Source organism: Endozoicomonas sp. SCSIO W0465 (assembly GCF_023716865.1).
Taxonomy (GTDB): Bacteria; Pseudomonadota; Gammaproteobacteria; order Pseudomonadales; family Endozoicomonadaceae; genus Endozoicomonas.
Genome location: NZ_CP092417.1, coordinates 2,231,115 through 2,288,785, shown reverse-complemented (window position 1 = coordinate 2,288,785; position 57,671 = coordinate 2,231,115). Strand labels below are relative to the sequence as shown.

General features: G+C 48.0%; 49 protein-coding genes and 1 pseudogene (2 of these 50 cut by a window edge). 32 read left to right on the top strand and 18 right to left on the bottom strand.

The window, feature by feature from the left end; genetic code table 11:
• On the bottom strand, positions 1-39 hold the start of the coding sequence (locus tag MJO57_RS09920; protein ID WP_252017330.1) for an IS66 family transposase. The gene continues 1,476 nt to the left of window position 1, outside the view; only the first 39 of its 1,515 coding nucleotides appear in the window; the start codon lies at positions 37-39; its stop codon lies off the left edge, out of view.
• Between MJO57_RS09920 and MJO57_RS09915 the strand changes: the two genes are divergently transcribed.
• On the top strand, positions 38-268 hold the full coding sequence (locus MJO57_RS09915) for a hypothetical protein (RefSeq protein WP_252024985.1): 231 nt from the start codon (positions 38-40) through the stop codon (positions 266-268). The genes MJO57_RS09920 and MJO57_RS09915 overlap by 2 nt on opposite strands.
• A 93-nt stretch (positions 269-361) precedes the next feature.
• Here MJO57_RS09915 and MJO57_RS09910 read toward each other — a convergent pair whose 3' ends face one another.
• Positions 362-1,699, bottom strand: a complete 1,338-nt coding sequence (locus tag MJO57_RS09910) for a transposase (protein ID WP_252017304.1) — start codon at positions 1,697-1,699, stop codon at positions 362-364.
• A gap of 189 nt (positions 1,700-1,888) precedes the next feature.
• On the opposite strand from MJO57_RS09910, the gene MJO57_RS09905 reads away from it, so the two are divergent.
• Entirely contained in the window at positions 1,889-4,318 is a 2,430-nt protein-coding gene (locus MJO57_RS09905) for a DUF4116 domain-containing protein (protein ID WP_252024983.1), read from the top strand.
• Positions 4,319-4,502: 184 nt separating this feature from the next.
• Here MJO57_RS09905 and MJO57_RS09900 read toward each other — a convergent pair whose 3' ends face one another.
• Positions 4,503-6,134: a S1C family serine protease gene (locus MJO57_RS09900; RefSeq protein ID WP_252024981.1), complete on the bottom strand. Its 1,632-nt coding sequence runs from the start codon at positions 6,132-6,134 to the stop codon at positions 4,503-4,505.
• Positions 6,135-6,271: 137 nt separating this feature from the next.
• Between MJO57_RS09900 and MJO57_RS09895 the strand changes: the two genes are divergently transcribed.
• On the top strand, positions 6,272-7,216 hold the full coding sequence (locus MJO57_RS09895; protein WP_252024979.1) for an HAD-IIA family hydrolase: 945 nt from the start codon (positions 6,272-6,274) through the stop codon (positions 7,214-7,216).
• A 578-nt stretch (positions 7,217-7,794) separates the two neighbouring features.
• On the top strand, positions 7,795-9,825 hold the full coding sequence (locus tag MJO57_RS09890; protein WP_252024977.1) for a lipopolysaccharide assembly protein LapB: 2,031 nt from the start codon (positions 7,795-7,797) through the stop codon (positions 9,823-9,825).
• Positions 9,826-9,849: 24 nt separating this feature from the next.
• Here the strand turns inward: MJO57_RS09890 and MJO57_RS09885 are convergent, their stop codons facing one another.
• Together MJO57_RS09885 and MJO57_RS09880 are read right to left on the bottom strand one after the other, a co-directional pair.
• The gene (locus tag MJO57_RS09885; protein ID WP_252024975.1) at positions 9,850-11,940 is read right to left on the bottom strand and encodes a hypothetical protein; all 2,091 of its coding nucleotides are present in this window, start codon (positions 11,938-11,940) and stop codon (positions 9,850-9,852) included.
• Between the two features lie 140 nt (positions 11,941-12,080).
• A complete protein-coding gene (locus MJO57_RS09880; RefSeq protein WP_252024973.1) occupies positions 12,081-13,340 on the bottom strand; it encodes a glutamine synthetase family protein in 1,260 nt (419 codons plus the stop codon).
• A 265-nt stretch (positions 13,341-13,605) separates the two neighbouring features.
• Between MJO57_RS09880 and MJO57_RS09875 the strand changes: the two genes are divergently transcribed.
• Complete coding sequence (locus MJO57_RS09875; RefSeq protein WP_252017330.1) at positions 13,606-15,120, top strand: IS66 family transposase; 1,515 nt, start codon at positions 13,606-13,608, stop codon at positions 15,118-15,120.
• A 9-nt stretch (positions 15,121-15,129) separates the two neighbouring features.
• Positions 15,130-15,432, top strand: a complete 303-nt coding sequence (locus MJO57_RS09870) for an SCP2 sterol-binding domain-containing protein (RefSeq protein WP_252026999.1) — start codon at positions 15,130-15,132, stop codon at positions 15,430-15,432.
• 28 nt (positions 15,433-15,460) lie between these two features.
• Here MJO57_RS09870 and MJO57_RS32710 read toward each other — a convergent pair whose 3' ends face one another.
• Positions 15,461-15,592 carry a hypothetical protein gene (locus MJO57_RS32710; protein WP_256493265.1) on the bottom strand — a complete coding sequence of 44 codons (132 nt, stop codon included), beginning with the start codon at positions 15,590-15,592 and terminating at the stop codon, positions 15,461-15,463.
• A 79-nt stretch (positions 15,593-15,671) separates the two neighbouring features.
• Between MJO57_RS32710 and MJO57_RS09865 the strand changes: the two genes are divergently transcribed.
• From MJO57_RS09865 to MJO57_RS09850, 4 genes are all read left to right on the top strand, one after another.
• Positions 15,672-16,901: a hydantoinase/carbamoylase family amidase gene (locus MJO57_RS09865; RefSeq protein ID WP_252024971.1), complete on the top strand. Its 1,230-nt coding sequence runs from the start codon at positions 15,672-15,674 to the stop codon at positions 16,899-16,901.
• A gap of 229 nt (positions 16,902-17,130) precedes the next feature.
• Positions 17,131-17,889, top strand: a complete 759-nt coding sequence (locus MJO57_RS09860; RefSeq protein ID WP_252024969.1) for a thiopurine S-methyltransferase — start codon at positions 17,131-17,133, stop codon at positions 17,887-17,889.
• 132 nt (positions 17,890-18,021) lie between these two features.
• The gene (locus tag MJO57_RS09855; protein ID WP_252024967.1) at positions 18,022-18,576 is read left to right on the top strand and encodes a sugar O-acetyltransferase; all 555 of its coding nucleotides are present in this window, start codon (positions 18,022-18,024) and stop codon (positions 18,574-18,576) included.
• A gap of 77 nt (positions 18,577-18,653) precedes the next feature.
• Positions 18,654-20,339: a mechanosensitive ion channel family protein gene (locus MJO57_RS09850; protein WP_252024965.1), complete on the top strand. Its 1,686-nt coding sequence runs from the start codon at positions 18,654-18,656 to the stop codon at positions 20,337-20,339.
• Positions 20,340-20,580: 241 nt separating this feature from the next.
• Here the strand turns inward: MJO57_RS09850 and MJO57_RS09845 are convergent, their stop codons facing one another.
• Positions 20,581-20,874 (bottom strand): hypothetical protein, encoded by a 294-nt coding sequence (locus MJO57_RS09845; RefSeq protein ID WP_252024963.1) that lies wholly within the window; start codon positions 20,872-20,874, stop codon positions 20,581-20,583.
• Here MJO57_RS09845 and MJO57_RS33215 point away from each other — a divergent pair.
• The 4 genes from MJO57_RS33215 (at position 20,764) to MJO57_RS09830 (ending at position 22,089) form a co-directional block, all read left to right on the top strand.
• A complete protein-coding gene (locus tag MJO57_RS33215) occupies positions 20,764-21,045 on the top strand; it encodes a transposase (protein WP_371924874.1) in 282 nt (93 codons plus the stop codon). The two genes, MJO57_RS09845 and MJO57_RS33215, sit on opposite strands and share 111 nt — an antisense overlap.
• Complete coding sequence (locus MJO57_RS33210; RefSeq protein ID WP_371924811.1) at positions 21,042-21,254, top strand: hypothetical protein; 213 nt, start codon at positions 21,042-21,044, stop codon at positions 21,252-21,254. Before MJO57_RS33215 ends, MJO57_RS33210 begins: the two co-directional genes overlap by 4 nt.
• Positions 21,255-21,316: 62 nt before the next feature.
• Positions 21,317-21,808 (top strand): transposase, encoded by a 492-nt coding sequence (locus tag MJO57_RS09835; protein WP_252024951.1) that lies wholly within the window; start codon positions 21,317-21,319, stop codon positions 21,806-21,808.
• On the top strand, positions 21,805-22,089 hold the full coding sequence (locus MJO57_RS09830; protein WP_252024949.1) for a transposase: 285 nt from the start codon (positions 21,805-21,807) through the stop codon (positions 22,087-22,089). The genes MJO57_RS09835 and MJO57_RS09830 overlap by 4 nt, the downstream gene beginning before the upstream one ends.
• A 309-nt stretch (positions 22,090-22,398) precedes the next feature.
• Here MJO57_RS09830 and MJO57_RS09825 read toward each other — a convergent pair whose 3' ends face one another.
• Positions 22,399-23,109 (bottom strand): transposase, encoded by a 711-nt coding sequence (locus MJO57_RS09825; RefSeq protein ID WP_252019241.1) that lies wholly within the window; start codon positions 23,107-23,109, stop codon positions 22,399-22,401.
• Between the two features lie 225 nt (positions 23,110-23,334).
• Here MJO57_RS09825 and MJO57_RS09820 point away from each other — a divergent pair, with 225 nt between their 5' ends.
• Positions 23,335-23,823, top strand: a complete 489-nt coding sequence (locus tag MJO57_RS09820) for a transposase (protein ID WP_252018121.1) — start codon at positions 23,335-23,337, stop codon at positions 23,821-23,823.
• Positions 23,792-24,274, top strand: a complete 483-nt coding sequence (locus MJO57_RS09815; RefSeq protein WP_252026893.1) for an IS1595 family transposase — start codon at positions 23,792-23,794, stop codon at positions 24,272-24,274. Before MJO57_RS09820 ends, MJO57_RS09815 begins: the two co-directional genes overlap by 32 nt.
• Here MJO57_RS09815 and MJO57_RS09810 read toward each other — a convergent pair.
• Together MJO57_RS09810 and MJO57_RS09805 are read right to left on the bottom strand one after the other, a co-directional pair.
• The gene (locus MJO57_RS09810; RefSeq protein WP_252024947.1) at positions 24,267-24,800 is read right to left on the bottom strand and encodes a hypothetical protein; all 534 of its coding nucleotides are present in this window, start codon (positions 24,798-24,800) and stop codon (positions 24,267-24,269) included. The genes MJO57_RS09815 and MJO57_RS09810 overlap by 8 nt on opposite strands.
• Positions 24,801-25,084: 284 nt before the next feature.
• Positions 25,085-25,825, bottom strand: coding sequence for a UPF0149 family protein (locus MJO57_RS09805; RefSeq protein WP_252024946.1), 741 nt, complete (start codon positions 25,823-25,825; stop codon positions 25,085-25,087).
• A gap of 588 nt (positions 25,826-26,413) precedes the next feature.
• Between MJO57_RS09805 and MJO57_RS09800 the strand changes: the two genes are divergently transcribed.
• The 3 genes from MJO57_RS09800 to MJO57_RS09790 all read left to right on the top strand — a co-directional run bounded on the left by MJO57_RS09800 (position 26,414) and on the right by MJO57_RS09790 (position 30,719).
• Entirely contained in the window at positions 26,414-27,775 is a 1,362-nt protein-coding gene (locus MJO57_RS09800; protein ID WP_252017318.1) for an ISNCY family transposase, read from the top strand.
• A gap of 190 nt (positions 27,776-27,965) precedes the next feature.
• Entirely contained in the window at positions 27,966-28,949 is a 984-nt protein-coding gene (locus tag MJO57_RS09795; protein WP_252024944.1) for a hypothetical protein, read from the top strand.
• A 345-nt stretch (positions 28,950-29,294) separates the two neighbouring features.
• Positions 29,295-30,719, top strand: a complete 1,425-nt coding sequence (locus MJO57_RS09790) for a hypothetical protein (protein ID WP_252024942.1) — start codon at positions 29,295-29,297, stop codon at positions 30,717-30,719.
• Between the two features lie 31 nt (positions 30,720-30,750).
• On the opposite strand, the gene MJO57_RS09785 is transcribed toward MJO57_RS09790, so the two are convergent.
• Positions 30,751-34,470, bottom strand: a complete 3,720-nt coding sequence (locus MJO57_RS09785) for a DUF4116 domain-containing protein (RefSeq protein WP_252024940.1) — start codon at positions 34,468-34,470, stop codon at positions 30,751-30,753.
• Between the two features lie 676 nt (positions 34,471-35,146).
• Here MJO57_RS09785 and nrdD point away from each other — a divergent pair.
• Together nrdD and nrdG are read left to right on the top strand one after the other, a co-directional pair.
• Positions 35,147-37,348, top strand: a complete 2,202-nt coding sequence (gene nrdD, locus MJO57_RS09780) for an anaerobic ribonucleoside-triphosphate reductase (protein WP_252024938.1) — start codon at positions 35,147-35,149, stop codon at positions 37,346-37,348.
• Positions 37,349-37,380: 32 nt separating this feature from the next.
• Positions 37,381-37,875: an anaerobic ribonucleoside-triphosphate reductase-activating protein gene (nrdG, locus tag MJO57_RS09775; RefSeq protein WP_252024936.1), complete on the top strand. Its 495-nt coding sequence runs from the start codon at positions 37,381-37,383 to the stop codon at positions 37,873-37,875.
• A 531-nt stretch (positions 37,876-38,406) separates the two neighbouring features.
• On the opposite strand, the gene MJO57_RS09770 is transcribed toward nrdG, so the two are convergent.
• The 4 genes from MJO57_RS09770 to glyA all read right to left on the bottom strand — a co-directional run bounded on the left by MJO57_RS09770 (position 38,407) and on the right by glyA (position 41,803).
• Entirely contained in the window at positions 38,407-39,030 is a 624-nt protein-coding gene (locus tag MJO57_RS09770) for a LysE family translocator (RefSeq protein WP_252024934.1), read from the bottom strand.
• Between the two features lie 37 nt (positions 39,031-39,067).
• Positions 39,068-39,751, bottom strand: a complete 684-nt coding sequence (locus MJO57_RS09765) for a zinc metallopeptidase (RefSeq protein ID WP_252024932.1) — start codon at positions 39,749-39,751, stop codon at positions 39,068-39,070.
• Positions 39,752-40,213: a transcriptional regulator NrdR gene (gene nrdR / locus MJO57_RS09760; protein WP_252024930.1), complete on the bottom strand. Its 462-nt coding sequence runs from the start codon at positions 40,211-40,213 to the stop codon at positions 39,752-39,754. It abuts the gene before it with no gap.
• Between the two features lie 324 nt (positions 40,214-40,537).
• A complete protein-coding gene (glyA, locus tag MJO57_RS09755) occupies positions 40,538-41,803 on the bottom strand; it encodes a serine hydroxymethyltransferase (RefSeq protein ID WP_252024928.1) in 1,266 nt (421 codons plus the stop codon).
• A gap of 338 nt (positions 41,804-42,141) precedes the next feature.
• On the opposite strand from glyA, the pseudogene MJO57_RS09750 reads away from it, so the two are divergent.
• From MJO57_RS09750 to MJO57_RS09735, 4 genes and pseudogenes are all read left to right on the top strand, one after another.
• Positions 42,142-43,097 (top strand): annotated as a pseudogene (locus MJO57_RS09750) (IS1595 family transposase).
• 556 nt (positions 43,098-43,653) lie between these two features.
• On the top strand, positions 43,654-45,027 hold the full coding sequence (locus MJO57_RS09745; protein ID WP_252024926.1) for an SET domain-containing protein: 1,374 nt from the start codon (positions 43,654-43,656) through the stop codon (positions 45,025-45,027).
• Positions 45,028-45,127: 100 nt separating this feature from the next.
• A complete protein-coding gene (ettA, locus tag MJO57_RS09740) occupies positions 45,128-46,795 on the top strand; it encodes an energy-dependent translational throttle protein EttA (protein ID WP_252024924.1) in 1,668 nt (555 codons plus the stop codon).
• A 331-nt stretch (positions 46,796-47,126) separates the two neighbouring features.
• Positions 47,127-47,537, top strand: a complete 411-nt coding sequence (locus MJO57_RS09735) for a hypothetical protein (protein WP_252024922.1) — start codon at positions 47,127-47,129, stop codon at positions 47,535-47,537.
• A gap of 53 nt (positions 47,538-47,590) precedes the next feature.
• Here the strand turns inward: MJO57_RS09735 and MJO57_RS09730 are convergent, their stop codons facing one another.
• Positions 47,591-49,207, bottom strand: coding sequence for a VRR-NUC domain-containing protein (locus tag MJO57_RS09730; RefSeq protein ID WP_252024920.1), 1,617 nt, complete (start codon positions 49,205-49,207; stop codon positions 47,591-47,593).
• Positions 49,208-49,671: 464 nt separating this feature from the next.
• Here MJO57_RS09730 and pyrB point away from each other — a divergent pair, with 464 nt between their 5' ends.
• The 6 genes from pyrB (at position 49,672) to yaaA (ending at position 56,005) form a co-directional block, all read left to right on the top strand.
• The gene (gene pyrB, locus MJO57_RS09725) at positions 49,672-50,616 is read left to right on the top strand and encodes an aspartate carbamoyltransferase (RefSeq protein WP_252024918.1); all 945 of its coding nucleotides are present in this window, start codon (positions 49,672-49,674) and stop codon (positions 50,614-50,616) included.
• A gap of 10 nt (positions 50,617-50,626) precedes the next feature.
• Entirely contained in the window at positions 50,627-51,085 is a 459-nt protein-coding gene (pyrI, locus tag MJO57_RS09720; RefSeq protein ID WP_252024916.1) for an aspartate carbamoyltransferase regulatory subunit, read from the top strand.
• 185 nt (positions 51,086-51,270) lie between these two features.
• A complete protein-coding gene (locus MJO57_RS09715; protein WP_252024914.1) occupies positions 51,271-51,573 on the top strand; it encodes a hypothetical protein in 303 nt (100 codons plus the stop codon).
• Between the two features lie 382 nt (positions 51,574-51,955).
• Positions 51,956-53,368 carry an ATP-dependent RNA helicase RhlB gene (gene rhlB, locus MJO57_RS09710; RefSeq protein WP_252024912.1) on the top strand — a complete coding sequence of 471 codons (1,413 nt, stop codon included), beginning with the start codon at positions 51,956-51,958 and terminating at the stop codon, positions 53,366-53,368.
• A 271-nt stretch (positions 53,369-53,639) separates the two neighbouring features.
• Positions 53,640-55,043, top strand: a complete 1,404-nt coding sequence (locus MJO57_RS09705) for a PhoH family protein (protein WP_252024910.1) — start codon at positions 53,640-53,642, stop codon at positions 55,041-55,043.
• A 185-nt stretch (positions 55,044-55,228) separates the two neighbouring features.
• Complete coding sequence (yaaA, locus tag MJO57_RS09700) at positions 55,229-56,005, top strand: peroxide stress protein YaaA (protein ID WP_252024908.1); 777 nt, start codon at positions 55,229-55,231, stop codon at positions 56,003-56,005.
• Between the two features lie 97 nt (positions 56,006-56,102).
• Here yaaA and MJO57_RS09695 read toward each other — a convergent pair whose 3' ends face one another.
• Entirely contained in the window at positions 56,103-56,654 is a 552-nt protein-coding gene (locus MJO57_RS09695) for a hypothetical protein (protein ID WP_252024906.1), read from the bottom strand.
• A 285-nt stretch (positions 56,655-56,939) separates the two neighbouring features.
• Between MJO57_RS09695 and folE the strand changes: the two genes are divergently transcribed.
• Positions 56,940-57,491: a GTP cyclohydrolase I FolE gene (gene folE, locus MJO57_RS09690; RefSeq protein ID WP_252024904.1), complete on the top strand. Its 552-nt coding sequence runs from the start codon at positions 56,940-56,942 to the stop codon at positions 57,489-57,491.
• 64 nt (positions 57,492-57,555) lie between these two features.
• On the opposite strand, the gene tdh is transcribed toward folE, so the two are convergent.
• Positions 57,556-57,671 carry the 3' portion of an L-threonine 3-dehydrogenase gene (gene tdh, locus MJO57_RS09685; RefSeq protein WP_252026998.1) on the bottom strand. 910 nt of this gene lie beyond the right edge of the window, so 116 of the gene's 1,026 nt are visible here — the last part of the coding sequence; its start codon lies off the right edge, out of view; the stop codon is at positions 57,556-57,558.

Below are 57,671 nucleotides of genomic sequence, written 5' to 3'. Positions count from 1 at the left end.
AATCTCAGCCGACATAGTTGCGGGTAGTTCTGGAATCATGCTGGCGAATATTGTGGAAAAATGGTGCTTAAGAGGATGGTATAAAAATCAGAAAATTCCAGATTTATGTGGGGGTGCTGAACAGTTACAAGCATTTATAAAATACTTCGGGAAGTTACCTCCTGATGCTGCCCCTGATCAGCTTGATTCTGAAGCTTACCTGATCAAAATTAAAAAAAACCCCCTTGATATAAACGAGCTCGACTTTAGAGTCTGTATAAAACGATAATTCGGTCAGCTTTTTATAGTGAAGCAAGCCGAAATCAGTGAACTGTTTTTCCAAGTTCGTTATTACTTCCGTTTTTTGCCTAAAAGCCTTTAGTTATGCTGCTTCTGAATTATCCGGTATTAACTGGTCGATCAGATCGCGAAAATTGAACTCATATTTTTGCTTATATCTGTTCCAGCCCTTGCGAATAGAGAACCTCGGAATAATTCCTGAAAGAGCAATTTTCATCATGCCTGCAGTGGTTGTATCCGGGCTTCTCCAGGGTATCCGAGAAATATTCAGACATGCCTGATTTTTACAAACGGTTAATAACTGCAATAATGCATAGCCTGCCATTTTCAAATGCATCCATCGAAGCAGTGTTCGCAATTTCTGCTGCCATAAATGGCAACAGCCAAAAGCATGTTTGAGTTGGTGAAACATTGGCTCTACCGGCCATCTCCGGGAATAGGCACGAAGCACCTCCAGTCCCTCAAGTTCCGGATTGGTCGAGATGAATATTCTGCTTTCGGTCAGACCTTTGTCATTTTCAAAGCGACTCCAGACGACGCGTACTTCACGACCTTTAAGGAATCTGGCGCGACAGATCAGGGTACGATAACGTATTTTGCGAAATTTGCCGTACATCCATACTGTTGCTTTTTCTTCCGGCAGTTTCTTAACCTGTTCTGTCGTCATCTTGATGCCGTACTTTTTTGGGCGCCCTCGCTTCTTTACGGTGGGTGCTGGCGGCAAAGCATAGAGGGCCCGATTTGAAGGTATCTGACCAACAACTTCTATGTTCATTTCCAGAGCTGGCTTTATCAGTGTCCAGTTCATATACCAGCAATCGGTTAGCAGGCGTAGCACTCGATCCTTCACTTCATTGCGTACCACCCTGAGCATGGCCACGGCAATTTTCAGTTTGCTGGTGTTACCTGAAGCTGGTGTCGGAAATGAGATCACCGGTATGGCGGTAAATACTTCATCTGCAGCCCGCTCAAATATGATGGCCAGGGAAACCCAACACTGCCCCCAGATGTACGTCGGCCGATTGCGTTTCTTGCTGTGTTGATGATGTGTACGACAAGCAGGGGCTTTGTCGGAAAACCGTTCGATTACCCAGTCATCAAGCCCCAGGACCACAGGTTGATTCTCAGGAGCTTTGGAGCAGACCAGACGGATCAAGTGGCGTGCCAAGTTCTTCCATTGCCACTTGCCCTGAGATAGCCAGTGGTGGTAGCTGCTCCACACACAATGAAAATCAATTGTTAACAACGCCTGTGTAACAAAGCCGTCGGCTGAAAGCATGCAACCGAACAGCAGTTCGCAGAACGTTGGTACTGCAGTTGATGATAGCGCTCCAGCAAGAAAGGTTGTATATGAAGCGAGCTCCCTGAGGATTACTTGATGATCTGAAGTGAGCATGGCAACCATCTCGAATTTCGTCATTGGGGATGGTTGCTTTTAGCAGATTATGCGCCGGAACTATTGTGCTCTTAAAACTCTAAAGTCGAGATAAACGAGGTCCCCCAGGAGAAGTTAACCCTGGATGTGTGTGTACAGGCATGTAGAATATTCCCTTATGCGGATTCTCCGTATCTACCCGACAGGTTGAAAACCGATGAATTCTATCGGGCTTTGGCACTTGAAAAATATGAAGCACTTATTTCTGTGCCTGACGAGATTAAAAGACAATGGTTGTATGATGGTTTTTTTGACGTGCTCATTGAAAAAAATCAAAAATTCATAGACCTCGTTCCCCGGGAAGCCAGAACTGATGCACTTTTTGAACTTGCCTGCAAAAAGTCTCCCGACGCGCTGAGATTTTACCCAGAGAACAAACCTATTAGCGATCACTTACTAATCACTGCGATCAAACACTTTGGGGTTCTGGAGTTTTGCCCGGATCATAAAAAAACAGCAGAGCTTTGTGAGGTCGCTGTTCGGCGTAATGGGTCAGCATTAAAATATGTTCCTGATAAATTCAAAACCGCAGCATTATGCCAAATGGCTGTTGATAATGACCCCAAAGCCATCTACTTAATTCCAGAAGCAATGATAACATTTGAAATGTGTCTGGCAGCCTCCAAAGGCGGCAAACTCCCCGTGAAGCGTCTTGATTTTCTAACGGAAGCACAACAAATAGAAATATATCGTACTGCCTTCGCTTGTGGAGAAGCATCTACATTTATGCGTACTCCAGAGCATTTTATTACTGATGACTTCCTCAAGTCAGTCTGTACTAGCAAGGAATACAGACACACACCCCTTAACTGGACTGAACATCTTAACCTTCAACGATTCGTTGGAAAGGATAAAGCGTTGGAGCTTTATTCGTTAGCCCTAAGCCTGTCACCCGAGGCGCTGAAAGATGTGCCTGAATCCTTCAGAAAGGGAGCAATCCTTGATATTGCCTTATCAAAAGATGTGTCGGTATTGAAATATGTTCCCGAAGAAAACCTGAGTTTCGATCAGATTTGTCTCAAAGCATCAGTCTCAAAATTGATGATGAATCCATTTTTGTATTCAAATAAACAAGACTTACGAAACCAATTAATAATGGAAAACAAATTACCCTATGTACCAACGGATATGCAGTTGGCATTTTTAACCTGTTCCTCTGTTAAGCGGGAAGACAAACTCAGGTTTATTGACTCATTGGATTTCCCGACTTACACCTTCCCGAATCAGGTAATGACGGCACCACTGATTTGCCAAAAGTCTCCTTTAGACTTTTTGCATACCAATCTGTTTTTGATACCCCTGATTTCAACCGCTCACCAGGTCACCGGATTTACCCTGCCAAACGCCGCTGTTGGGGAGAGCATTAACCGGTATATCGCCAGGCACATGCCTTCTTCGTTCAGGCTACAGGACATACCCGAAGGGCTGAGCCCGGCCAACGCATCAGCAATCCGGACTGTCGGTGGACGGACAATTCAATGTCTGAAAACAGATGGCCAGGCCACTTATTTTAAATTCCAGAGGGCCGGGGAACCCCTTGAAACCCTGGCCAGGGAAGGGCTGCTTTACCAAGTCATCGCCAATACGCCAGGGTTGGCATTCAAGAGTGAACTTCCGCAGTACCAGGCCTTTATGCAGCTGCCCCTGAGCGATGAACTGATGTTTCTGATTGGCAATTTTGATGACCCGGTGGAGATCATCACAAGAGATGGCCAGAAGTACATCAATATCTTTTCATATACTGCACCTGACGCTTATCACCGCTATGCCCATTCACCAGAAGCAGAAGGTGACTGTCCCCGGGAACGCCCGGAGCAGGGCATCCTCATGGCCTGTCACGATGCCGGTTACATGATCAGCATGGGGCTGGTGCCAACCAGTATGCTGCAGTGCCTGCACGATACCGAGTCCGGACGAGGCTGGGTCGCCTTGCACGCGGCCATGAATCGAGCGTGTGACCGAGCACATGACAGTGTTTACTCTGGCACATTGGGTGCATGGAATACCCTTGCAACTGATAAGATCGATTTTGGGTACTGTGGCATGCGTGACCTGGGTGATTATGAAACCTTTGGCGATATTCAGAGCTGTTTACGGCAGAAAGATACTTCGGACCACTGCTATCCGCCGAAAGTCTCACAGCGTATTGCCCTGGCCAATAGCATCTGTGAGATCATTTTATCGGCAGTCCTGGTGCGATCACGTCTACGTCAGGGGGAATCCGGTTATCACTACAAAAACCCTCAGGCACTCAAGGAAACAGCCTCATTTGTTGAATCGGCCTGCAATCAATTCCTGTCGGGACTTATGCCTATGCCTGACACACGCAATCAACTTCAATCCCTCCTGGGCCGGGAAGAGCATGAGTACCAGGCATGGCTTAACCGGGTAGCGCAGGAGGTGCTCTACTGGACGGCATTGCAGCCTGGTGAGCCGGGCTTTGATCAGCTTGCCAAAGGTGAATATGACCCGACCGACTGCTACCTGAATCATATCGGCAATGATAAACATCTCTGTGAAACGCTCTATCCCGTTGATGCTTACACGTTGTTAGTTCAGAGAGATTTTTTTAATATTAATAACCAGTTAAATCTTGGGGGGTAACAACACCTCATTGCCACTGTTGTCGTTATTGAACGGACTAACCGTAATGAATACTGGCATATTGGAGCTGTTGAACCATTAAGTCAGGAGCTGAAGGTGGTTGATAAAGTACTGTTATCGAATACAGTGGTCAGTTATTTACTGACCGCTTATATCACTCTCATAAAAAAGCTACTTCTTAAAGTTAACCGCTAATCATTTCCTGATAATGCTGCAACCGCTGAACATTCATGACGTCCTCTATTTTTTGGGTATTCTCACCGGCAAGATGGTATTGGTTAATACGTAAGTTTTTAGAGCGATCATGCTGAATACCGTTAAGCCACATGACCTCCGCGTTAACCATATCTGCCAGATGGGTATTCAGGACAATTTTCTCCAACCCCTTGTAGCCGGTGTTGAATTCCAGAAAGTCCTGCTCTTCGGATTCGATCAAGTCGACCAGCTGCCTGAGGTTTTTGACTTTTTCAGAGCCAACACTGTCGACTTTTCTCAGAAAGATATTGTGATAACCCCGGTTGGCCTCATGGGGAAGCACTTTCAGGATGACCACCACTTCATCTTCATCAGCAAACCGGAAATTATTGAGCAGCAAAGGGGTAAGGCCTGCATAGGAAATCAGGTCATGACCTGCTCCCATCAGGAGCTCTCTGGTCACTTTAGTAAACACCAGGCCCTGATAAATAAAGTATGAAGGGGCAGACTGACCATCAACACCGAGCAACAAATCATTATTCACTGGCTGAGTGAGCGTAACCAACAGATCCAGTATCTGCTTATTACGAATAACCCGGACCCGAAGCTCCTCTCCAACCTGACGTGAGTGAACCACATAATCCATGGAAACCCGCTCACTGCCCCGGAACACGATGGTTTTATCATGGCCTACCCCATGCCCATCCAGTTCCAGGATAACATCATCCGGCTGCAACACCCCGTCAGCCGCAGAACCCGGTATGACATGGCGGACCAGAACTCCCTTGTTTTCTTTCACCCCATAGACGGTTTTAAAAAAACCATTTTCCAGCTCTTCCGTTTCGATACCCAGACTGGGAATCCCGCTATAGTGACCATCAGTAATATCCTGCAAAAAGTGTCTGATAATATTGACCGGCACAATATGGGCAATATTGCTGGCTTCGAAAGGACTGTATCCCTGCATTAACACACCAATGATCTCGCCATTAACCACTGCGGGACCGCCACTATTGCCCGGGTTACTGGCGGCATCGATCTGCCCTGCCAGAAATGAGAAGCCGGAATTGCTGTAAGGTTGATATTCCAGGCGGGACAGAACCCCCTTGGTTGCGCTGATGGTATCGCCACCAATGGGATAGCCAAGCAGCATCAAATCCGTTTGCAGAGGAGGAACCTTGCCCAGAGGGATAGGTGTGGTACCGCTGAAAAACAGCGCTTTCTCATGGTCATGGAAGGGTACCAGCAAGGCCAGGTCCAATTCGTGTGAAACCCACAACGGCTTGAGTTTATAACGGTCCGTCTGACCATTTTTCCTGCCTTCAATATACGTATGGGCACTGATCACGTGACTGTTGGTCAGAACGACCCTCTGGCCACTGTCTGGCAGCTGGATAATGGCACCGGAACCATACTTCTGTCTTGGGCCAAGTTTACTCCATGGATTCTGATGGTCATATTGGTTAAACGAGGTATAGATTTTGATGATCGAATCCCTGACTCCCTGGTCTTCCGAATATACCGGCAGGGAGTCAGTTCCCCCCGGACCTGCCGTGTACCCATATATCGAGACTGCCAGAAACAGAAAGCAGACGACTTTAGCAATACCATTCAGCCTCACCACCAAACACCTCAACGGCCAGAGAAAGAGTACTTCAAGCTAGCACAAATAAAATATCCTGCTTGACTGAGATCAGAGTTATCAGAGGCTTTATCAGTATTTAACCGCCGGACATCTGATATAATCAGAGGCATTAAATGACGTTTATTTTCAGCATCAGGCAGAGTTCCATGATTGTCCTTTCTCCCGACTCTATGAACGAGATGTATGCCCGTCATCTTGACTGGTATCCAGCTATTGCCAACCCGCCGTCTGCGCCAGAATTTATTGATGGACTGGCAGATATCATGGGGCAATTTGACCTGGTCCTGCTGGATTCCTATGGTGTTCTCTGCCGTGGTAGTACGCCCATTGACGGTGCCGCTGAGGCAATACAGCAGTTAAGGGCAAACCGCATCCCATTTTGTGTGGTTTCCAACGATACCCTGACCAACCGATCCGTTGCCGCAGAAAGGTATCAATCCCGGGGCTTTGATTTCACCGGTGATGAAGTACTGACCAGTCTTGATATAACCGAGCAGTACCTTGGTGGACTCACAAACCGGAATCATATCGCCGTTATTGCGCCTTTGGAGCACCCTTCCAACCATCTGCTGGAAGGCATGGTTCGGCTTAATGGCTGTAATGGAGAGATCCCGAAAGGTATTGATACCCTGCTCTTCCTGACCGGTGCAGGCTGGACCGCAAAAATGCAGGAAAATCTGGTCAGTACAGCCAATGGGCGTCAGTTTGAGCTGGTTGTCGGCAATCCGGATATCGGCGCGCCTCATGGTGAGCATGTCACTGCCACGCCGGGTTACTTTGTCGCAGACCTGGTAGAACAAACCAATCAAAAGGCAAAACCGACACTGTTTGGCAAACCTGACCGTATCATTTTTTCAATGGCAATGGAGCAACATCAGATGACCGAACCATCCAGAGTTCTGATGGTTGGGGACACTCTATATACCGATATTCTGGGGGGCAATGCCATGGGATTCAAAACATTGCTGCTGCAATGCGGGGTTTACCGGCATAAGGATATTATGGACGTCATTTCCAGCACGGGAATAAGTCCACATTATATAGCACCTTGCCTGTAAGCTCAGTATTGCCAATAATGAAGTGTTTAAACAACAATAAGTAAATAACTACTGATTCTGTGTATTGGTGTTCGATGTATATGCATAATCATAACGACTATTTGAACTGTCCTGACCTCTCACTGGCTCATCATCAGAATAACCAATACCACAGAAGTGAGACTCCCCCCTATAAGAGAACACGTTTTAACAGAACCATTAGACCCACACTACCGTCACAAAGACGATCATATACAACGCATCTGTATCCACCCGACAGGCTAAACACCTATGAATGCGGAAAGACTTTTCAGGATTTTCATATCTGCGCCCCACTCAACTCTCAACCAGGGGCGGCCTATCATCGACAGAGGAATATGCCGGGTATTAATGAAGGGTTTGAACTGTTAAGGCAAGGCGATAACCATCAGGCGCTCATATTGGCAGAAGAGATATTAGGAACAAATTACAACTTGAGTCCATGCGTCTATCAACGTGCAAACCAACTCAAAGCAAGAGCCCTGTTAAATTCAGGAAGAATTGATGATTGCCTGCAAACCATAGCACAGGTTGAACCTCCCCTTGACTATGGATTGCTGATGACCAAAGGCAGAGCATTTCAAGCCAAAAATCTCTTTTGGGAAGCACTGCCTATTTTGAGGGACCTTTATAACAATCACTCAAAAAAGGACAACGATAAAAAAGTTAATGGTCTTGCCCTTGGTCGGCTATATCAGAACATGGGGCTGCAGCAGGAGGCGCTGATAATCTTTAAGAAGCTGCACACCAACCGCTTTGTACATAAAGGCACCCTCTGCATCGACAAGGACATAGGGTTAACCCTGGGTCGACAATACCAGTACATGGGGCAGCATCAGGAAGCGCTGACGATCTTTAAGCAGCTGCGCACCGACCGCTCCGGGCATGAAGGCACGCCCTGCAACGACAAGGAAGTTGAACTGGCCCTTGGCCGGCAATACGAGAGAATGGGTCAGCATCAGGAAGCACTGACGATCTTTAAGCAGCTGCGCACCAACCGCTCCGGGCATGAAGACACCCCCTGCAACGACAAGGGCATAGAGTTAACGCTTGGTCGGCAATACCAGGTCATGGGACAGCATCAGGCGGCGCTGATGACCTTTAGGCAGCTGCACATCGCCCGCTCCGGGCACGAAGACACTCTTCGCAACCACAAGGACATAGAGTTAACTCTTGGTCGGCAATACCAGAGCATGGGACAGCATCAGGAAGCGCTGACGATCTTCAAGAGGCTGCGCACTGACCGCTCCGGTCATGAAGGCATACCCTGCAATGAAAAAGATGTTGAACTGGCTCTTGGCCGGCAATATCAGTACATGGGACAGTATCAGCAGTCGCTAACGATCTTTAGGCAGCTGCGCACTGACCGCTCTGGACATGAAGGTACGCCCTGTAACGACAAGGAAGTTGAACTGGCTCTTGGTCGGCTATTCCAGGACATGGGACAACAGCAAGAGGCGCTGACGATCTTTACCAGGCTGCGCACCGAACGCTCCGGGTATGAAGGCACGCCCTGCAACGACAAGGAGATAGAGTTCACCCTTGCTCGGCAATACCAGTGCATGGGACAGTATCAGCAGTCGCTGACGATCTTTAAGAAGCTGCGTACCAGCTGCTCCGGGCACGAAGGCACACCCTGCAATAACAAGGAAATTGAACTGGCCATTGGTCGTCTATACCAGCATATGGGACAGCATCAGGTGGCACTGACGATCTTTAATAAACTGCGCACCGACCATTCCGGGCATGAAGACACGCCCTGTAACGACAAGGAAATAGAGTTAACCCTTGGCCGACAATACCAGTGTATGGGACAGTACCAGGCGGCGTTGACAATCTTTAAGAAGCTGCGCACCGACCGCTCCGGCTATGAAGGCACCCCCTGCAACGATAAGGAAGTTGAATTATCCCTTGGCCGCCAATACCAGTACATGGAACAGCATCAGGCGGCCTTGACGATCTTTAAGAAGCTGCGCACCGACCGCTCCGGCCATGAAGGCACGCCCTGCAACGATAAGGAAATTGAATTAGCCCTTGGCCGGTTATACCAGACCATGGACCAGCATCAGGCGGCGCTGACGATCTTTGAGAAACTGCGCACCGACCGCTCCGGTCATGAAGGCACGCCTTGCAACGACAAGGACATTGAACTGGCCCTTGCCAATATTCATGTCGATTTAATGAACTGGCATCAGTTCGACCAAATGCAGCTTGAGAACAACGGTTTTTCAGGGCCGGAAGTGGACTTATGTACCAGCATTCGTTATTTCAGAGAATGCATTTCTTCTGGCCAGGATAAGGACATTTTAGGGCTTTTGACCAACGCCATTAACCGTGCATGTAATGCAATGGAAAAAAGTCAGTATTTTAATGCATCATCTTCCAGTCAGTTAGGCCACTGTCTTCGTATCGCAGCATTAATCCCTGCAGGGAAAGCACCGGGCATCTTTTCCAGGGATGAACTGAACAACCTGGTTTCTGCCTTTTTTACCAAAGCTAGCCAACTGGCCCCTGACAGACAGGAGCGGCTCAAAGGTGAAGATTGGAGGAAAACAGAGTATGATTTTCTAGCAAGGCTATCGTCAGGGTAACCCATCAAATCCTGGACAATGACTTCATTTATCATCATCCACGCCCGATTGCGCATCATGATCCATAGCCGATTGAATTTTATAATATCTGTCTAACGCTTGACGGAAAGTAACATATTCCTGTTCAAGAACAGAATACTGAATTTTGGTCTCAGCAAACTGACTTTGCAGGTCATTCATTTTATTCTGAATAGCCTCCAGAGGCTTATCTTTGCTTTTGGCTTTATCAAGCTTTTCCTGACACTCGTTAATCGATTTATCAATAGAGGCATATTGCTTACCCAGCTCATCACGTTGCTTCTCCAGATAGGCACATTGCATCTCTGGATCTTGATAGCTGGTAATATGCTCAATCTGATCATGCACCGATTTCATCGACGCTTTAAGGTCTTCAGCCTTGGCTAGCACTTCTTTCTGCCTGACTATATCAACACCATCCTTACCGCTTTTCTTGTATGCGTTCATCGCTGTTTTTAACTGTTTACGGGCATCATTTAGTTTTTCGCATCGCTGTTCATACTCCTCTTCCCTTGCTTGAAGCTTGATACCAATATCCCGTTCCCGGGCATTGAGGGTATCCAGTAAATTTTTCATATTGTTTCTGAAGGCAGAGTGCTTTATTGTTTCATTTGAATAACGTCGAACTGTTTGTGACAGGTATTTTGCCAAGTATTTAAGTTTCAAACCGTCACTGGCACCCCGCTTTAACAGTAGATTATCGAATTTCCCCAACTCCGCCAGATAATCCTTCGCATCAAGACGTTCCATTGCATTCAGATTTTCCAGATACTTCAGATCATATGGATGCTCCAGATCTTCCTGATAATCCAATTCTTTCAGGTGCTTCTGCATCCCCGGATGATTTTTCAGATGTATTTCTGCTTCAGCAGGTTCCATATCGATGGTTTCAAGTGCAGCCTCGAGCGCACAAACATACGCACTGTCTCGAATGTGTGGATCAACCATTGGCTCAATGGCGTTATGATCCAGAATGTTCAACTCTTCAAACATCGTGGCCTTTAATGTCTGGATATGCTGCTGTAAAGAATGAGCTTCTTGCATATCCTTCTTTGCCCACTGGACTTCTGGCACTGTTTCCATAAATATTTTTTTAGCATCCACATATTGGCTGGCAGGAGATAACGATAGTTCAGACTCAAGGTTACTGATCAGCGTAACAACGTCGTTGAAATCTTCTCCAATCTTTTTCATTACCGAATCCGTTACAGGATCCATTTCCGGTACTGTCACCTTTCGTCTTACCGGGTGAAGCGGTCTTTTTTGGTGAATAGCCCGGTCTACAATTTCTTGAGCAATCTTATTTGATGTCCGGTTTAGCGACTTCGCTACGTCTTTCAAAGGTTTCAGTTTCTGTTCCCGTTTCAGTTTCTTTTTTCCCTTCGAAATACCCATGAAAGCTTTGTCACTCGCCAGGTAATGTTGAATTTCACCCTTATCATCGTGGATATTTTCAGCATGCACCTTTTCAAGCCTTTCAAGCTCTTGTAGATAGCCACTCTCCCCTCTGCCTTTATATTCATCCAGTTTTTCTACTTTTATGGCCAGGCGCTGGCAACGCTCAAGCAACTTATCCTGCACTGGATGACCAGAGGTTTGCATATCAGGGTCTGAGTCATCAAGCGAACGTACGTCATACTCAATACCGCTATCGTACGCTCTCTCCCGGTGGCTGGCGTTCGGCGAAGAGGGCGGGCTATCAATGCTTTCAGCCTCACTGATACCCGAATCCTCAGCAACACTGGCTGCTTCTTCTATTATCTCTCTGCCTTGATTTTTCAACGCCTGGGTAGAGCCGACTTTTTCTACCTCTGCATTACGGATCCTTTTCCGTCTGCGCTGCCTGGCGGTACTATAGCGACCTGACCGCTCAACAGGGCTATCTTGTTCTTTGATATCTCTACTTGTGATAAGCGTGTCAGGTTTATCGCCATCAACTTTTTTAGATACCTGACTCTCTGTAGGAACGTTGACCCTGGAGACGGATATCCCCTTATATAAGCCATCATTCCTTTCTTCAGCAGGCCTTACTGTGCCATTGCCACTGTTCGGAGTATTAACACCAATCGGTCCCCGGCCTTCAATCCCTTGTGGCATGTTTATATCCTACCGTTTATTGATATAAGCCTGTTTTTTGATACGTCTCCCTGCATCATCGGCAGTATTCAATCAGAATTCAGACCTGCCGGCATGAGCAGGATGAAGCACTACAAAACCATTCAGGATTTACGATTGGCCTAATAACGCTGAAGTAACCAATTGACCTCATCCTCCAGTGACATTGCTGAAAAATGGTCATTCTCTGCCTGCTTAACACCTATATAGGATGTGGCTAACCCTTCCCCCATCGCTTCCAGCAGTACGTGATTTTCCCGAAAGCAGGATAGTGCGGCCGACAAGTCTTCCGGCAAAGCACTGATAGAGGTGGCTTTACGTTCCTGCTCTGACATACAGCCCGGATCAATGCTGCACTCCTCTTTCAAGTCCATCCTATTTCGCAATCCATCGATACCTGCGGCAATAATGCTGCCCAGCGCCAAATAAGGATTTGCACTTGCATCAATAGTTTTCAGTTCCATATTGGAAGGAGCAACACGCCCTGGCTGACTTGGAATCCTGACCGCTGCTTCGCGGTTATCCCAGCCCCATGCCGTAAAAGCCCCACTCCAGCAGTGTGGAGTAATGCGCCGGAATGAGTTGCATGTTGGTGTGGTCACTGCGGTCAGTGCTGGCAAATGATGAAGAATACCCGCTATAAACTGTCCTGCTTCAGGAGAAAGTTTGCGGGAATCGCCATCGGCAAAGATATTTCGACCCTCCTGCCATAAACTCAGATGGAGGTGCATGCCTGAGCCACACTGATCAGCAAAAATCTTAGGCAGAAATGAAGCGACATAGCCATGCTGCCGGGCCATGGCATGAACCGTTTTTCGGAAGAAAAGCTGGTCATCGGCCATCTTGAGGGCATCACCGTAATCCAGCGACATCTCCAACTGCCCCGGACCACTTTCCGCGTGGGTGGTTCGAACCTTAATGGCCTGTTTATCAAGGCTTTGAATAATACCATCCACCAAAGGCTGTAAAACTGAAAATCCGTAGTCAGATGCATAGGTAAAGTCCTCAGCAGGTACCCACTGGCCCTCTTTGTCCTCCATCAAGTAAAATTCATATTCGAAGCCCACTTTCACTGACAAATTAAACTCGTCCTTTAACTGACTTACCATCCGCTGCAAAAAGTTTCTCGGGCATAGCGGCCATGGTTCACCATTCCACTGCACAATATCGGCAATGACCGCCCCATGGCCAGATGAAGAATCGGATATTTTCAACGTATTCCAGTCCGGTTGCAGCCAGTTTTCACCGGTACCCGATAGCCCTGTATCAACACAAAGCGCATCACTGATCACTGACAATGCCTGACATGCCGCCGTAATACCAATACCCGTTTCCCGGAAAGTGTTCAGTGAATCACGATGAAAAGACTTGGCTCGAATCAAGTTAGCATTATCGCACCATAATAAACGCACTAATAAGCTTGACTGTTCGGCTAATCGTTCTGCAACCACTGACATATAAATACCCTTAATAGTAAAAGATTATTGTTAAGCGCTTTTGAGCATAGCTTATGGTGGTGAATACAGGGTTCCTTTACTGAATTAATGCTACTGTTCTGGTAACTGTTCAGCACCCCCACATAAATCTGGAATTTTCTGATTTTTATACCATCCTCTTAAGCACCATTTTTCCACAATATTCGCCAGCATGATTCCAGAACTACCCGCAACTATGTCGGCTGAGATTCTCTTGAAAGAGAATGCAGAGCTGCGGATGAGAGTTGCCTGTCTGGAAGAGCGATGTCGAGAATTGGAAGAAAAGGTTGGCAAGAACAGTCAAAACAGCAGCAAGCCGCCATCGTCTGATGGTTATCAAAAACCTTGTAAAAACAGTAATTCTCCAGATCATTCTGACGACCTTTCCGCAGATAAAGGTACCGATCCATCGGATGAAAAACCCAATCCTAAAAGTCTGAGACAGTCTTCTGGTAATAAAGCCGGTGGAAAGAAAGGGCATCAGGGCACTTGTCTTAAACAGGTCGATATCCCTGACTATATTGAGTACCTTCCGGTTAAAGAATGCAATAAATGTCAGGCGTCTCTTCTTGATAGTGAGCCGGTCAAATATATTGAACGACAGGTGTTTGAACCAGGGAGACCGGGTGAATTTGAAGTAACGGCCCATAGAGCTGAAGTAAAAATCTGCACTTGTGGTTGTCGGAATCAGGCTGAATTCCCGGAAGGTGTTACCGCTGCCGCACAATATGGCTCAGCCACACAGGCTATGGCCGTCTATCTTAACCAATACCATTTCCTGCCTTTTAAGCGCGTGTCAGAGTATTTTAATACTCTCTATAAAATGAGTGTAAGTGCAGGCACTGTCGCCAATTTTGTGGCCAGAACCTATGAAAATCTGGCTTCTACTGAAGAGGTTATTCGTGACGCCTTGCGGGAATCGTCTGTTGCCGGAGCCGATGAAACGGGTATGCGGGCCGAGGGCTCTTTGCACTGGCTACACGTTATGCGGGATGAACAATGGACGCTCTACTACTTGTCTGAAAAGCGAGGTCGTGAGGCCATGGACACGATGGGCATACTGCTAACATTTGCAGGCGTTCTGGTTCATGATCATTGGAAATCCTATTTTGCATATGCGGCAACTCACGTACTTTGCAATGCCCATCACCTGAGGGAGCTTTTGGGTGTTGTTGATAGGGACAGCAATCAACTGGCGTTGCGATTGATGAAGCTACTGAGGCTTTCCTGGCATTACTGCAAGGGCTTTAAGACCATAGGTATGCTACAGATGCCAAGTGTTGTCTGTGAACGAATCGAGAAGATTTATGACCGGTTGCTTCAGCGGGCTCTAATGAAAGAAGTCGTCTATATGGAGAAGCAACGAGAGGAGCTTAAGCGCAAGAAAGTCAAGAATACTAAAGCTTACAATCTCTTCAAACGACTCACTGAGTTCAAGGCTGAGACACTGCGCTTCATGTCAGATTTTACCATTCCCTTCGATAACAATGGCAGTGAGCGGGATGTTCGAATGGCCAAGTTAAAGCAGAAAATCTCAGGCTGCTTCAGGAGTGCAGACGGTGGTTCTATGTTTGCACGGATTCGCAGCTATTTGTCGTCTGCCAGAAAACAGGGAATGGACATATATCAATCACTTCATAGAGCTGTTCGGAATTACTGTAATATGCCTTTGCTCAGTGCTGAATAGTTACCTGTTCTGGAAACACTCGACAATATCAAGGGCCGTTTTGACGAGTCGGCTGCTGCTGGCCAAACCCTGACGTTCCAATTCGATATCACCGATGACAAGACTTACTACGCGGCTATCGTAGACGGTGTACTGGAGATTGCTGAGGGCACAAAAGATGACGCTCACGTTACTCTGATCATGGACAGCGAAACCTTTGTCGGCCTGATGAGTGGCGAACTGGACGGCATGCAAGCCTTCATGACCGGAAAACTGCGCACTGAAGGCAACATGATGCTGGCTGCCAAACTGGGTGAGTTCTTCAGGCAGTAATACGCTACCGGAAAACCTTTGGTTGCAGTCAACAGACTTTCACTGACCGGTTGTAACGCTTCTCTTGCAGCAGACGACATTCCACCTGCTGCACTGCCTTTATTCCCCGGCACCTCGCTCTCCATTGACCCAACTCAACACCTGTAAATTCTGCCAGCATAGAATGTCTCCAGAACCTGTTGAGCTCCGAACTGTCATACATTCACCAAGGTCTTTTCATTCAGGGCGGTATAAAAATAATGAAGTCAGTATCCATTAATTCAGACCGTCTGCTGAGTGACCTTTACGAACTCAGGAAATTCGGCCAGTACAAGACCGGCGTTATTCGTCAAATGTATTCCCGGGCAGATATGGAATCGAGACAGTGGCTACGGGAACGAATGACCCGTGCCGGACTGGATGCCCGGATAGACGGCCTTGGCAATGTGATCGGTTATTCCGGAAAGTCCGCCAGAACCCTGTTGATGGGTTCTCACACAGACACTCAACCCATTGGCGGCTGGCTGGATGGTGCCTATGGTGTTATCTGTGCCCTTGAGGTGTATCGAGCCCTTGCAGAAAATCCGGATACTGCCCAAATGTCCCTGGACATCGCCTCCTGGGCTGACGAAGAAAACACGTTTCACGGTTTTCTAGGCTGCAAGGGGTTTCTTGGCCAGTTACCCCCGCAGGTAATCAACACAGCCATTCGTGCTGACGGGCTTCGGCTAAAGGATGCCTTACATGCTGCGGGCCTTAATGGTATCAGCGAGCAATATGAGCCCGAACGCTACCTTGCCTACCTGAGCACACATATTGAGCAGGGGCCAAGACTGGATATCTCACAAAAACAGATTGGCATTGTTAACCGGATATCCGGTTGTCGCGAATTTGCAATTTCTTTCTTTGGTGAGAGCAACCATGCAGGCTCAACCCCAATGGCCATGCGGCGTGATGCCGGTATGGCCTTGATGGAGTTTGCAACCACTCTCAATCGCCGATTCCGTCAGACCGGAACAAAACAATCGGTCTGGACCATTGGGCACGCTGAATTTGATCCGGGAGCCGCTTCGGTTATTCCCGGTAAAGCCACGATGACCCTGCAGTTCAGAGACCCTTCTCCAGCCCAAATGGATCGGCTGGAACAGGCGTTATGGCAAATGGCAAATGCTTTGCAAAAGGATCTGAAAGTTGACATCCAAATCGAAAAAGAGACCGATATTCCCCCTGTTCGCCTGGACGGAAAAGTGCAGGAAGTTCTTTGTCACATAGCCCAACAGCACTGCCCCGACAACTGGCAGGTCATGTCCAGCGGCGCAATAAACGACAATGTAATTTTTTCTCGTGTTATGCCATCAGGAATGCTACTGGTTCCCAGTATTGGAGGGATCAGCTACAGCTTTGATGAGGATACCAACGAAGAGGACTTGATCACCGGATGTGAAGTGCTGGCCAATGCGGCAGCTGAGATTATCAGGCAGGCTTCATAAAATCTGGTTATTCACCGGGTCATTCACCCGGTAACAGTTGAGTAGTACCCGCTCTCTCTGCCAGGTCTTCCAACCTTATTTTCTAGAATTCCTGACAGACTGCTACACTTGCTGAGAATTGAGGAAAGCTCGAAATCGGCTGAAAATCATCATTTACCAAACGGCGCCATAAGCCGACCGGTTACTTATTCATCAAACCATTCTGTTATTTCAGAGGGTAAGGCTGATCATGAAATATACTCAGCTATTTATCTTCCTGCTGACAGCCGGTATTGTTGTTGGTAATGCAAAATTATCCGAATCAGTATCCTACCATGATAACGGGATATCCATAGCGATGGACGATATTAACTGGCGGTCTCATTGGCAGAACAATAACATTGGCTTTCATCTTGATCAGACCAACCCCATGCTGGTTAAACACTGGCCCAAAATACGCGCAGTACCCAAGGATATGGTGTTCGTTCCCCTGTGCGGTAAAAGCCTGGATTTGACTGAACTGCACCGGCAGGGGCACTTTGTTCTTGGCTCAGAGTTGAGCGAGATTGCCGTGGCAGCGTTCTTCACGGAACAGAACCTCAAGTACACGACACATGATGCAGGTGAACACGAGTACTGGTCCAGTGATCGTCTGGCCATCATTCAGGGGGACTTTTTTACCCTGGCAGAAGAGAGCATTCCGGCCAGGTTTGTTTACGACCGGGCAGCCCTGGTGGCTCTCCCACCCGGCAGGCAGGAAGCCTATGTAGAGCAGCTCCTGCGCATCGCCCCGGATATTGAGCAAATACTGCTGATTACTGTTGAATACGATGATGTTGCCGCCGCTGCGCCACCATTCAGTATTCCACCGGATCGGGTAAAAGAGCTCTACGGTGAACACTTCGAGATCGACCTGATTGAAACCCGGGATACCAAACCGTCACCACGGAAACAAGCTCAAGGCTTGAAAGTAATTACCGAGCATGTTTTCAAACTTGATCGGAAATAACCCTCTAACCGTGAAACTCCCGCCTGGTAGCGATATAGGCAATACCCATCCCCCCTTCTGCCTGATATCATCGGGCAGATTTCTCCTTCTTCTGATCTCTTCTATTGAATGACAACCAAGTGCGGGCTAACGATGCTATACACGTCTGAAAAAGAAAAAATGCTGGCAGGCATGCCTTATGATGCCTGGGAGTCAGAACTGCTGGCAGACCGCATGCGCGCCAAAAGTCTGTGTGCCCGATTCAATTCGGCTGATCCAACGGACCTGGATGGCAGAATGGCCATTCTCAGAGACCTGTTATCCTTCAAAGATACTGCCCATATAGAGCCGAACTTCTTTTGTGACTACGGTTACAACATCGAGATTGGCAGTAACTTTTACTCCAACCACAACCTGACCATTGTTGATGTTTGCAAAGTCACTATCGGAGACAATGTACTGATTGCTCCTCACGTGATGATCTCTGCCGCAACTCACCCTATTGATCCAATTGAACGACAGAAAACCGAGTACGGTTCACCCATCACCATTGGCAGTAATGTCTGGATCGGGGGCAATGTATCGGTGCTTCCGGGCGTTACCATTGGAGACAACTGTGTCATCGGCGCGGGTAGCGTCGTGAACAGAGATATTCCAGCCAATAGCGTTGCTGTTGGCAATCCCTGCAGAGTCATTCGGACTATTTAATTTCCTGATGTTCCTTTCGGAGACTGCCGATGTTAAGCAACCTTATCTGGATATTACTGTTTTTTTCCTTCAACACCTTGGCAGAAAACACGACGCCCCAACCACTTTCACCAACCGGGCTCATTGCTGCTCATACCGCCGTAATAAGCGATATTGAAGCCACCAACAAACGCGTGGTTCAGTTGGAGTCCAACTGGGAGAAAACCACCTCTGAAATGACCCGGGACCTGATTCAGCAACAGGTCGTCTCCGATATTCGCACCACCACCCGACTGGCTAACCAGTTCCTTGATCAGGTGCAGACGATTAATACCCCGGAGGCTATTACACTGGGCGAGGGTGTGGTAAATACCGAGAACCGCTTTTTTGAAGCCCGGCTGAACCGCGCCTCATCAGACCTGCGTAAATTATTTGAACAATATGAGAAGGCCAGTAGCGATGAACAGCTGCTGGTCCTTTTCAATATCAATGACTTCTATGCCTACATAAACTGGTTGCAGAATGAACGGCTGGACAACCTGAATCTACTGAAAAGCTGGAAGGTCGATACCACCGCTGAACAGCAGCAACTTGACCAGGAAATAACACTCTACGCCGAGTTTATGGCTACCTACCTGAACAACAACACCCGCCAGAAAACCCTGTTACAGGCAGAGCTGAAATCCCTGCCGGCCGATGCCCGCAGCTCTCTGGAAAGCAAAATTGCCGCTCAGGATCGTCTGGTTCGCAGTGCGGTTAACAACCTGAAACAGATCGTAATAATGATGGAAGCGCAGGGACTGCCGGTGGATCATTACAATGAACTGATTTTCAAAACCACCGGCAACCTCGCCGAAGCGGTGGTTAACGTTGATACTCTACGTACGGTGATTGCCGGACTCTGGGACGACCTGACTCACTGGTTCAAATCCAATATGGGTGGCATACTCTCCCGCCTCTTCCTGTTTGCCGCTCTGATGGCAGTAGCCATCCTATTGGCGCGCCTGGTTCGGCGGGTGATATCCCGTGCCGTCACCCATAAAAAAGCCCGTTTCAGTACATTGGTTCAGGATTTCTTTATCAGTGTTGGCGGTAATCTGGTGGTGGTTTTCGGCTTCCTGTTTGCCCTGGCACAGGTGGGTCTGGATCTGACACCGGTACTGACCGGTCTGGGTGTTGCCGGTATTGTCATCGGTTTTGCCCTGCAGGATACCCTGTCCAACTTTGCCTCCGGGATGATGATCCTGATCTACCGTCCTTTTGATGTGGGTGACTTTGTTGAGGCCGGCGGTGTTGCCGGTAAAGTCGGCAAGATGAGCCTGGTAAACACCACGATTCGCACGTTCGACAACCAGGTCTTTATGGTGCCCAATGCCAAAATCTGGGGAGAAACCATCAAGAACATCACCTCAGAACGTATCCGCCGGGTCGATATGGTCTTTGGGGTTGCCTATGGAGACAGTGTTGAGCAGGTAGAAGAGATTCTTGAAGATATTGTCATCAGCCACCCGAAAATACTGAAAACACCAGAGCATATAATTCGCCTGAATGTTCTCAACGAGTCATCCGTTGATTTTATTGTTCGTCCCTGGGTAAAAACAGACGACTACTGGGACGTATACTGGGACATCACCCGCGAAGTCAAAGTCCGGTTTGACCGTGAAGGAATCACCATTCCATTCCCGCAACGGGAACTTCACTTTTATGCCAAAGCGCCAGCAGACCTGCCGGGCGATCGGGTAACGATTCAACGTTCAGATATCGGACTTCGTACGGTGGGCTAGGAGGCTGACCGAGAATAGCGCCCGTAGCGAGGATGGCAGAAAATTGAGGATAAAAAGCCGGAAATTTTTAGTGAATAGTGGTTCTATTTGCTAAAAATTTCCGGCTTTTTAGACCAATTTGCTGCCACCGCAGTAGGGCAGTCTATTCTCGGTCAGCCTCCTAGGAGGCTGTCCGAGAATAGCCTGATTAAGTATAATCAGGCATTTTCTGCCCACTTTGTTGTTGCCGAAACGGATGTCATCAATCAAATTCAAAGATAACCCTGCTGATTTTGACCAGCACCTGATGTTCCCATCGAACATCTTCGACCTGCTGCCACCAGATCATGATTGCTTCGTTTTTGAAGATATCTTCAAGCATATCGACACCTCTGAAGTGGAAAAGCAGTATCACCATCTTGGCCAGAATGCCTACCACCCACGACTGATTATATCGATCCTGATCTATGCCTATAGCCATGGTGTGTTCAGCTCCAGGGAGATTGAACGGCGCTGCAATCAGGACTTGGCTTTCATGTATATCGCCAAACAGCACTGCCAAATTTCCGGGTGCTCAGTGACTTTCGTAAAAACCAGGCCACCTTTTTTAAAAGCAGTTTCAAACAGAGCGTGCTGCTCGCCCGGGAACTACAGATGGCCTCGCTGGGCCACATCGCTCTTGATGGTTCCAAATTCAAAGCCGACTCATCAAAGCATAAGGCCATGAGCTACGCACGACTTAAGGCCAAAGAAGCTGAATTAATGGCTGAAGTTGAGGCCCTGATTAAAAAAGCCGAAACCAGTGACAGTGAAGAGGACGATGCTTATCAGCAGGAGACTGGCTACAGCATTCCTGAAGACTTGCAATTCAAGCAGGAACGGTTAGAGAAAATCCAGGAGGCCAAAAAGCGCTTGAAGAACGGGAACAGGCCCTGAATCCCGATAAGCCGATAGACGACAAAAAGCAAATCAGCTTTGCTGATCATGATGCCAGGATCATGGGTAAAAAAGGCAGTGGCTATCAGTACAGTTATAACGCCCAGATCAGCGTCGACAGCGATAATGGTATCATTGTTGGCCAGCACATCAGCCAGCATGCCAATGACAAGCAGGAAGTAAAGCCTGCACTTGAAGCCATTGCAGAAGCAACAGATAACGCGTCCATTGGCAAAATGAGTGAGGATAATGGCTATTACTCAGGGCCCAACCTGCAAGCGTTTGATGATGCGAACATTGACGCTTACATGGCTACGGATCGACAGGAGAAGCCTGCAACAGAGGGACTGGAAGACTCTGACAGAAAGTTTGTCAAAGCGGATTTTATTTACCATGAAGCAGACGACAGCTTTACCTGCCCTGCCGGTGAGAAGCTGATTTATAACACGGCTAGCAAAGCAAAACACAAAAGCTACCGCGTCAGTAAAGATATCTGCCGGGATTGCCCGTTACGTAAAAGGTGCAGTGGTGACAACAAAGACCCGGGAAAGTGATTCGCACAGACCGCCACGAAGCCATACGCCAGGCGATGAACCGCAAAATGGAAACCAAAGAGGCCAAAGCGGTTTATGAGCGTCGCAAGGTGATTGCGGAACCGCCTTTTGGCCAAATCAAGAACTCAGGATTCAGAGGGTTCAGTGTCCGGGGTAAGGAAAAAGTGGCTGGAGAATTTTCACTGGTCTGCAGTGCTTATAATTTCAAAAAAATTGTCAAATCGGTTTCAACGGGATCAATCCGTCTTGAAGAAGCAAAAAGGCTTAAAATGGCAGCATAAAGGCAAGCAAAAGGGTAAAAACGCAATTTTTACCCCAAAACAGGCTAAATTTAGGTCAATATTTGATCAGCCAAGAAAATGCTGAAGCTTTCGTTTTTTCAATAGCTAGTTCTCGTCCAAAAACGCATCAGGCAATCATAATTAGATTTGTACGTGCGTTTTGATATTTCCTGAAATTCCAGAGCCGCAAAAACTCTTCCCTTTTTTTCTCTAATCTGGGACGGATATTGGAGAAAAACGCGAAAAGCAGGCAGAAAACATCCTCCCACCATGCTGGAAAGGTACTTTCATGTAGCGTGGAGGTGGCTATCAGGATGGTGCCGGGTGTCTGGCCAGAATCACCAGGTTGTAACAGACCACCGATAACCAGCAATGAGAATCAAAACGCTCAGAACCCTTGCAGTGGCAACGTGATAGCCCAAAACATCTCTTTAGCCACGAAATTCCCGCTTCAATACCTGCCCGGAAGCGAAAGAGCGTTTTATACACATACTGACTTTTAGTCATCTCTTCGACTTCAAGTCCGCGCTTCTTATTAAAAGCTACATCGCTGATTCCCATGGCCTTGGCTTTTTCCAAATTAGCGCGACACGCGTATCCGCCGTCACCGCTTGTCTGGCGAGGTACACGACCATAAATTTCTTTTTGTCTTTCCATCATCGGAATGAATTGGTCCGAATCCGCTGGGTTACCTTCCTCAATAACCAGGTCCAGGATCAATCGACTTTTTCCCTGAACCAGGTTCAGTTTATGGCCATACTGTACTTGCCGCCTGTCTTTTACGATGATATCCGTATGGGGTTCATACAGGCTAACCACTTTTTCCTGGGCTGGCACCTTTTCACCCTTAAAGACCCTGCGCTCTGTCTGGGAGACTATTGCATCCACCAGGGGTAACAGGTGATCCACATCGGCCTGCCACTTGTCGGCATCATCAGCCAGGAGACACTGCCCCTGCTGACGGGCGTTTGCTAGCGTGACAGTAGCTTCGATAAGTACCTTCCGGGATTTTCGGGTCAACTGCAGCAGTTTTTTATAATGCTGATGCCGCTCTTCTTTGCCAGCGTAGATGCATTTTCTGGCCGCATCTTTTACGGCTCGGTTGTGATGGGTATATTCATAAAGCGGTGTCGCTGTCAGTGTTTGTCCCCGTTCCAGCAGCCGACAAATTTCTTTGGCTCTTTTCGAATTCCGAACTGCTGAACTATCCTTGGTGGATATAATTAGCCATCGCCAGCATTGACCATGAATATAGGCCGAATCTCAGATCTCATCAGTAATGACACCTGCTTTGAGATGATCCGTGAGAACCGCTGGCCAGATGGCACTGTTCTCTGTCCGCACTGTGATTCTGAGAATGTCAAAAAGAATGGACACGACAATGTGCAGGTAGAGTGCCAGCACTATTACTGTAAGTCCTGTAAGCGCTACTTCGATGACCTGACAAATACGGTTTTCGCAGGACACCACCGACCACTCAAAGTCTGGATTGCCTGTCTCTATTTAATGGGGCTGAACGTCTCCAACAGCCAGATAGCTCAGGAACTTGATCTGTGTGTCAGTGATGCACACCATATGACCACAGTCTTACGAAATGGTGTTGTTGACCGAAAGCCTGAAGTGATTCTTGATGGCGAAGTTGAATTCGACGAGGTCTACATTGTAGCTGGTCACAAGGGACACCCTGAAGCATTAAAAAAATCTGGATCGTCCACCGAGAAAAAGAAGGCTTAAAGGCGCTCCGGGCCGTGGGACTCTTGAAAAAGACAAACCGCCGGTATTGGGAATGATTCAAAGGGGAGGTCAGGTCATTATCAACATGCTGTCGAACGTTAAGAAGGCGACAATCGAACCATTTATCAAGAAACACGTAGCCCCACAGAGCCAGATTTATACCGATGAATACAACATCTATGATGACCTTGAAAGCTGGGGCTTCAGACATAAAACGGTCTGTCACGGCAAAGGTGAGTATGCTCGTGATGATGACAAAGACGGTATTTACGAGGTGCATGTTAATACTATGGAGGGGTTTTGGTCACTTCTACGCTCGTGGCTAAGGCCTCACAGGGGAATATCCCAAGAGGCTTTACCCCTTTACCTTGGCTTTTTTGAGTTTTTGCATAATATTGGCCGAAGAGGCAAAAGTCTTCTTCAGCCCTTAGTCAACTTGCTGGTTACATAGCAGTCTGGAATTGGAAAAGAGCCATTTCTTTAACGGAACTGGCTAAAAGATCACTGTCGCAAGGAGGTTTGATATCCGATTCGGTGACTGTGCTGTCAATAGCCACAGTGCGCCCTTTTTCAATACCCTGATCTTTAGCGGTCATTAGCTGACAGTTATTAATCCGTTCCCATGTAGATGCAGTAAGAAGGCTGATGAGCCCATGCAAACTGGAGCGACTGGGGCGCTGGTTTGGTTCGAGGCGACAAAAGTCTCGAAAGAGCATGGAGTCCATCAAAACAAACGACAAGTAGTCATAATCACAATTCAAATACTGTTTCAGGAGTGCCGCACGAAGAACGGATTCTGCTGATAGTCCGTTCCGCCCAGTGTTCTGTTTATCACCAGAACTTAAGTCCTCATAAATCCAGTCATTGAACTGTGGATGGGCGTCAAGCCATTGCGAGATACCGGAAAGCTGGGAGCAGATTTCATGAGGTACGTAATGGAGTTCCATACTACACTGCGGGTTGCGTTTTTTGCGCATTTGGAGTCCTCTGTTTTTGGCAATCCCTTATGTTTCTTGCTCTTGGGAAGTTTAGTCGCCAGATAGCAGTAGGGCTCCACTTAATTTTTCAGGATAAAATCTACAGTTTTCAATTGGTTGTGTTTTTGGACGAGAACTAGCTAGTTCTCGGACAGCCTCCTAGGGAGAAGACGGGCGCGCCTGAAGATACCTGAAAACCACGAAGCGCACTACGCAGCGCATACAGTGTCGATTAATGCTCCGGCCAAATCGGCATCTTTTGCTCTGCGTGATGCCAACACGTTTTACCGGGTTTCACAGCACTTCTTGTGCTTTTTACCGCTACCGCATGGGCAAGGATCGTTACGACCAACCTTAGTCACCTTGACCGGAGCCGGCTTTTCCAGAGCCTTCTGCCAAATCTCGCGAATATCGTGACACATCACCGCCATTTCACGGGCCACTGCTGGCATTGCCTGCAGCATCTTATTCACATCCGGGCCATTTTTCTTTTTGGATTGTTCCAGAAGCCTGCCAGCACGACTCCAGACATTCAACAGCACCATACATCTGGACCAGGACTCTTCCATAGGCTGAACCTTGGGATGCTTCAGTACCTGGGTCCAGACGTCCATCAGCAGTTCACTGCCCTGCCCATAACCCATCGCCCATTCCTGAAGACGGGAAAATTCTGAAGAATAAACATCTTCAGCCCGGCACTCTTCCGGAAGTACCTCAAAACCACCACTGATGGTCTTTCTGGTTTTATCCAGCAAGTTAAACAGAATATGACGAACAGCATCTTCCTGCTGTGCAGAGGAAAACCTGGGTGTTCTGGTTGCCAGCGCCAGAGCCATCCAACGGTCCGGCGGAACATTAACTGGTGAGTTGGCAATGGCAAACATCAGGCCTTTAATGGCCGACAGCGTCATAACCCGACCGCTTTTCCCGGCAGGGCGTGATGCCAGATAGGCAGACAATACTTTTTCCTGCTGCTGATCAAACTCACAATTGGCCAGAGATGTTTTTCCAGAATTAACGCTCAACTCAATCTCCTCTCTCCCTTTCAGGACAGATACATAAAAAGGTGCAGATCATCTCATCAACCACTGAATCCATCAATAAGTAACCCGCTATTACCGGCAGATATGACAAGAACTCAATGAAAAAATGCAGAAACATTCTGATCCTGTTTCTGTCATATGTCGATGTAGGTATACAACATATCTACTGTTTAATCGGTCAGTTCAAAAACTTACTGATACCCTCGTGAACCAGACTGCAATAGAGACAGGAAAATCAGTGATGATACAAAATCGAGTGACAGACAATATACCCACTTCATCGTTAACCGAATTTAACAGTAATGAACGATCAGCAAAGCTTCAGGGACAATTCAATAGCCGCAGCATCTCAGGTGCTGCACAAGCGCTAAAGTCAGGATTAAGCTCAATAGGCTCTGAGCTGAGCAACATTCCGAACCCTCTTTATTATCTAGTTCTCGTCCAAAAACACAACCAATTGAAAACTGTAGATTTTATCCTGAAAAATTAAGTGGAGCCCTACTGCTATCTGGCGACTAAACTTCCCAAGAGCAAGAAACATAAGGGATTGCCAAAAACAGAGGACTCCAAATGCGCAAAAAACGCAACCCGCAGTGTAGTATGGAACTCCATTACGTACCTCATGAAATCTGCTCCCAGCTTTCCGGTATCTCGCAATGGCTTGACGCCCATCCACAGTTCAATGACTGGATTTATGAGGACTTAAGTTCTGGTGATAAACAGAACACTGGGCGGAACGGACTATCAGCAGAATCCGTTCTTCGTGCGGCACTCCTGAAACAGTATTTGAATTGTGATTATGACTACTTGTCGTTTGTTTTGATGGACTCCATGCTCTTTCGAGACTTTTGTCGCCTCGAACCAAACCAGCGCCCCAGTCGCTCCAGTTTGCATGGGCTCATCAGCCTTCTTACTGCATCTACATGGGAACGGATTAATAACTGTCAGCTAATGACCGCTAAAGATCAGGGTATTGAAAAAGGGCGCACTGTGGCTATTGACAGCACAGTCACCGAATCGGATATCAAACCTCCTTGCGACAGTGATCTTTTAGCCAGTTCCGTTAAAGAAATTTGTCGGCTGCTGGAACGGGGACAAACACTGACAGCGACACCGCTTTATGAATATACCCATCACAACCGAGCCGTAAAAGATGCGGCCAGAAAATGCATCTACGCTGGCAAAGAAGAGCGGCATCAGCATTATAAAAAACTGCTGCAGTTGACCCGAAAATCCCGGAAGGTACTTATCGAAGCTACTGTCACGCTAGCAAACGCCCGTCAGCAGGGGCAGTGTCTCCTGGCTGATGATGCCGACAAGTGGCAGGCCGATGTGGATCACCTGTTACCCCTGGTGGATGCAATAGTCTCCCAGACAGAGCGCAGGGTCTTTAAGGGTGAAAAGGTGCCAGCCCAGGAAAAAGTGGTTAGCCTGTATGAACCCCATACGGATATCATCGTAAAAGACAGGCGGCAAGTACAGTATGGCCATAAACTGAACCTGGTTCAGGGAAAAAGTCGATTGATCCTGGACCTGGTTATTGAGGAAGGTAACCCAGCGGATTCGGACCAATTCATTCCGATGATGGAAAGACAAAAAGAAATTTATGGTCGTGTACCTCGCCAGACAAGCGGTGACGGCGGATACGCGTGTCGCGCTAATTTGGAAAAAGCCAAGGCCATGGGAATCAGCGATGTAGCTTTTAATAAGAAGCGCGGACTTGAAGTCGAAGAGATGACTAAAAGTCAGTATGTGTATAAAACGCTCTTTCGCTTCCGGGCAGGTATTGAAGCGGGAATTTCGTGGCTAAAGAGATGTTTTGGGCTATCACGTTGCCACTGCAAGGGTTCTGAGCGTTTTGATTCTCATTGCTGGTTATCGGTGGTCTGTTACAACCTGGTGATTCTGGCCAGACACCCGGCACCATCCTGATAGCCACCTCCACGCTACATGAAAGTACCTTTCCAGCATGGTGGGAGGATGTTTTCTGCCTGCTTTTCGCGTTTTTCTCCAATATCCGTCCCAGATTAGAGAAAAAAAGGGAAGAGTTTTTGCGGCTCTCTGGAATTTCAGGAAATATCAAAACGCACGTACAATCTAATTATGATTGCCTGATGCGTTTTTGGACGAGAACTATCTAAGCCAATATCCCGGCAAGATTCTGGCAACAGCCCTCCTGTCTAGCCGAAGTGTTACAGATGCCAACCCTTTGCCTGATAATTCCAGCTCTCTACAGCTCAGGCCAACACCACCCATTAAAGACTGGAGTAACAGTACATTCGACAGCGCTGATTCTGCGGTTGAGTCATCTGGTCTGCAATCAGCACCTTTATTGGAAATCGAAAAGGATGGCGGTGAAGCGGCACATCAGGCTTTGGTTAACTCTCTGAACAAGGAACACGATCAAATAGATAATGATTCTTTGGATAGCACTGTTAGAAATAGACGGTCAAACCGCAAGAAAAATAGCGGATCGACTACTGTTGCTCTGGTAAAAGATCATAATCGACCGCTGCAGGAAAACGAACTGACCATGGATGGTCAATTTGCCAGAATTGGCAATCCAAATCCCTCAAGGTTGATGCAGAAATTTGCTATGAGGGAAAAAGAGATAATCTATCGTTTTGAACTTAAAGACTTTCGTGACAACACTCTCAGTAAAACAGGTGGGCAAAATAATTGCCCCCCTGACCATAGCGATGATAAGCGATGCAAGGGAAGAGTAGAGCTAACCAGCTGCTTTTTTAAGGAAGGTGAAGTTCCGGCAGGTTATTCAGACAAGAAACTTGCTTTTTTAAAGGAATCCAAGGCGTATCTTAACAATTGCCCGAATTCTGTGCCCATGGGTGGTGTTTTTTCTGTTTCAATGGATGTAAATGTAGAAACATTGGGAGAAGCAATTATTTTCCAGATTCATGGCAAGCCCGACCGTTGGTTATACCGAAGTGAAGCGGGTAAAGAAACCTATTTGCTCTCACCTGATAGCTCAAAAAAAGCCTATAAGGCACTGGTTGCCGATAACATGAAATTTGAACAACATGAAATAAAGAACTCGACAGTATCCGGTCACTGCGAACCTGTACTTAAATCCTATTGTGAGAACTGACAGGCTCAGCCTTATCGCGCTTCCATTAAGCTGGCGATGGTCATCAGCAAGCGTCTTTGTCACCAGTCAGATCCCCCGATCCTCCCACAGGGGATTTTCACCCATAAGTTTGTTCCTATCTCGGGTGTACCAAGACAAACACAAATCAACAGGCTCTGAATTCTATTAGAGAGCCAATCGTGGGTATGCTGCTACAGATCGGGGTAGTCAATGGTTACGCCGGTAACAACGCTGTTAGTGTTTCTGACCATAAATTGAACTATCCTCCAACTGTTTTAACGGCAGGAGTATCCGTTTGATACCCTGTGTTCCTGTTTCTCTTCTGAGTTTAGGGAGGAAGGAAAGATGCTTACTCCTGCAAACAAGAGCATCAATAACTGCCAGTTTCATGCTTTTCTGCGTGACGAGCAGTACATTGTCACAGATGCATTCAGTCGACGCATACAATCTGTAAAAACGAACGACGACCTGATCATCAAGCGGGTAGATGATCGACCAGACATGACAACCTATGACATTTTCAGAAGAAAGACTCGCAGCGATATGGATTCTGATGAACAGTGCAGAATGACCTTATTACCCTCTCCTGTGATAGAAAGCAGTTCAGCTGACCGTGCATTGACTATAGAGCCTGTAGAAAAAACATGGTTTACAGAAGCTGCCAAAGTCTCTGTCAGGGACAGGGGCGGTGTGGAAAAGTCGCTGGGTATTTTACTGATGGTCAACCCGGATAATGTTCACTTGATAAAGCATTATCTATGCATGGAGGACAGCCCTGAACAACAGCCTGAACAATACCCTGAACAATACCCTGAACAACAGGAAGAAGGGATCTTTCAACTGCTGGAAATGTTGCCTGCTACTTGCAGACAGCATCATTTATACAGCCATTATGGCATTAAAGGATTGCCGAAGCCCGCTGCCGGTGTTGATGTTAGTGTTGCCAGTGATTCTGACCCAACACTGGGCCACTGGCCTTTACTTGATGGCCTGGGTGAAAAATACATTACGCCAGTCTCTGGTCTATTAAAAAACGTGCTGCAAGATATAAGCAGCCTGACCGGTACCATTGCTTCCATGCATGAGCAAGGGGTTGCCCATGGTGATATCCGACTAAAGAACCTGCGTATCATTGATGGCCAGTTGGGGCCGGGCAATACAGAACGTTTCAGTGTGGTTGGCGAGTGCTCGGGAACGCGTCAATCAGGAGAAAAACGCTTTATTTTTTATAATAATGCCTGGCATGCACCAGAACTCCGGTTCCCCGGGGCTTATGCCGGGACCCGTGCCGGGTTTGCCTCCTGGCAATACGTTGCTGCAAGCAAGGAGGGGGATATATGGTCATATGGCCTGTTGCTGGCAGTGATGATCTGTCATATCACGGGGGGAGAAGAGGTGCTTTGTAAAGCGGGCATTTTGCAGCAATCCCTGGCGGACTATATGAAGTCTTCCAACTTATATAAATCCGATGACGTAGATAGGGCGGTTGCTAATGAAGCGGCAGCAATACAAAAAGCAGGTTACGGTACCCGATATCTGTCTGAGCCGAAAGGGTTGTTGAAACTGAACCTGCCGACTATGAAAAAAGCGGTTTCCGGGGCTGTGGAAACCGAATTATCCGATGGCGATAAGAAAAAGCTCTGTCAATTAGTGGCTTTGGTCGAACGGTGTACAGACATTGATCCAAAGCAGCGCCCCACCGCAAAAAAAGTGCTTGAGGGACTGTATGTGATCATGGAGAAAAAGGCGAAAGGCAGACTGAGAAATTAAGCCACTTTTCAAGGCGTGAAGAACATACTGGCTACGATCCAACCTCCTTGCGCCAGGCTACTGCTTGAATATCCGGATCAGATTTTAATTGTTCGCTGAGATATTGGTAAATGCTGGCATTTCGTGAGAGCAGCGGCAAGACAAAGACCTTATCATTTTTAAGAGACTCAGTAGCAAAAAGCATCGCTTTAGGATTTTCCTTAATGATTATCCTCAACAGAGCTTCATTGTTTTTTACTAACGGCCCGGCACAATCAAAGGCATACACAATGTTTCTGGTAGCCGACAAAACCACATCATAGTCATTTTTGAGATCTGAACTGGCGTAACCGAGTGCGTTACCAGCATTATTGACGGCAAGCATAACCAGCGATTTATCATTTTTAAGCCGATTGCTGGCATGATCTAATAAAATTCCATTCTGTCCTAATGCAGACTTGGCTATTTCAATATCATCCTTAAATTCTTCGGAGATATACATGAATATCATTGGGTTTTTCTGAACCAGGAAAAGCACCAGATCCCGGTCGTGATCTAAATCAAAATCCTCACGCAAGAGTTGAGTAAAAAGGTACCCAGAGACTCTTTCAATAGCCATATGAACACACAGTTCCTTTATAATTCTGGCGGCATCATCCGGTTCAAGGTGGCTGGTAGCAGCGCTAAATAATCGGCGAAGTTCTGCATTAGCATTCGGCCCCCCATATTTAGCAAGCCAATCATTAGCTTTACTAGCCATTTCAAATAAAAGCCTGTATTCGCTATCCAGATAATCGAAGAACGTATAATCATAATGCCATTCTGGCGGCATACATCGCCTAATGATTGCATCTAAAACCAGGCAGTGTTTGTATATCCAGTGATTGGTAGAGTCATTCAGATCGTTTTGGCACTTTTTTACTAAGGTGTCAAAACACCACTTTTCTGCACATAAACCAAGATAAAATTTGTTGATTGATACATCCATGCAGGTCAGCCCTGACAGAATGGTCACCAATTTTACAAAGCCTGCTTGTAATGCCAATGTCGAATTCACCTGGGTGAATTCTATAATTAACTTTCCAGCGCTTTGATTAAAACTGATCGCCATTGGCCGTGAACTGCCATCAATTGATGCGCAACGGAGTGTCTGGACCAAAAACCAGAAACGCTTCAATTTACCCTGTAAATGAGGTTTTTCCTGGCTAAAATCATCAGAGATATCGAGACGAAGTGTGCGGCCTTTGCCTCCTTCGGCCTGTTCTAGCATTTTAATGGTGCAAACATGATTCCCGAGCACAGCATGAATACAAGCGGCATCCACCATGTTCAGCATGCCGAGTGCTATCTGATTGGGTCTAATTCCTATGTTGAGTTTGGTCAGTACCGATATGCAATGGTCAGTTAATAGCCCGGAAGCACCCTGAGGGAGAATATTAATCAGCATTCTACCTTCGGCAATTTCAGTCGTTTGTCCCTGACCGGATGCTTCAGCCACCGGAGCAAGCGCGCTGACAAATCGCTGATGAAGCCAGTAGATCAGATCGTGAGCAGAACGGATATCACACACGTTTTTGGGTTGGGTCAGTTTTTGTAATGTATCCTGCAAGGTCTGACAATCCCTCAGCCATTGTCTGAAACTCGCAGGCCGGGCCGGTAATTCCTGATCAGTGGCCAGCGGCATGACCACTTTGGTGCACAGGTCATCAATGGAATCCTTCAGGCATTGCCATTTTGCTTCAAGGCGCGGTAGTTCATTGATAAAGGACTGGACTTCGCAGGGTCTGGTACCCGGTTGAGACGCGGTGGCCAGATCTAAAAAGCGCTGATAACCGGATACAAACCGTTGCAAGTCCTGTTGCAGCCGGCGAACCTCCAAGCCAAGTTGTCGCAATAGATCCGATCTGTTGGCTGACATGCTGATGGCTTTACTTCGCCCCGGGCCAAGGCAGTGGCTGAATAATCGGTCAGCATGAAAATAGTCCAGCAAACGGTTATTTTGTCGGTTCAGCCAGCCAAAACCCTCGTCAACCCGGGTAAAGTCAGGAGGTTCTGCAGGGTTAGATATGGTTGAACCGATAGTATCCTGACCGGAAGTGATACTCCTGGCCTGCCAGTAGGCAGATTGGTCGCCTGTTAGCAAATAGGCTCCGGGGTTGTCAGCAAAGCTGCCTGCCACCAGTGTTACCGGTTGCCCGCTGACTTCTGTTAATGCCTCAACATACTGCGATCCAGCCAGGAGACAGGGAATACCCGCCTGACGCAGGGTGATGGCAACATGATCATTGGTTCCTCCTTGTCTGAATACAAAGCCGCCCACCTGTTGCAAAATATCAGGGGCCAGCATCCAGTCACTGGCATGATCGGCAAACAGAATGGCACCGGGAGGAAACGGTTCCACGGTTACCGGTTCGCTGACCACCCGGGCTACACCACTGCAGCAACCTTCACTCACCATGACACCTTCCGCCAGTGCCATGGCTGGGGCTCTTGCAGAGAAACGGGCACTGCCCGGCAGCTGGGTCACTGGCCGGAACTGGAACAGGTAAAGTTGCTGCTGGTCATCGACGCCGAACTCGATATCCACCGGGCAACAGGCAATATTCTCCAGCTGTTCTGTATAGCGCTGCAGTTGGTTCAATGTCGCGTCAGCAAGCATAATATCTTTCGCATCTGTGGTTGCCGTGATGCTCCGTTCGATATAACCCGCTTCACTGGTCTCTTCACTGGTCCCTTCAACGCTGTTTTTTTCCAGGACAAACTGTGTGGTAATGTCTCCCGGGGTAAATTCGCGATCTGGTTCTTTGTTTTTATCATTGCGCCTGATGGCATAGCGATGGGGGCGAATGCCTGAGTCTCCGGAGACTGCCCCCCTCGGTTGACCCGGTGCATATTCCACCTGAATGGTATCGTCCTGCAGGGTTGAGTGGCTGATCACTACCCCCCCCCACTGGCAATGGATGCATTGCTGCATGATCAGCGCAATGGGTTTTACCCGCCCGTTGGGGCAGACTTCAGGTCGGTAAGCGGACGACAGGACCTGCAGGCAGGTTTTCAGGATATCGCCGCGACCATGAACCCGTGAATCGAATCGACCCGCCTGGGCATCACCGAAGCGGTCTTCATCCACGCCGGAACTACGGATGATACAAGCACCCTTGGATTGTTGCCGGAAAGTGGCGTAGCGATGACGAATTTCCCGGGCAGCACTGATATTTTTGACATGCTGGTAGCAAGCCTCGCTGGCAATAAATCCGGACAAACCCTTTAGCCATTCTGATTGTTGCTGACGGGGGAGCTCGGTAACGATCCTGCGCAATTGTTCCAGACTGCATGATTCCCGGCTCCACTTGCCTATATCTGGCAGAAAAGGCAACAGGCATTTTGTGGGGAAAGGGTGTTGCGCCAGAGTAGCGATCAGGGTTGTGTCAACCACCGTGAAGGGTGGAACCGGGATGTCGGCCTGGCGCATAACGTGCAGAAACCCACCCTTGCCGCCCACAAGGGCCCGTTGCAAATCTGTTGTGGGTAGAGAGACGGCAGGTTGCGATTCATGATTGGCAGACGAGCGATTACTCAGATATTCGATATCTCGAGTGGAAAGGAGGGCTGTATTGTGTGAATTATCCGCCTTAGACCGCTTACAAAAAGGCACATCGCAATCAGCAGAGTTGACAGAGCGAGCGAATGAAGGTGCTGCGTAGCAATGATTCGGCCTTGCAGGCTCTATCAGAGTGATGCCTGATGTAGTTGTTAATTGCATGCTTTCCATGGCTTTGAATTCCTTCCCACTATTGTTAGTTGTTGATTCTACTAGTGCAGAAAAGCGCTAATACCCATACAGCCAGCCCCCTCGTTCCCATGCTCTGAAGGTTGTCACAAAACCCTCCGGACATCTCGTTCCCACGCTCTGCGTGGGAATGCATACCGATCCCGCCACAAATACCAAACTCGCATGAAGCCCCCGAAAACCCTGCCAGGCATTGGTTCTTTCTCATGCTGCCAGATCCGTATGCATTCCCACGCAGAGCGTGGGAACGAGGGTTTCGCGACACCCTCGGGACCGTGGGAACGAGGTGCTTGTGTATGTATAACAACGCTTGACTGCAATAGATATCTGACCAGTGCTTTTGAAAAAAGTTTCAACAAATATGACGGCCAGGGAGATTCTCTGGCCTTGGCCGGGGGTTAACGCCTGCCAAAACACTTCGGAAAACACCTACAAAACAGTATTTCACCAGGCTCACGCTGCTAATTGCACAGTCTGTATGACTTTCCCTGTCAGTAACTCCTGACTTCCCAATGAAAACCGGGGTCTGTTGTGATTATTTACGTTTTGTCAATATTGCAGAACACATCACTTTAGTAGATCATAGCCACCAACAAACACTACATATAGTGTCCATCAAACAAAAAAACCACCACCTGTAGATATTTCACCCGGATAGGTGCAATATCTGATTACTCGATCAGCCCGGAGACCCACCATGACTGAGATCATCAAACGCGATGGCTCACGCCAGCCTTTTGATGCGCCGCGCATCATAAAAGCCGTTGCCAGTGCCCTGAATGATGCTCAGATCAAAGACCATGACTTTGCTGAGTATGTGGCGAAAAAAGTAGCCAACACCGTGGCGGGTCAGGAACTGGTGGATATCTATGATATTCAGGATCAGGTGGAGCACCTGATGATGAGCAGCGAATACCATAACGCTGCCCGTAAATACATTGAGTACCGTCAGACCCGGGATATTGAACGTGAGTCACGCAACGCCTTGAGCCGGGACATTCTCAGCATTATCAATCAGGATAATGAAGAGCTGCTTAACGAGAACGCCAACAAGGACAGTAAAATCATCCCGACCCAGCGGGACCTTCTGGCCGGTGTCGTCGCCAAACACTACGCCAAACAGCATATTCTGCCAAAGCACATTACCGCCGCCCATGAACGTGGCGAAATCCATTACCACGACCTGGACTACGCGCCCTTCTTCCCGATGTTCAACTGCATGTTGATCGATATTGAAGGGATGATGACCAACGGTTTCCGGATGGGTAATGCGGAAATTGAAACACCCAGGTCAATCACTACGGCAGCGGCCATCACGGCCCAGATCATTGCCCAGGTTTCCAGCCATATCTATGGCGGCACCAGCATCAACGAGATTGACCGCATTCACGCACCTTACGTTCGCAAAACCTTTGAAAAGCACCTGCAGCAGGGTATGCGCTGGATTGGTGATGAACAAAAAGCCCGTGAATACGCCATGGAAATGACCGAGAAGGACTGCTATGACGCTTATCAGGCTTTGGAATATGAAGTTAATACCCTGCATACGGCAAATGGCCAGACGCCCTTTGTCACCTTTGGCTTTGGCCTGGGGACCAGCTGGGAAGAGCGCCTGGTGCAGAAGTCCATTCTGAACAACCGGATTCGTGGTCTGGGCCGAAACTGCAAGACTCCGGTCTTTCCAAAGTTGGTATTTGCCATCAGAAAAGGGGTGAACTTCAATCCTGAAGATCCGAACTACGACATCAAACAACTGGCACTGAAGTGTGCCAGCAAGCGGATGTATCCGGACATTCTCAACTATGACAAGCTGGTTGAAGTGACCGGAAGCTTTAAAACCCCTATGGGCTGTCGTTCATTCCTGGGCGTTTATGAAGAAGACGGCAAGATGATTCATGATGGCCGCAATAATCTGGGAGTCGTTTCACTCAACCTGCCCCGCATCGCGATTGAAAGCAAGGGCAGTGAAGAGACCTTCTACCAACTGCTGGAACAGCGTCTGCAGCTGGCCAAGGAAGCGTTGATGACCCGTATCCAGCGCCTGGACAGCGTACGTGCACGAGTAGCGCCCATTCTCTATGTTGAAGGTGCCTGCGGTGTTCGCCTGAAGCCAGACGACAAGATCAGTGATATTTTCAAAAATGGTCGTGCATCCATCTCACTTGGCTACATCGGTATCCATGAGACGATCAATGCCCTCTATGGTGGAACGAGCACTGGTGGAAAGAGCAGCGATGAAAAAAGCAGTGCTACTGATCTATACGACAGTGAAGAGCTTCGCCAGAAAGCCGTTGCCATTGTAGAAACCCTGCGTGCGGCGGTGAATGAGTGGAAACAGGAAACTGGCTACGGCTTCAGCCTCTATTCAACCCCAAGCGAGAGCCTGTGTGACCGTTTCTGCCGGCTGGACAGAAAGAAATTTGGAGTGATTGAAGGTGTGACCGAGAAAGGGTACTACACCAATTCTTTCCATCTGGATGTGGAAAAGAAAGTCAACCCGTACGACAAGGTCGACTTTGAGCAGGTATACCCCAAGCATGCCAGTGGCGGCTTCATCTGTTACGGTGAGTACCCGAACATGGCCAACAACCTGAAGGCACTGGAAAACGTTTGGGACTACACCTACGACAAAGTCCCATACTACGGCACCAATACACCGAATGACTCCTGCTACAGCTGTGGTTATGAAGGCGAGTTCAATGCCACCAGCCGCGGTTTTGAATGCCCGCAGTGCAAAAACCGGGACTCTGACAAAATGTCCGTGACCCGCCGTGTCTGTGGTTACCTGGGCCAACCCAACAGCCGACCGTTTATCAAAGGGAAACAGGAAGAAGTGGTTCGCCGGGTTAAGCACCTTTGATAAGGTATCGATGAACCATCAATAAACGATCAATGAACTATCTCCAGTACTATCCAATCGACGTCGTCAATGGTGAAGGTACCCGCTGCACTCTGTTTGTCAGTGGCTGTGAGCATTTCTGCAAAGGCTGCCATAATGCCACCAGCTGGGATGCCTGCAAGGGAACCCCTTTTGACCAGGCCATGGAAGACCGGATTATTGCAGATCTGGGGGATATCCGTATCAAGCGGGACGGGTTGTCGCTCTCTGGTGGCGATCCGCTTTTTCCAGGCAATCTTTCCGGCATACTGAAGCTGGTCAAGCGGGTAAAAACCGAATATCCGGACAAAAATATCTGGCTATGGACTGGCTACATTCTGGAAGAGTTCAGTAGTGCTCAACAGGACGTTGTGCAATACATTGATGTGCTGATTGATGGACGCTTTGAGCTGGACAAGAGAGATCTTTCACTGCCATGGCGAGGCAGCAGTAATCAACGGGTGATCCATCTCAACCGACCTTTAATTCAATGTTTGTGTCAGGTCTGATCCTTCCCGCTCACGCAGAGCGTTATGTTCCCCTGCGCAGCCCGCATTGTGCAACTTGTTCTTTGATACTGTTCTTTATCTTGTTTGTATCGAGATTTCGATATTGAAATGGGTCTGTTTTGATAGGATATATCGAAATATTCTTGCATTATTCCGATGGCTGTCTGTGTTTCTGAAACACAAGAAAAAACCCGGATCATCGGAGCGCCAACTCCTACCGGGTTTCTCTGTATAGCAATGAGCTACTGCTCAGCAGGCATTACAGCAATGATTTCGTTTGCGTACACAATCGGGGTGATGAAAATGGTTCGTGTGCAAATAAATACCAAAGGACTCGGCAATCTCAATTCGACACAGAAATTTTTACTGGTTGTGCTGGCGACCTTTGCAAATTCGGAAGGTGAATGCCGGCCAAGTCAAGGGGTGCTTTCAGACGGAGTTAACACCCTTCTCATCAGACTCAATTTATACTCCGGAGCATTCTGCCTGATAAGACAACCTCCTGCTCTGCCCCGGGTTCTAATCAGCTACTTAGCCGAACGCCAACCAGATACCTACCCCCATCATCAGAGAGCCGGCAATCCGGTTCATTACTCGAACATTACCGCTTTTCTGCAGGAAGTGTCGCAGTGTTCTACCACCGGCTGCGTAAATATTCAGACAGACAAACTCAATCATCAGAATAATGGAAACCAGAATAATCAGCTGTGGGGCAACAGGCAGATCCTCAGAAATAAAGGGTGGCAGCAGTGAGATACAGAATGCCCACCCTTTGGGGTTTGCTATAGCCGTTACAAACCCCTGCATCATAAGCTCTCTGGCGCCTGTCTCCACGGGCCGCTGTCCCTCCTCGGGAATGGCCATTTTCCCCCTGGAAAGCCACATCTGCACCCCCAGGTAAAACAGATACACGCCACCAACCCACTTAAACACCGTAAATGCTGCAGGGTAGTTCAGCATCACCGCAGCCACACCAACCACGGCAAGCACTGCAATCAATCCAACCCCCAGCAACTCTCCCAGCATCATCCAGAGTGCCCGTCGAACACCAACGGTCATACCCAGCGTCATGGCCAGTGTCATGCACATGCCCGGAGTTGCAGAAACAAAGAAAAACGTGGGAACAAACAGAGCCAGCAACGATAAACTGACCATATCAACTCAATTCCAAACAGTGGTTAAAATAATTTACTTATCGCCTCAGAATAGCTATCCATCGTCCGATATTTAGCAGACTTGCCAGGGCAGCAGCAACATAGGTGATTGCCGCTGCTTTAAGGACTTTTCTGGCTCCCGGTATATCGTCGTTGGCAAGATATCCTTCTGCCAGAATCGGCAGGGCCTTGTTAAAACTGGCATCCAGCTCAACGGGCAGGTTCATCAATTGCACCCAAAGTGATGCAATCATCCCTGAAGCGCCCAATAGCAACGTGATCAGAGTACTCTGAGGCAGCCGGGTTAATATGAAAATAAAAGGCGTAATCATCAAGGCCATGACACTGAACCGCTCAATCATCATGGCTATGTTTATCCGCCTCTGACGGCGCATAAACCCCGGATGCTGCTCCTGATGCTGTAAGGCATGGCTGACTTCATGGGCAGCAACGGCAACCGCAGCGATGCTCTTCCCCTGATAGTGCAATGAAGAGAGCGAAACCACCCGGTTTTCCGGATCATAATAATCTTCTCCCTCCCGGCCTTCACGAACGGAAACACCGTCCAGTTGGAATCGCTCAATCAGGTGCTGCGCCAGTTCGCCCCCGGTTCCTGGAAGATCCACTCGATCCTTGCCATATTTACGCAGTGTTTGCCTGACCCAGAACTGAGGGCCAAATACCAGGACCAGTATTGCCAGCAATAACAGAATCAGGGGCATCTATTCCCGATCCTCGGTCTCCAGTCGGTCAATTTCTTCACGAAACTCATTCAGGTCCTTGAAGTGGCGATAGACGGAAGCAAAACGGATATAGGCAACTTCATCCAGCTGCTTCAGTTCCCGAATAACTTCTTCACCCAGAATCCGGGAACTGACTTCCCGTTCCCCCATAGCCCGCAGGCGATGAATAATACGACTTAACGCTTCTTCCAGCTGCTCCACACCAACGGGTCTTTTTTCCAGGGCTCGGGACATGCCCGCCCGCAGCTTATTTTCATTGAAAGCCTCACGGGTACCATCCCGTTTAACCAGTCTTGGCATCAGCAGTTCGGCGGTTTCATAACTGGTGAAACGTTCAATGCAGGACAGACATTCACGACGCCTGCGTACCTGACTGCCTTCTGCAACCAGACGTGAGTCAATCACTTTTGTTTCAGCAGCACCACAGAATGGACAATGCATCGCGCCAGTTAATCCTTGAGTTTTTGAGGGAATCAGGGGGACAGAATTAGCCATATGCCCTGTAGCAATAATAACCAGCTGCAGTTTTATTACAAGCTTCCGGTTTCTACCCGCATATCAGAACCCTGAGTGGGTTCTGAGAGGACAACATGCAGCGCAGATAATCGCTTTCCAACCTTAAGAACCGCTACGTCAACCCCGCCCCTTTAACCATGTCAGAAGTGGTTTCGCTGAATTCAGATTCACAGGCAACCTTATGATCGATAAAAAAGCCGCTGACCTTATGCTTTAAGGCACAGCGGCTTTCTGTTGCAACTCAACCGGTTACTTATAAACGGGCAGGCGCGAACAGATTTCCAACACGCTGGCTTTTACTTCTGCTTCCACCTGTTGATCACCGGAGCCATCGCCCAGGGCGTCCAGGACATCGCAGATCCAGCCGGCCAGTGCGGCAGAGTCCTGTTCATTAAAGCCACGACGGGTAATCGCTGGCGTGCCGATACGCAGACCGCTGGTTACGAAAGGTGAACGTGGGTCATTAGGTACCGCATTCTTGTTCACCGTGATATTGGCACGGCCAAGGGCTGCTTCCGCATCTTTGCCAGTGTATTCCTTACCGATCAGATCCATCAGGAACAGGTGGTCATCGGTTCCACCGGAAACAATCTTGATGCCACGCTCCATCATTACCCGGGTCATGGCCTGGGCATTCCTGACCACCTGAGCCTGATAAGCCTTGAATTCATCGGACATCGCTTCTTTAAAGCAGACGGCCTTGGCGGCAATCACATGGCACAGAGGACCACCCTGAGACTCAGGGAAGACAGCAAAATTCAGTTTCTTGTTCAGCTCTTCATCTTCAGCGGCCAGGATCAAACCACCGCGAGGTCCGCCCAGGGTTTTGTGGGTAGTGGTGGTGACCACATCAGCAATGCCCACCGGAGAAGGATAAACACCTGCAGCCACTAAACCGGCAATATGGGCCATATCCACCAGCAGGTAGGCACCAACCTTATCAGCAATATCACGAAAACGCTGCCAGTCAATAATCCTGGAGTATGCAGAAAAACCGGCAATAATGAGTTTGGGTTTATGTTCCAGGGCAAGGCGCTCAACTTCTGCGTAATCCAGCTCACCCGTATCAGGCGTAATGCCATACTGCACGGCATTGTAGATCCGACCAGAAGAACTGACGCTGGCACCATGGGTAAGGTGGCCACCATGAGCCAGACTCATACCCAGAATAGTATCACCGGGCTTGAGCAAGGCCATGAATACGGCCGAGTTTGCCTGGGAGCCCGAGTGAGGCTGAACGTTGGCATAACCAGCACCAAACAGCACCTTGGCACGGTCGATGGCCAGCTGCTCAGCAACATCTACGTACTCACAGCCACCGTAATAACGCTTGCCAGGATAACCTTCAGCGTATTTGTTGGTCAGCACACTGCCCTGAGCTTCCATAACTCGTGGACTGGCATAGTTCTCGGATGCGATCAGCTCAATATGCTCTTCCTGACGCAGGGTTTCTGCATCAATAGCCGCCTTCAGCTCCGGATCAAATTCAGCGATGGTCATGTCCTTTGTGAACATTCATTACCTCGGTTGCCTGTTAACAGCCCGCAGGACGAGCCGGTAAAATGCCTGGATGTCGGTAGAGAAACGCTATTCTAATACAGCTTGAGTGAAATCGGCAGAGGATAAATGATTTTTTACCGGGCTAATACAGGGAAAATCAACCAGCAAACTGGCTATAAGCCAGTTAGCTGTAACTTAACCCCCATACACTGTTTTCTCGATGGAATGATTTACATTGTACATTTCTGTTAATCTGCTGATCGTCAAATGAATTCCTGATTACCACCGACCCTACGTCGTGAGCCAGCTGCTATAATAAACGTCGATAGTCATGTGTTTTGGAGGTAAAACTGATGTGTAAAAACACCATTCAGTTCCAAAAAGGCCTTGGCATTATGCAATTTCTGGCTAATTACGGCAGTGAAGAGCAGTGTGAGAACGCGCTGTCCTCTTGGCGCTGGCCAGATGGCTTCCAATGCCCGAAGTGTGGCTCCCGCAGTTTCTGCAAGCTTCACCGGAAAGCTGAATTCCAGTGCAATTGCTGCCGTTGCCAAACCTCGCTTACCAGTAACACTATCTTTGACTCAACAAAGCTGCCTCTAGCTACCTGGTTTCTGGGTATCTATCTCGTCACCCAGAATAAAGCGGGGATTTCTTGCCTGACGCTTCATCGACAACTTGGCATTTCCTACAATGCCGCATTGCGCATGAAACACAAACTCATGCAGGTCATGATGGAAAGAGATAACAGCTGGCAGTTGAGTGGTTTTGTTCAGATTGATGACGCCTATTGGGGCGGAGAGCGCCACAGAGGCCGCCGGGGCAGAGGCTCAGAGAACAAAGCCCCCTTCGTGGCCGCAGTTCAGACAGATGCTGATAACCACCTATCTACATGAAGTTCAATGCCGTTGATAACTTCCGGCGAAAAACCATTCAGGAGTGGGCAGAACATGCCCTGAAAAAGGGTGTCCGGGCCGTCAGCGATGGCTTGTCCTGTTTCCGGGGTATTGAAGATGCCGGATGCCAGCACACAGCCATCATTACCGGTGGTGGGCATGCATCCATGGAGAATGAGTTGTTCACCTGGGTAAATACCATGCTGGGAAACGTGAAAACAGCGATTACCGGTACTTACCATAAGCTCGACCCCAAGCATCTGGGCCGTTATCTATCAGAGTTCAACTATCGGTTTAACCGGCGTTTTGATATGCCTTCAATGATCTCAAGGCTAGGTCGGGCTGCAGTCAATACAGCACCGATGCCGGATCGACTTCTCAAACTGCCAGACGTCCAGTGGAAACCGGGTTAGCCATCAACCGATAATTGAAAGTCAGTTGACGTATTAATATCATTATTTCGAATGATGATGTGGGTCTTTGCTTGTTCGGAGCGGTTATGAAACCGAATTTAGTTGATAATCTGGAGAACAAGCCGTCATGATGCCTGCTCCACCGGTAATACTGGAGAGGTTCTATTATTTCTGGCTCTTTTCGTATTGCAGACTGCTGATTTCATAAATCAGGCTGGAATCCTCCTGTGGCAGGGCTTGGCAATATTTAGCCAGCAGTTTCCTGAAGGCATTGTATATCAAGGCCTTTGGCCAATTTTCATTGCAGAGCAGTCTGTAACCCGAAAAGAGCCTTATTTCTTTACCGGGTTATAGACATAAAGAATGAAAAGCTGCACGTATATTCTTAAATTATCTTTCCCTGTGTCATGACGTACGATCAGTGGTAATCAGGAATGAATTTGCTCATTCAAAATTGAAAGTAATAAAACAAACAATAATCGCGATTTTGAACTTAAAGCTGATCTTATGGTCAAGAATAAACAGAATAGCAAAAAGACCATGAAGGATATCGACAATGCAATCCACTGGATTTGAATTTGGCCAAATACCGACGTTACGTCGATTTGACGCAGCAGATACCTATACTCCACCAGCAAAAAAGCCATGCTTCCAGAAACTTGATAGCAACACAGCAGCTAATAATTATCTGCCATCCAATTGCAATCATTGTATTGATGATGTGAAAACAGTATTTGATCATTCGATGGTGCTTTTAAAAGCCAGAAATACCATAATTGTTCCCGGAGAGAATTATTCAGCATTAATAAAAGATCTATCATCTTTCAAAGATTTGATAACATCTGAACTTGATCGTTTTACCCAATATGATGGCAGTACTGGTGATAACAGACAGGAAACACTGTATTCTCCTGACTCGCCTGTTTCAGAAAGGGCAGCAACGCCGATATCACCGGGTACCGAATTCTCTGCCCGGTACAAAAGTTCAACAGAAGGCGTTGTCGACGGTACCGGTGTAATTGCTACCCAAAACATTAAAGCGGGTGAGGTAGTCTGTCCTTACGATGGGCCATTGATGTATAGAATCCTTAATTATCATAGTGGAAAATATCACGTCTTTACGATCAAGAATATCACCGATGATGGCTTCACTGTTCTCGATTTCCTGGAAAACGACACCTTTGTCGCATGGTCTGGTGTTTTTATTGCCAAAGCTGGCAGACCGGTCATTGAGCTTGGCCGTAACTGTGAACAGGATATTCGGTTCCTGAATCACTCCAAGAAAGCCAATGTCATGATTCGCTATACCGGCATGAACACGGTGGAATGGGAGGATAAGGACAGTCTTCAGCTGATGGTTGTGGCGCTAAGTGATATTAAACCGGGAGAAGAGTTGCTATTCGACTACGATAAAAACAAGCCTGACTCTGAAATAGACTTCAACATGTCAGATGTAGAAAAAGCAAGCGAAGAACAAAGAAACAAGATAATCAAGAGAATTAACACCCTCAGTCAAAAACATTTACACCATTTACCCAAAGAGCAAAGACTATCATCAAGAAAACTGGAAAAAGACGTTATACTGCCACCGAAACTTGATGATGACATTGGCCAGATCATAGAGATAACAGAAGATATTCGTACAACAAATGGCATACCGGCAACCATTGATCAAATAACAGAGAAATTGAGTTTTTATCAGATAAAACTGCTCAACATCATTTTCTCTGATAAAGCATCAATTCTGGAAGATCTGGCTTCACATTTATCTCCGGGAAAAACCAGAACATCAAAAAACACGGTTATGGACAAATTAACGACTGAAAATATACAAGATCTGAAAACCTATTTAACTCGTTCAATATTTAACGGGAATCGAACCTGGGTCACCGTTCAACAATTAAAACAACATATTGCTGCCTATTGGTAAAATTAAATCGAACAATCGCTATCGAATAAACCATTGCCAAGGCTGCGGGCATCCAGTATCTTTGGTTGGTTAACCCTTATAGAATCAGAGACCCAGAAACATGGCACAGTACGTGTATACCATGAACCGGGTGAGCAAAATCGTTCCCCCGAAACGTCAGATTTTAAAAAATATTTCCCTCTCCTTTTTTCCGGGCGCCAAAATTGGTGTTCTGGGCCTGAATGGTGCGGGTAAATCCACGCTCCTCCGTATTATGGCCGGAGTGGATCAGGAGTTTGACGGTGAAGCACGCCCTCAACCGAACCTCAATGTCGGATACCTGCCTCAGGAACCTGAGCTGGATCCGGCTAAAACCGTACGTGAAATCGTCGAGGAAGCACTGGGTGAAGTAAAAGCTGCCCAGCAGCGCCTGGACGAAGTTTATGCCGCTTACGCTGATCCGGATGCCGACTTTGATGCCCTGGCCACTGAGCAGGCTCGTCTGGAAAACATTATTCAGGCAGCCGACGCCCACAACCTGGAGCGTAAACTGGAAGTTGCAGCGGATGCTCTGCGTCTGCCAGAGTGGGATGCCAAAATCGAAAACCTCTCTGGTGGTGAGCGCCGCCGTGTTGCTCTTTGCCGCCTGCTGCTCTCCGGCCCGGAAATGCTGCTGCTGGACGAGCCAACCAACCACCTGGATGCGGAATCCGTTGCCTGGCTGGAACGCTTCCTGGTCGAATATCCGGGAACCGTGGTGGCGATCACCCACGACCGTTACTTCCTGGACAACGCTGCTGGCTGGATTCTGGAACTGGATCGCGGTGAAGGCATTCCTTACCAGGGCAACTACAGTTCCTGGCTGGAACAGAAAGAACAGCGTCTTGAGCAGGAACAGAAGCAGCAGGATGCCCGCCGCAAGGCCATGGAGCATGAGCTTGAGTGGGCTCGCTCCAATGCCAAGGGGCGTCAGTCCAAGTCCAAAGCCCGTCTGGCCCGCTTTGAAGAGATGCAGTCCCAGGACTTCCAGGCCCGTAACGAGACCAATGAGATTTACATTCCACCCGGTCCGCGCCTGGGGGATAAGGTTATTGAAGTCAACAACCTGTGCAAAGGGTTTGGTGACCGCCTACTGATTGATAACCTGAGCTTCAGCATACCAAAAGGTGCCATTGTTGGCATTATCGGTGGTAACGGTGCCGGTAAGTCCACCCTGTTCAAAATGATCACTGGTCAGGAACAGCCGGACTCCGGAACCGTTGAACTGGGAGACACCGTTAAGATCTCCAACGTGCAGCAGCTCCGTGATGAACTGGACGACAGTAAAACGGTCTGGGAGGCCATTTCCGACGGCCAGGACATTCTGCGCATCAACAACTATGAAATACAGTCCCGTTCCTATATTGGTCGTTTCAACTTCAAAGGGGGCGATCAGCAGAAGCGTGTTGGTGAACTTTCCGGTGGTGAGCGTGGCCGTCTCCAGCTGGCTGCCACATTAAAAGACGGTGGTAATGTACTGCTGCTGGACGAACCTTCCAACGACCTCGACGTAGAAACCCTGCGAGCACTGGAAGAAGCCTTGCTGGCCTTCCCTGGCTGTGCCATGGTGATATCCCACGACCGTTGGTTCCTGGATCGTGTAGCGACTCACATTCTGGCGTACGAAGGCGATTCCAAAGTGACCTTCTTTGAAGGTAACTACACCGAGTACGAAGCAGACCGCGTTGCCCGTCTGGGTCAAGAAGCCGCAGGCCCCCATCGTATCAAATACAAACGTATTGATGCCTGATCACCAATAATCAGCGCTGCCACTGACTACTTGCTCGGGTAGTCAGTTCCTTCTTCATTTTAACTTCTCCAATGAACTTTACCGGCAACAGCAAGTCTATTGTTGAGCGGACTGTTAGTCAGTACCTAAAACACTGGGTGCTCTTAACGAACGCACTTTTTTAACATCACTGACTTTAACCCTGTTTATGAGTTGGGAGCATTTTATGAAGCTGTATCGGGTTTTACTTCTGCTGTTCATCTGCAAACTGTCATCCGCATTCGCCGATGAGATTGGCAAAATCTCCGCCAATATTTCCAATAATCAATTGAATTCGTATGCCATATCAGGAGTGTTTACCGGTCAGCCAGAATACAGTCACAAGCGCACCGGTAACTTCGCTTATAATTCCTGGAGGTTGACGATCCCGGGCAGCAAAGTCAGCTTTCCGGTAGAACTGGATGGCCATGACACGGTGTTGGCAAACTTCACCTGGGCTGGCTGGGGTGCAGACACCATTGTCAATATCTACTTCAATGATCAGCCAATTGCCGCAGGCCATGAGGTACACGGACACGCCTGGAACAGCCCCGCTACCGATACCTTTGAAATCCCGGCCGGTAATTGTTCAGACAGTTGCAGAATAACCCTGGAACTGGATCACCGCTCGCCCATGGTGTTATTTATCAAGGACCTGACATTAACGGATAAAAAGCCGGATGATAACACCGATGAAAATGACGAAATTACCAAAGAAGAATAACCTGATAACTGACGGAGCCTGCAGTTGCAGCTCCATCTTCTCATTAATCAGGCTTATATCCATCTGACATACACTACCTCTGCAGGAATCCCGTTCTCTTGAAAAAAAACCAACCACAATTTCTGGTTTTCCTGCAGCTTGTCTCCCGGCCCTTTAACTTCAAGCCATTGATACCGGCTATTCTCAGGATCAAAAAGAATCAGATCCGGAAACCCGGTTCGGTTATGGGCAATATCAAAAATCAGTCGTTGAAACATGGCTCGTAGTTGATCAACAGGTATCAACGATACTGCAAGCGTAATCAGCTCCGGACTGAGTGCCGGCCAGTGAACCAGACGATTACTGATCCCCTGCTTCTCGTTGAAGGTTGCCAGCAGAGTGCCCAGCAGATAGCTATCAGACATGTCTGACAACCTTTGATCAATTAAATCCTTACTGCTCTGATAAAAATCGGGTGTCATCAAATCTGAAGGCGCACTCTGAAATGGTTGAAAGAATGCCCCCTCCCTGTCAGCAAAAATAATGTCCCAGAACCATAGGCCGACCAGCCCGTTGATCAGTGCATTCTCTACATAAAAAACCTGCCAGCCCCGGTTGCTGAAATATTCCTGAACCTGAAATTCAACCCGCTGACCATTGTCATTCAACTCAAGAGCCAATTCATCAAACCGGACAGATTGCCGTCTGCGCTTCTCTCTCTTCAGGATTCTGGAAAACCGATAAGCAAAAGCCAACTCCAGACTGCTGGCCGGTGAAGCCTGTATCTCCTCACAAAGCGCAATAGCGCCAGCAGTATCGTTGAGTTTGGCCATAATGCGAGCTTGCCGCTCCCGGGACGGGGGCAAATACGACTGCTGAAAACAGGCAATCGCCTCCCGCAATGCACCTTGCCTTTCCAGATCACGGGCAATGGCATTCGCCAACCGCGCATGCCGACGCTTGAATACCGGATGGATAAAGTCAGACGATGGCGGCAATTTAGCGGCCAGGGCCTGCAACTCATCGAGGTCAAGCTGGTTATTTTCACAGGCAACTTCCTGCCAGAGCTGCGACAGACTCAACCCCTGCTTCAGCTCCTCCCGGCCATTGAACAATCGGAATTTAAGCGGATAATTTTCGAAGCGAGTCAATCCCAAATCCTGAAGTACGAACTCCGTCAAATCCTGACGGAGGTTACCAAAGAACAGAAACAGTAAGGTTCTCAATTCTTCCTGATACTGAGGTTGAAGTGTGATAAATGGAAGATCAGGACAGGCGTTACCGCTATCAACCAGTCGGTTTACCAGTGCCTGCTTACGTTCCCGTCGGTAAGGCCCAAGCGAGTCAGGAAAACAGAGCAACAACTCACTTTTGGTCATAAGGTCTGACAGAGCAACCATATCCAGCGGTGGGTTAACCTGCATAAAACCAGCGCCAACCAGTTGATTCACCGCCAGTTCAATGGATGTAATCTCCGGATAGCTCAGTTTATCCGACCGAAACATCGGCCCTTTCCGACCGGCCAGTCGCACATAGAGTTTCCGGGCATCCTCCTCCAGCAGCCAGAACCCGTTTAGAAAATCGGTTTCACGGCAACTCAACAGATCAGCATACTGCTTCTCAACAAAACCAAGCAGTTTCTGAAAATTGGTAAGATAATAGTCTTCAGGTAATACAACCGGTTTTTGCAAGAATAAAGTCCCATTTTTTCAGCGTACTCTCCGCCTCACCTTTCACTTTCATGTCACCAGCATCTGGATTTTACCCTCAAATTCCTGAACATCCAGAACATGAGCGGGACTGGACAGGCCAGTTTCTGACCATCTCGGTCAACCTCGGACCAGAAAGCGGAAAATCGCTTGACCAACGACAGTTGAAGTGTAAAATCTCAAACAATTTGCCAACCAGACGAGCCGTTGCTTGATGGCAAACCTGACTTTTTAACCAGAAAGAATTAACCTGAAAGACATTCATCCAGAATAGGGTTTCGATGACACTGCGCTTGCACATGAACCGTCAGTCAATCAAAAGAGGAAGCAGGATCCTTATTTCTGGTGCTGATTTAACCACTTTATCTGTATTTCAAAAAGAAGCCCCTTAATCCAGGGGCTTTTTTTTGACTTAAAAATGACCAAAGGCGACAGGTATTACCCCCATGGGAAACAGGTTCTTTAACAGGAACATTATCTCCATAGCTGACCTTACCCGGGAAGATATGGAACAGATTCTTGAAGTGGCTGCTGAACTCAAACAAACGCCACGTCCCGGTCTACTGCAGGGCAAAGTGATTGCCAGCTGTTTTTTTGAGGCATCCACCCGCACACGCCTCTCATTTGAAACGGCTGTTCAAAGATTAGGGGGAACCCTGATTGGTTTTGCCGACGGTGGCAATACCTCTGCCAAAAAAGGGGAAACGCTCGCTGATTCCATCAAAATCATCAGTTCCTATACCGATGCCGTAGTGATGCGCCACCCTCAGGAAGGGGCTGCCCGGCTGGCCTCGGAATTCTCCAGTGTACCCGTAATCAATGGCGGTGACGGCTCCAACCAGCACCCTACCCAGACCCTCCTTGACCTGTTCAGCATTCGCGAGTGCCAGGGTCGACTGGATAACTTGAAAGTCACCTTTGTCGGCGACCTGAAATATGGCAGGACTGTGCACTCACTGGCCCAGGCCCTGACGCACTTTAATGCAGAGTTTACTTTTATTGCCCCGGATGCACTGGCAATGCCGGACTACATCCTGCAGGAACTGGACGAAAAAGGTATCCAGTGGCGCCGCGCTGAAAGCATAGAAGAAGTGGTTGCCGATACGGATATCATTTACATGACCCGGGTTCAGAAAGAACGATTCGATGAAACCGAGTATAAGCACATTGCCTCGAACTATGTGCTGACCAATGAATCCCTGAAAGAGGCACCAGCCCACCTGAAAGTCCTGCACCCTCTGCCAAGGGTTGATGAGATAGCTGTTGAAGTCGATCAGACCCCGCATGCCTATTACTTTGAACAGGCCCGAAACGGGGTATTTGCCCGTCAGGCACTGCTGGCCCTGATTCTCAATGAATCTCTTTATGACAAGATGCGTAACAAGATATGAGGAATGATCGATGAGCAACAAACTTCAGGTTGAAGCCATCTGCCAGGGAACCGTCATCGACCATATTCCGGCTGGACAGGGGGTAAAAATCCTCGACCGTCTTCACTTGCTGAACAGTGAAGCGCGCATCACGGTGGGCTTTAATTTACCCAGTAAAGCCCTGGGTTTTAAAGACATTATCAAGGTTGAAGGACGGATGTTTACCGAACAGGAGGCCAATGAACTGGCACTGTTCGCGCCCAGCGCAACCATCAACGTAATTGATGATTACCGGGTGGTCGATAAGTTCACAATGGCCATTCCGAAAACACTGAGAGCAGCATTTGCCTGCCCCAACTCTAACTGCATTACTCATAATGAACCGGTCGAGAGCTATTTCTACCTGCGTCAAAAGAGCAATGATATCCAATTGAAGTGCCATTATTGCGAAAAGTCCTTCAGTAAGGAAATTGTGGCAGAACTGAGATAAGGGCAAGAACAAGGGTGCTCTGTATCAAATAAAGAGCGCCCCTCACTTCAAGCTTGATAAAACAATGGATTGAAATAGCAAAACAAAATCCTTCCTGCTGGCAAGCTAACTCCACCAATGTCTAACATCCATACACAGAATATCCAACTATTATTTAATTTTCAGCCAGTTAGTAGGTGACAACCATGAGTTCTTGTCCAATTTCTAACTTTATTGGTAATCGTTGCATGCCTGACCCTGTGCGAGCAGAGTCTGAAATAGCTAAAAACTACAATTTCGCTGAAGAAGCCAGCTTTTTTGCCGCTTTGTTCAAGCACCTCCCGGTAAGGCCGGTACCCGACCCTGCACTGATAATGGTCCTCAACAAGCAGTGGCTGGAAAGAAAAAAAAGAAAAGTGACCAAGAAAGGCAAGTCTGAACCGTTGTGGCTTGGCAAAAAAGCGGATGATGAACCATCCGATGAGTGGGATAAATCCGGGGAAGTTTGACCAGATAGGGCCACTGCTAATTTCCCCGGGGTGGCTCTCAGCCATTTCACAATGTCCACCACGCAATCGGATGTTGCCTGGTGGAAAGACACTATTTCAATGATTCGCGCTATAACGTACAGTCAGTTTGATTTGTCCATCAAATCGGCGCGATAATACGCCATGTCATTTACCGTGAAGATCCCGAAACGTCTTTGGGACCGTACACCCAGTACCGTATCCACTCTCATTATTTGAAAAGTGGCCATGGTAATAACCAGCTAATTTCTTCCTCGCCCATCTCTGCGACGACCGGGATAAACATTGTATCCTCATAGCTGGCTCACCCGGCTTCCAACAGGTAAAGCCATTTTTCAGGACTGAAAGGAACGAGATTAAAGCATTGAGTGGTTTTCTAGGATTTTTTAAGAAAAGAAGCACGAGTCAGGACGCTTCCCCTGAAAAAGGGAGGAAAGCGCCTTCTGACAGCAAAAAACAGGCTTCGCGTTCCAGAAATAACGTTCAGGGCAAATCATCAAAGCGTCCGAAGCAAACCGGCAGCAGAAAGCCGGGCCGCCATACTCCGGCGCAGGAAAGCTGGAGCATTGACCAGTTTCAGGTGGCTCCGGACCCCGAAAAGACCCGTTTTCATGATTTTGAACTGCCCAGCGAGCTGATGCATGCGGTTGCTGACCAGGGTTTCAAGTACTGCACACCTATTCAGGCAGAGGTACTGGGCAGCACACTGGCAGGACGGGATGCTATCGGCAAGGCGCAAACGGGAACCGGCAAAACGGCAGCATTTCTGATCAGCACGATCAAGCAGCTGATTGATACCCCTGCACCGGATAAACGTTACCTGGGCGAACCTCGTGCTGTCATTATCGCTCCCACGCGAGAACTGGCCTTACAGATAGGAAATGATGCAGAGGCTCTGACACAATACCTGCCACTGCATGTCGTCACCGTTGTGGGCGGCATGGATTATGAAAAGCAACGCAAACGTATCAGCGAAAATTATGTTGATATTCTTGTTGCAACGCCCGGACGTCTGCTGGACTACTGTGAGCGTAAAGACCTGTTCCTGGACCTGGTCGAAGTCATGGTGATTGACGAAGCAGACCGCATGCTGGACATGGGTTTTATCCCACAGGTACGACGTATTATCCGCATGACGCCAAGGCCGGGAGACCGTCAGACGCTGCTATTCTCTGCAACATTCACTGATGATGTGTTAAGGCTTGGAGAGCAGTGGACCTGGAACCCGGTAAAGGTTGAGATCGAGCCTGACAGTGTTGCCACCGACACGGTGGAACAAAAGGTTTACATTCTCTCATCTGAACAGAAGTTTCCCTTGCTGGTGAACCTGATTAATCATCATCAGCTGGAAAAAGTCATTGTTTTCACTAATCGCAGGGACCAAACCCGAAAACTGACCGAAAAGCTGCAAAAGGTTGGGATCAAGGCAGACCAGATCTCTGGAGAAGTCCCCCAGAACAAGCGCCTCAGAACCCTGGAGAATTTCCGCTCTGGAAAAATTTCAGTACTGGTGGCTACCGATGTTGCTGGCCGGGGAATCCACATTGACGGAATCAGCCATGTCATCAACTACAACCTGCCTGAAGACCCTGATGACTATGTCCACAGAATTGGCAGAACGGGGAGAGCGGGGGCTAGCGGAACCAGTATCAGCTTTGCTTGTGAAGATGATTCGTTTCTGATTCCGGATCTTGAAGCGCTGCTGGGTGATAAACTGAACAAAGACTACCCACCAGAACAGCTGCTTATTGACCCCCGAAAAAGTAAACCTCATTAAGCTCATTGTGCAGGCGAACTTTACTGATTCGCCTGCTCACATGGACTTAAACATTAATGATTAAAAGAGATAACAATCACAAAAACAGTAAGTTTTTTATAAAAAAAGACGATATATCTCTACAAGCATAAAAGTAAAACACATCAACTTAAACCTTTTTAGGAGGACAAAATTTTTTTTTATTCTTCATCGAAATTTAGCCTTGCCGGACGAAATGTTTTCGATAAGAATCAAGTATGAGTGACCCCAAAAACAGACAAGGGAGCTGCCTATGGGACATGCCCTGGAAACCAGGCCAAAAAACTCACCCATTACTACCACCTACATACTGGACAGTAACGTCCTGATTCATGACCCTAACTCCATCCTCAACTTTGAAGAACATCAGGTACTGATTCCCATCACCGTTCTGGAAGAACTGGACAAACTGAAGAACGGCAAACAAACCATCGCCGCTGACTGCCGTCAGGCCATACGACTGATTGATAACATTCTGGGTACAGCCACACCTGCACAGATAGAGCAGGGAGTCCCGATCCAGAGAAGCCACATCAATAAAACATCCGGCACACTCTCCATCATGATGAGTCATGCCGATGATAAAATTACCACACTCCCCAGCAGCAATAACGATAACCAGATAATCAACGACATCTGTCAGTATCAGAAAGCCCACCCGAACCGTCAATTCATACTGGTAACCAAAGACATTAATATGCGCCTCAAAGCCAGGGGCTGCGGAATTCTTACTGAAGACTATCACAGTGATCAGCTGGTCAGTGATATTGGCTTACTGACCAAAGGTTATATCCATTATGAAGGCAACTTCTGGGACCGGGTAAATGAAGTAAAAACCATACAGCTTGATGGTAAAACCATTCATACCCTGGATAAGAATGCGTTTGCCGAAGAGCTGTATCTCAACAAGTTCCTTTTAGACGACCAAGGGTTTGTAGCAAAAGTCATCGACATATCAGATGAACAGGTAAGCCTTCAACACCACAGCAGAGAGAGCCTGATGCATCAGGAAGCTTGGGGGTTGAGACCATTAAACATCAACCAGGGCATGGCCCTGAATCTCCTTCTTGACCCGGATGTACATCTGGTTAATCTCAATGGAGCAGCAGGTTCTGGCAAGACAATTCTGGCTCTGGCAGCCGCTATTGAAATGACCATTGCCACCAAACAGTATCGGAGGATTATAGCAACCCGTTCAACCCGGGGCCTGGATGAAGATATTGGCTTCCTGCCAGGCACCGAGGCGGAAAAGATGGAACCCTGGCTGGGCGCTATTACCGACAACCTGGAAGCGCTGCACAACGATGACGAGTCCACCAACAGCAGTGTGGAGTACATACTCGACCGGGTACCGCTCCATTTCAAATCCCTGAACTACATCCGTGGCAGGAGTTTCCAGCAGAGTCTGATCATCATTGATGAGTGTCAGAACCTGACCCCCCACCAGATCAAAACCATCATCACCCGCGCTGGTGTCGGCAGTAAAGTTATCTGCCTTGGCAACCTGGCCCAGATCGATACACCGTATCTGGCAGCCACCAGCTCCGGGTTAACCTATATGACTGAACGCCTGAAGCATTTTCCCCATGGAGGTTCAATGCAGCTTCAGGGTGTACCCAGGTCACCACTGGCCGCTTATGCTGAAGTCCACCTGTAATTAATTCATCGTCATTACGACAAAGCCCCGGAACTTAACAGCCGGGGCTTGCTATTTTTTATGCCAGATAGCCATTACCAATGGTCACGATAGAGCTTATTAAGCCTTTCAGCTCTATTAAAGGAACGCTCCCTGCTCTACTATTGTCATCAGTATAATCAGCCTGGATAATCAGGGAGTGTTTAATGCTGCTCGTTATATCTCCAGCCAAAACCCTGGACTACGAAACATCGCCCACGACCAAAAAATTTACTCAACCAGACTTTCTTGACCAGTCCGCTCTGCTCATTGAAGAGCTTCGTGAATTAAGCCCGGCTGATATTGGCAGCTTGATGAGCATCAGTGATAAGCTGTCCCAACTCAATGCAGCCCGTTTCCAGGCGTGGTCAACACCGTTCAGTCTGGACAATGCCAAGCAGGCCCTGCTGGCATTCAAAGGGGATGTTTACACAGGCCTTGATGCTGAAACACTGAATGACAAACAGCTGTCATTTGCCCAGCAGCATTTGAGAATTCTCTCTGGCCTGTATGGCCTTCTCCGCCCATTGGACCTGATGCAGGCCTACCGCCTGGAGATGGGTACACGATTTGCCAATCAGCGCGGTAAGGATCTCTATCAGTTCTGGGACAGCCTGATCACAGAACAGCTGAATAAAGAGTTAGCCGCTCAGAAGAGCCAGGTACTGGTCAATCTTGCATCAAATGAATATTACAAATCGGTTCAGCCCAAGCAGATTAATGGACAGATCATTACGCCGGTATTTAAAGACTGGAAGAACGGACAATACAAAATCATCAGCTTTTATGCCAAAAAAGCCCGTGGCCTGATGTGCCGCTATGCCATTAACCACAACATTGACCAGCCAGAAAAATTAAAAGGTTTTGACTATGAAGGCTACGCCTTCAATGAAGCCATGTCCTCTGATAAGGAGTGGGTGTTTACCAGGGAAGCCCAAGGTTAAGACCTCTGCTACGATAATTGCCACTCCCGCTTTCTGGTATACAGAAAGCGGGCCGTTGAAGCTTTGCAAGGACTGGAGATATCGGATCAATAACGGATCAGCGCAGCACAGAAGGTGAGTCAACCCAGAAATAGACAGACCAGCTGTCTTTAAACAAACCGGGAGTACTCTGCTTCCTTAAAAATCCTCGAACCTGATCTTCGAGCAGGTATTGTGTCTCCTCTCCCCGCGCTTCAAGCAAGCCCTGCTTTTCATACCATCCATTGGGATGTTCACCCAGGCACTGATTAATAAAGGTCTGAGCCTGCTCATATGCCTGATGAGCGGTTTCCTGATCAGGATAAGCCTTGTTGCACAGATAACTGTATTGATCACCCCATTGCCATATCTGACAGCTGTTCTCTATCAGCTGATAGCGGCTCTCCCAGAGCGTGAACCTGTATTTATATGACGGGCGGAAGCGAATGCTCTCAAAGTTATTATTGCTGCTACTGAACAGGGTAAAAAGCGACTGGCAGCCTGCCTGATCGGCTGTAGAAGCGCTGGTCATTGATGGATCTTTTGCAGCGAATGAACCACAACCGGAAAGCATGATCAGCAAAAAGACCATGGCAACAAAGTGCTTTCCCGAAACCGTCTTCCAAAGCATTCCTTATCCTCCCCAGGGCAAGCCAGAACAGTGCCGACAATCGTTACAAGGGTATAGGGACGGAAAGAGAAAATAAATAAAAACCAGAAAACCTGCCTGACAAACAGACAGCCTTCAAACTACTGGCAATGGTTGCGTCGTTCATGTTGACATTGGCAACACTTTCTCATGGTTCAAATTGTTCAAAACCGTCCAAATAAAAGTCGTTCAGGTGCTTTCCGGGTTATGTATCAATTGTGTTAAACTGCCGTTCAGTCCGTTAACCATGCAGTGATAAGTCTTCCAATGTCTCAAAGAATCAGCGAGCACTACAAGGCCATTATAGAGTCCGTCGGTGAAGATATTCATCGGGAAGGCCTTCGAGATACGCCGCTCCGCGCTGCCAAAGCAATGCAATACCTGACCAGGGGTTATCACCAGATACTGGAAGACATCGTTAATGGTGCGGTGTTTGAGTCTGATATCAGCGAAATGGTGGTCATCAAAGACATTGAACTTTACTCCATGTGCGAGCATCACCTGCTGCCCTTTATTGGCAAGTGCCACATTGGCTATGTACCCAGTGGTAAGGTGCTGGGCCTATCCAAATTTGCCCGCATTGTGGATATGTTCGCCCGGCGCCTGCAGATTCAGGAAAACATGACCCGGCAGATTGCCGATGCCATTATGGAAGTCACCGGGGCAAAAGGGGTTGCCGTGGTGATTGAAGCACAACACATGTGCATGATGATGCGCGGTGTTGAAAAACAGAACTCCTCCATGACCTCTTCGGTAATGCGAGGCCTGATGAAAGATAATCAACCAACCCGTGAAGAGTTTCTGCGTTTTATTCGCTGATCATCTTCATCACTTGTAACAAAAAAGCCAGCAGTCGCTGGCTTTTTTGTTACCGGGATCTGAGTTAGCTCCAGTCAAGTATCACTTTTCCAGACTGCCCGGACCCCATGATTTGAAAACCTTGCTCAAAATCGTCAATCGGGAACCGGTGAGTAATGATCGGTGAGATATCCAGACCGG

Excerpts from the sequence above, each read along its gene's own strand:
- MJO57_RS09915 (WP_252024985.1), top strand. The coding sequence starts at position 38 with ATGCTGGCGAATATTGTGGAAAAATGGTGCTTAAGAGGATGGTATAAA.
- MJO57_RS09910 (WP_252017304.1), bottom strand. The coding sequence starts at position 1,699 with ATGACGAAATTCGAGATGGTTGCCATGCTCACTTCAGATCATCAAGTA.
- MJO57_RS09895 (WP_252024979.1), top strand. The coding sequence starts at position 6,272 with ATGACGTTTATTTTCAGCATCAGGCAGAGTTCCATGATTGTCCTTTCT.
- MJO57_RS09890 (WP_252024977.1), top strand. The coding sequence starts at position 7,795 with ATGACCAAAGGCAGAGCATTTCAAGCCAAAAATCTCTTTTGGGAAGCA.
- MJO57_RS09885 (WP_252024975.1), bottom strand. The coding sequence starts at position 11,940 with ATGCCACAAGGGATTGAAGGCCGGGGACCGATTGGTGTTAATACTCCG.
- MJO57_RS09875 (WP_252017330.1), top strand. The coding sequence starts at position 13,606 with ATGATTCCAGAACTACCCGCAACTATGTCGGCTGAGATTCTCTTGAAA.
- MJO57_RS32710 (WP_256493265.1), bottom strand. The coding sequence starts at position 15,592 with ATGCTGGCAGAATTTACAGGTGTTGAGTTGGGTCAATGGAGAGCGAGG.
- MJO57_RS09865 (WP_252024971.1), top strand. The coding sequence starts at position 15,672 with ATGAAGTCAGTATCCATTAATTCAGACCGTCTGCTGAGTGACCTTTAC.
- MJO57_RS09860 (WP_252024969.1), top strand. The coding sequence starts at position 17,131 with ATGAAATATACTCAGCTATTTATCTTCCTGCTGACAGCCGGTATTGTT.
- MJO57_RS09855 (WP_252024967.1), top strand. The coding sequence starts at position 18,022 with ATGCTATACACGTCTGAAAAAGAAAAAATGCTGGCAGGCATGCCTTAT.
- MJO57_RS33210 (WP_371924811.1), top strand. The coding sequence starts at position 21,042 with ATGAGCTACGCACGACTTAAGGCCAAAGAAGCTGAATTAATGGCTGAA.
- MJO57_RS09835 (WP_252024951.1), top strand. The coding sequence starts at position 21,317 with ATGGGTAAAAAAGGCAGTGGCTATCAGTACAGTTATAACGCCCAGATC.
- MJO57_RS09820 (WP_252018121.1), top strand. The coding sequence starts at position 23,335 with ATGAATATAGGCCGAATCTCAGATCTCATCAGTAATGACACCTGCTTT.
- MJO57_RS09810 (WP_252024947.1), bottom strand. The coding sequence starts at position 24,800 with ATGCGCAAAAAACGCAACCCGCAGTGTAGTATGGAACTCCATTACGTA.
- MJO57_RS09800 (WP_252017318.1), top strand. The coding sequence starts at position 26,414 with ATGCGCAAAAAACGCAACCCGCAGTGTAGTATGGAACTCCATTACGTA.
- MJO57_RS09790 (WP_252024942.1), top strand. The coding sequence starts at position 29,295 with ATGCTTACTCCTGCAAACAAGAGCATCAATAACTGCCAGTTTCATGCT.
- MJO57_RS09785 (WP_252024940.1), bottom strand. The coding sequence starts at position 34,470 with ATGGAAAGCATGCAATTAACAACTACATCAGGCATCACTCTGATAGAG.
- nrdG (WP_252024936.1), top strand. The coding sequence starts at position 37,381 with ATGAACTATCTCCAGTACTATCCAATCGACGTCGTCAATGGTGAAGGT.
- MJO57_RS09770 (WP_252024934.1), bottom strand. The coding sequence starts at position 39,030 with ATGGTCAGTTTATCGTTGCTGGCTCTGTTTGTTCCCACGTTTTTCTTT.
- MJO57_RS09765 (WP_252024932.1), bottom strand. The coding sequence starts at position 39,751 with ATGCCCCTGATTCTGTTATTGCTGGCAATACTGGTCCTGGTATTTGGC.
- nrdR (WP_252024930.1), bottom strand. The coding sequence starts at position 40,213 with ATGCATTGTCCATTCTGTGGTGCTGCTGAAACAAAAGTGATTGACTCA.
- glyA (WP_252024928.1), bottom strand. The coding sequence starts at position 41,803 with ATGTTCACAAAGGACATGACCATCGCTGAATTTGATCCGGAGCTGAAG.
- MJO57_RS09745 (WP_252024926.1), top strand. The coding sequence starts at position 43,654 with ATGCAATCCACTGGATTTGAATTTGGCCAAATACCGACGTTACGTCGA.
- ettA (WP_252024924.1), top strand. The coding sequence starts at position 45,128 with ATGGCACAGTACGTGTATACCATGAACCGGGTGAGCAAAATCGTTCCC.
- pyrB (WP_252024918.1), top strand. The coding sequence starts at position 49,672 with ATGGGAAACAGGTTCTTTAACAGGAACATTATCTCCATAGCTGACCTT.
- pyrI (WP_252024916.1), top strand. The coding sequence starts at position 50,627 with ATGAGCAACAAACTTCAGGTTGAAGCCATCTGCCAGGGAACCGTCATC.
- MJO57_RS09715 (WP_252024914.1), top strand. The coding sequence starts at position 51,271 with ATGAGTTCTTGTCCAATTTCTAACTTTATTGGTAATCGTTGCATGCCT.
- MJO57_RS09705 (WP_252024910.1), top strand. The coding sequence starts at position 53,640 with ATGGGACATGCCCTGGAAACCAGGCCAAAAAACTCACCCATTACTACC.
- yaaA (WP_252024908.1), top strand. The coding sequence starts at position 55,229 with ATGCTGCTCGTTATATCTCCAGCCAAAACCCTGGACTACGAAACATCG.
- MJO57_RS09695 (WP_252024906.1), bottom strand. The coding sequence starts at position 56,654 with ATGCTTTGGAAGACGGTTTCGGGAAAGCACTTTGTTGCCATGGTCTTT.
- folE (WP_252024904.1), top strand. The coding sequence starts at position 56,940 with ATGTCTCAAAGAATCAGCGAGCACTACAAGGCCATTATAGAGTCCGTC.